The organism is Rhodothermales bacterium (genome assembly GCA_040221055.1).
Classification (GTDB): domain Bacteria; phylum Bacteroidota; class Rhodothermia; order Rhodothermales; family UBA10348; genus 1-14-0-65-60-17.
In genome coordinates, this window is sequence record JAVJVN010000012.1 from 227163 (window position 1) to 284833 (window position 57671).

Annotated in this window: 51 protein-coding genes and 1 tRNA gene (1 of these 52 only partly in view); 37 read left to right on the forward strand and 15 right to left on the reverse strand. The window is 60.2% G+C overall.

From position 1 onward, the window contains the following. Positions 1-130 precede the first annotated feature (130 nt). The 5 genes from RIE53_06695 (at position 131) to RIE53_06715 (ending at position 3698) form a co-directional block, all read left to right on the forward strand. Entirely contained in the window at positions 131-646 is a 516-nt protein-coding gene (locus RIE53_06695) for a BrxA/BrxB family bacilliredoxin (GenBank protein ID MEQ9104370.1), read from the forward strand. 60 nt (positions 647-706) lie between these two features. Next, positions 707-979 carry a hypothetical protein gene (locus RIE53_06700; protein ID MEQ9104371.1) on the forward strand — a complete coding sequence of 91 codons (273 nt, stop codon included), beginning with the start codon at positions 707-709 and terminating at the stop codon, positions 977-979. 63 nt (positions 980-1042) lie between these two features. Beyond that, complete coding sequence (locus RIE53_06705) at positions 1043-2233, forward strand: thiolase family protein (GenBank protein ID MEQ9104372.1); 1191 nt, start codon at positions 1043-1045, stop codon at positions 2231-2233. Beyond that, positions 2230-2607 (forward strand): fluoride efflux transporter CrcB, encoded by a 378-nt coding sequence (crcB, locus tag RIE53_06710; GenBank protein MEQ9104373.1) that lies wholly within the window; start codon positions 2230-2232, stop codon positions 2605-2607. The genes RIE53_06705 and crcB overlap by 4 nt, the downstream gene beginning before the upstream one ends. Continuing rightward, positions 2604-3698, forward strand: coding sequence for an acyl-CoA reductase (locus tag RIE53_06715; GenBank protein ID MEQ9104374.1), 1095 nt, complete (start codon positions 2604-2606; stop codon positions 3696-3698). Before crcB ends, RIE53_06715 begins: the two co-directional genes overlap by 4 nt. 15 nt (positions 3699-3713) lie before the next feature. On the opposite strand, the gene RIE53_06720 is transcribed toward RIE53_06715, so the two are convergent. Continuing rightward, complete coding sequence (locus RIE53_06720; GenBank protein ID MEQ9104375.1) at positions 3714-4166, reverse strand: DoxX family protein; 453 nt, start codon at positions 4164-4166, stop codon at positions 3714-3716. Between the two features lie 125 nt (positions 4167-4291). Between RIE53_06720 and RIE53_06725 the strand changes: the two genes are divergently transcribed. The 11 genes from RIE53_06725 to RIE53_06775 all read left to right on the forward strand — a co-directional run bounded on the left by RIE53_06725 (position 4292) and on the right by RIE53_06775 (position 14957). Beyond that, positions 4292-4810, forward strand: a complete 519-nt coding sequence (locus RIE53_06725) for a phage holin family protein (protein ID MEQ9104376.1) — start codon at positions 4292-4294, stop codon at positions 4808-4810. Beyond that, the gene (locus RIE53_06730; protein ID MEQ9104377.1) at positions 4797-5297 is read left to right on the forward strand and encodes a hypothetical protein; all 501 of its coding nucleotides are present in this window, start codon (positions 4797-4799) and stop codon (positions 5295-5297) included. Before RIE53_06725 ends, RIE53_06730 begins: the two co-directional genes overlap by 14 nt. 121 nt (positions 5298-5418) lie before the next feature. Next, positions 5419-6054 (forward strand): adenylate kinase, encoded by a 636-nt coding sequence (locus RIE53_06735; protein MEQ9104378.1) that lies wholly within the window; start codon positions 5419-5421, stop codon positions 6052-6054. Between the two features lies 1 nt (position 6055). Continuing rightward, a complete protein-coding gene (locus tag RIE53_06740) occupies positions 6056-7036 on the forward strand; it encodes a polyprenyl synthetase family protein (GenBank protein ID MEQ9104379.1) in 981 nt (326 codons plus the stop codon). A gap of 22 nt (positions 7037-7058) precedes the next feature. Then, on the forward strand, positions 7059-7328 hold the full coding sequence (locus tag RIE53_06745; GenBank protein MEQ9104380.1) for an HPr family phosphocarrier protein: 270 nt from the start codon (positions 7059-7061) through the stop codon (positions 7326-7328). Next, positions 7328-9088 carry a phosphoenolpyruvate--protein phosphotransferase gene (ptsP, locus tag RIE53_06750; protein MEQ9104381.1) on the forward strand — a complete coding sequence of 587 codons (1761 nt, stop codon included), beginning with the start codon at positions 7328-7330 and terminating at the stop codon, positions 9086-9088. Before RIE53_06745 ends, ptsP begins: the two co-directional genes overlap by 1 nt. A gap of 151 nt (positions 9089-9239) precedes the next feature. Continuing rightward, on the forward strand, positions 9240-12143 hold the full coding sequence (locus RIE53_06755; GenBank protein ID MEQ9104382.1) for a BamA/TamA family outer membrane protein: 2904 nt from the start codon (positions 9240-9242) through the stop codon (positions 12141-12143). Further along, positions 12143-13294 (forward strand): PQQ-binding-like beta-propeller repeat protein, encoded by a 1152-nt coding sequence (locus tag RIE53_06760; protein MEQ9104383.1) that lies wholly within the window; start codon positions 12143-12145, stop codon positions 13292-13294. The genes RIE53_06755 and RIE53_06760 overlap by 1 nt, the downstream gene beginning before the upstream one ends. Before the next feature lie 46 nt (positions 13295-13340). Next, positions 13341-13871 (forward strand): hypothetical protein, encoded by a 531-nt coding sequence (locus RIE53_06765; protein MEQ9104384.1) that lies wholly within the window; start codon positions 13341-13343, stop codon positions 13869-13871. A gap of 63 nt (positions 13872-13934) precedes the next feature. After that, positions 13935-14393 carry a GatB/YqeY domain-containing protein gene (locus RIE53_06770; GenBank protein MEQ9104385.1) on the forward strand — a complete coding sequence of 153 codons (459 nt, stop codon included), beginning with the start codon at positions 13935-13937 and terminating at the stop codon, positions 14391-14393. A gap of 21 nt (positions 14394-14414) precedes the next feature. Further along, positions 14415-14957: a CvpA family protein gene (locus RIE53_06775; GenBank protein MEQ9104386.1), complete on the forward strand. Its 543-nt coding sequence runs from the start codon at positions 14415-14417 to the stop codon at positions 14955-14957. A 37-nt stretch (positions 14958-14994) separates the two neighbouring features. Here RIE53_06775 and RIE53_06780 read toward each other — a convergent pair whose 3' ends face one another. Further along, positions 14995-15795 (reverse strand): hypothetical protein, encoded by an 801-nt coding sequence (locus RIE53_06780; protein MEQ9104387.1) that lies wholly within the window; start codon positions 15793-15795, stop codon positions 14995-14997. A 35-nt stretch (positions 15796-15830) separates the two neighbouring features. Then, a complete protein-coding gene (locus tag RIE53_06785) occupies positions 15831-16772 on the reverse strand; it encodes a DMT family transporter (GenBank protein MEQ9104388.1) in 942 nt (313 codons plus the stop codon). A gap of 106 nt (positions 16773-16878) precedes the next feature. Between RIE53_06785 and RIE53_06790 the strand changes: the two genes are divergently transcribed. Continuing rightward, a complete protein-coding gene (locus tag RIE53_06790; protein MEQ9104389.1) occupies positions 16879-17217 on the forward strand; it encodes a MerR family transcriptional regulator in 339 nt (112 codons plus the stop codon). A 39-nt stretch (positions 17218-17256) separates the two neighbouring features. Further along, positions 17257-17330: transfer RNA gene (locus RIE53_06795), tRNA-Pro, on the forward strand. A 96-nt stretch (positions 17331-17426) separates the two neighbouring features. On the opposite strand, the gene ahcY is transcribed toward RIE53_06795, so the two are convergent. The 3 genes from ahcY to RIE53_06810 all read right to left on the reverse strand — a co-directional run bounded on the left by ahcY (position 17427) and on the right by RIE53_06810 (position 21410). Continuing rightward, positions 17427-18734 carry an adenosylhomocysteinase gene (ahcY, locus tag RIE53_06800; protein MEQ9104390.1) on the reverse strand — a complete coding sequence of 436 codons (1308 nt, stop codon included), beginning with the start codon at positions 18732-18734 and terminating at the stop codon, positions 17427-17429. Positions 18735-18867: 133 nt separating this feature from the next. Then, a complete protein-coding gene (locus tag RIE53_06805; protein ID MEQ9104391.1) occupies positions 18868-20082 on the reverse strand; it encodes an amidohydrolase family protein in 1215 nt (404 codons plus the stop codon). Continuing rightward, complete coding sequence (locus RIE53_06810; GenBank protein ID MEQ9104392.1) at positions 20082-21410, reverse strand: amidohydrolase family protein; 1329 nt, start codon at positions 21408-21410, stop codon at positions 20082-20084. Before RIE53_06810 ends, RIE53_06805 begins: the two co-directional genes overlap by 1 nt. Positions 21411-21578: 168 nt before the next feature. Here RIE53_06810 and RIE53_06815 point away from each other — a divergent pair, with 168 nt between their 5' ends. The 6 genes from RIE53_06815 (at position 21579) to RIE53_06840 (ending at position 28171) form a co-directional block, all read left to right on the forward strand. Then, positions 21579-22469 carry a cobalamin-dependent protein gene (locus RIE53_06815; protein MEQ9104393.1) on the forward strand — a complete coding sequence of 297 codons (891 nt, stop codon included), beginning with the start codon at positions 21579-21581 and terminating at the stop codon, positions 22467-22469. After that, positions 22459-24318, forward strand: a complete 1860-nt coding sequence (locus RIE53_06820; GenBank protein MEQ9104394.1) for a carotenoid biosynthesis protein — start codon at positions 22459-22461, stop codon at positions 24316-24318. The genes RIE53_06815 and RIE53_06820 overlap by 11 nt, the downstream gene beginning before the upstream one ends. 62 nt (positions 24319-24380) lie before the next feature. After that, entirely contained in the window at positions 24381-24989 is a 609-nt protein-coding gene (locus tag RIE53_06825; GenBank protein MEQ9104395.1) for a 1-acyl-sn-glycerol-3-phosphate acyltransferase, read from the forward strand. Further along, on the forward strand, positions 24982-26475 hold the full coding sequence (locus tag RIE53_06830; GenBank protein ID MEQ9104396.1) for a phytoene desaturase: 1494 nt from the start codon (positions 24982-24984) through the stop codon (positions 26473-26475). The genes RIE53_06825 and RIE53_06830 overlap by 8 nt, the downstream gene beginning before the upstream one ends. Then, positions 26472-27077, forward strand: coding sequence for an isopentenyl-diphosphate Delta-isomerase (idi, locus tag RIE53_06835; protein ID MEQ9104397.1), 606 nt, complete (start codon positions 26472-26474; stop codon positions 27075-27077). The genes RIE53_06830 and idi overlap by 4 nt, the downstream gene beginning before the upstream one ends. Continuing rightward, on the forward strand, positions 27074-28171 hold the full coding sequence (locus tag RIE53_06840) for a glycosyltransferase (protein MEQ9104398.1): 1098 nt from the start codon (positions 27074-27076) through the stop codon (positions 28169-28171). Before idi ends, RIE53_06840 begins: the two co-directional genes overlap by 4 nt. Here the strand turns inward: RIE53_06840 and RIE53_06845 are convergent. Continuing rightward, positions 28159-29052 carry a PIG-L family deacetylase gene (locus RIE53_06845; protein MEQ9104399.1) on the reverse strand — a complete coding sequence of 298 codons (894 nt, stop codon included), beginning with the start codon at positions 29050-29052 and terminating at the stop codon, positions 28159-28161. The genes RIE53_06840 and RIE53_06845 overlap by 13 nt on opposite strands. A 186-nt stretch (positions 29053-29238) precedes the next feature. Between RIE53_06845 and RIE53_06850 the strand changes: the two genes are divergently transcribed. From RIE53_06850 to RIE53_06865, 4 genes are read left to right on the forward strand one after another with little or no spacing between them, the layout of a single operon-like run. Beyond that, positions 29239-30207: a hypothetical protein gene (locus tag RIE53_06850; GenBank protein ID MEQ9104400.1), complete on the forward strand. Its 969-nt coding sequence runs from the start codon at positions 29239-29241 to the stop codon at positions 30205-30207. Beyond that, a complete protein-coding gene (gene ligA, locus RIE53_06855) occupies positions 30204-32309 on the forward strand; it encodes an NAD-dependent DNA ligase LigA (protein ID MEQ9104401.1) in 2106 nt (701 codons plus the stop codon). Before RIE53_06850 ends, ligA begins: the two co-directional genes overlap by 4 nt. Position 32310: 1 nt before the next feature. Further along, positions 32311-33825 (forward strand): sodium:solute symporter, encoded by a 1515-nt coding sequence (locus tag RIE53_06860; protein ID MEQ9104402.1) that lies wholly within the window; start codon positions 32311-32313, stop codon positions 33823-33825. 6 nt (positions 33826-33831) lie between these two features. Next, positions 33832-36213, forward strand: coding sequence for an HDIG domain-containing protein (locus RIE53_06865; GenBank protein MEQ9104403.1), 2382 nt, complete (start codon positions 33832-33834; stop codon positions 36211-36213). Here the strand turns inward: RIE53_06865 and RIE53_06870 are convergent. Genes RIE53_06870 through pruA form a run of 4 tightly spaced genes read right to left on the reverse strand, consistent with a single transcriptional unit; the run spans position 36178 to position 40182 of the window. Further along, on the reverse strand, positions 36178-37095 hold the full coding sequence (locus RIE53_06870) for a GntR family transcriptional regulator (protein MEQ9104404.1): 918 nt from the start codon (positions 37093-37095) through the stop codon (positions 36178-36180). The two genes, RIE53_06865 and RIE53_06870, sit on opposite strands and share 36 nt — an antisense overlap. Continuing rightward, positions 37092-37541 carry a hypothetical protein gene (locus tag RIE53_06875; GenBank protein ID MEQ9104405.1) on the reverse strand — a complete coding sequence of 150 codons (450 nt, stop codon included), beginning with the start codon at positions 37539-37541 and terminating at the stop codon, positions 37092-37094. Before RIE53_06875 ends, RIE53_06870 begins: the two co-directional genes overlap by 4 nt. Before the next feature lie 8 nt (positions 37542-37549). Then, positions 37550-38566 (reverse strand): dihydrodipicolinate reductase, encoded by a 1017-nt coding sequence (locus RIE53_06880; GenBank protein ID MEQ9104406.1) that lies wholly within the window; start codon positions 38564-38566, stop codon positions 37550-37552. Beyond that, positions 38563-40182, reverse strand: coding sequence for an L-glutamate gamma-semialdehyde dehydrogenase (pruA, locus tag RIE53_06885; protein ID MEQ9104407.1), 1620 nt, complete (start codon positions 40180-40182; stop codon positions 38563-38565). The genes RIE53_06880 and pruA overlap by 4 nt, the downstream gene beginning before the upstream one ends. Before the next feature lie 351 nt (positions 40183-40533). On the opposite strand from pruA, the gene RIE53_06890 reads away from it, so the two are divergent. The 5 genes from RIE53_06890 (at position 40534) to RIE53_06910 (ending at position 45975) form a co-directional block, all read left to right on the forward strand. After that, entirely contained in the window at positions 40534-43410 is a 2877-nt protein-coding gene (locus tag RIE53_06890; GenBank protein ID MEQ9104408.1) for a GvpL/GvpF family gas vesicle protein, read from the forward strand. 113 nt (positions 43411-43523) lie between these two features. Next, positions 43524-44753 carry an ABC transporter permease gene (locus RIE53_06895; GenBank protein ID MEQ9104409.1) on the forward strand — a complete coding sequence of 410 codons (1230 nt, stop codon included), beginning with the start codon at positions 43524-43526 and terminating at the stop codon, positions 44751-44753. Between the two features lie 15 nt (positions 44754-44768). Beyond that, positions 44769-45230, forward strand: coding sequence for a peroxiredoxin (locus RIE53_06900; protein ID MEQ9104410.1), 462 nt, complete (start codon positions 44769-44771; stop codon positions 45228-45230). Beyond that, the gene (locus tag RIE53_06905; protein ID MEQ9104411.1) at positions 45227-45472 is read left to right on the forward strand and encodes a MoaD/ThiS family protein; all 246 of its coding nucleotides are present in this window, start codon (positions 45227-45229) and stop codon (positions 45470-45472) included. The genes RIE53_06900 and RIE53_06905 overlap by 4 nt, the downstream gene beginning before the upstream one ends. Continuing rightward, positions 45469-45975, forward strand: coding sequence for a molybdenum cofactor biosynthesis protein MoaE (locus RIE53_06910; protein MEQ9104412.1), 507 nt, complete (start codon positions 45469-45471; stop codon positions 45973-45975). The genes RIE53_06905 and RIE53_06910 overlap by 4 nt, the downstream gene beginning before the upstream one ends. Here RIE53_06910 and RIE53_06915 read toward each other — a convergent pair. Both RIE53_06915 and RIE53_06920 read right to left on the reverse strand, forming a co-directional pair. After that, complete coding sequence (locus tag RIE53_06915) at positions 45916-46881, reverse strand: phosphoribosylaminoimidazolesuccinocarboxamide synthase (GenBank protein ID MEQ9104413.1); 966 nt, start codon at positions 46879-46881, stop codon at positions 45916-45918. The two genes, RIE53_06910 and RIE53_06915, sit on opposite strands and share 60 nt — an antisense overlap. Beyond that, positions 46878-47903, reverse strand: a complete 1026-nt coding sequence (locus RIE53_06920; protein MEQ9104414.1) for a LacI family DNA-binding transcriptional regulator — start codon at positions 47901-47903, stop codon at positions 46878-46880. The genes RIE53_06915 and RIE53_06920 overlap by 4 nt, the downstream gene beginning before the upstream one ends. Positions 47904-48000: 97 nt before the next feature. On the opposite strand from RIE53_06920, the gene RIE53_06925 reads away from it, so the two are divergent. Together RIE53_06925 and RIE53_06930 are read left to right on the forward strand one after the other, a co-directional pair. After that, positions 48001-50421: a heavy metal translocating P-type ATPase gene (locus RIE53_06925; protein MEQ9104415.1), complete on the forward strand. Its 2421-nt coding sequence runs from the start codon at positions 48001-48003 to the stop codon at positions 50419-50421. Continuing rightward, on the forward strand, positions 50418-50627 hold the full coding sequence (locus tag RIE53_06930; GenBank protein MEQ9104416.1) for a heavy-metal-associated domain-containing protein: 210 nt from the start codon (positions 50418-50420) through the stop codon (positions 50625-50627). The genes RIE53_06925 and RIE53_06930 overlap by 4 nt, the downstream gene beginning before the upstream one ends. Positions 50628-50629: 2 nt before the next feature. Here the strand turns inward: RIE53_06930 and RIE53_06935 are convergent, their stop codons facing one another. Continuing rightward, positions 50630-52012 carry an FAD-dependent oxidoreductase gene (locus RIE53_06935; GenBank protein MEQ9104417.1) on the reverse strand — a complete coding sequence of 461 codons (1383 nt, stop codon included), beginning with the start codon at positions 52010-52012 and terminating at the stop codon, positions 50630-50632. A 214-nt stretch (positions 52013-52226) separates the two neighbouring features. On the opposite strand from RIE53_06935, the gene RIE53_06940 reads away from it, so the two are divergent. Next, the gene (locus RIE53_06940) at positions 52227-55640 is read left to right on the forward strand and encodes a hypothetical protein (protein MEQ9104418.1); all 3414 of its coding nucleotides are present in this window, start codon (positions 52227-52229) and stop codon (positions 55638-55640) included. Positions 55641-55649: 9 nt separating this feature from the next. Here RIE53_06940 and murA read toward each other — a convergent pair whose 3' ends face one another. Continuing rightward, positions 55650-57041 carry a UDP-N-acetylglucosamine 1-carboxyvinyltransferase gene (gene murA, locus RIE53_06945; protein MEQ9104419.1) on the reverse strand — a complete coding sequence of 464 codons (1392 nt, stop codon included), beginning with the start codon at positions 57039-57041 and terminating at the stop codon, positions 55650-55652. Between murA and RIE53_06950 the strand changes: the two genes are divergently transcribed. Beyond that, a protein-coding gene (locus RIE53_06950) for a cysteine desulfurase family protein (GenBank protein ID MEQ9104420.1) crosses the window boundary here: on the forward strand, positions 57040-57671 show its 5' portion. It continues 511 nt past the right edge of the window; the window shows 632 of its 1143 coding nt (coding positions 1-632); the start codon lies at positions 57040-57042; its stop codon lies off the right edge, out of view. The two genes, murA and RIE53_06950, sit on opposite strands and share 2 nt — an antisense overlap.

Consider the following 57671-nt stretch of genomic DNA (forward strand, 5'->3'; position numbering starts at 1 on the left):
ATGTTTTGTATCGGTCCATGGGCGAAAAGCTGAACTTTGAATAAACGGAGAGGCTGACCGGGCGGCGGATCAATCACAGAACCGTTGCCGTTGTCCGAATCTCGTCAAAAAGCACTGAACAACGTACACCATGCCTTATCCGGAACCCCTCGTCGCGCCCATGCGGGCTGAACTCTCCCGAGTTGGTGTTGTTGAACTGAAAACGCCAGAAATGGTTGACGATGCGTTCGACAAGGCGCAATCGGGTACCATGCTGCTCGTGGTCAACAGCGTTTGCGGATGCGCCGCAGCCAACGCACGGCCCGCTGTCACGCTGGCCATGCAGGCACCCGTACAGCCGGACCGGTATACCACGGTTTTTGCCGGCCAGGATCTGGAAGCCACGGCACGCGCCCGTGATTTCCTGGCAGGCATCCCGCCATCGTCCCCGTTCATCGCGCTCATCAAGAACGGCGAGCCCGCATTCGTTCTTGAGCGTCGTAATATTGAAGGACGGTCCGCATCGGCCATCGCCATGGATCTGGTGGGCGCCTTCAATACCTATTGCGGGGAAAAGAGCGCAGCCGCGCCGTCGGTTGGGACTGCAGACGCGGAGCAGCCGGAGCGCGGCGACGACCTGCCCGGGACATTCCGCTCCATCCTCTGAGGCGGATTAAAGAATGCTGACCGGTGGTCGATATTGGCAGTACGCCAAACAGAGACCATCGTGACCGCACCGGAATACAAGCCCATTGCTTCCTTCGGCATAGCCAGCCCGTACACCCAGCCGTCCCTGGACGAACTCGTCCAGCTGTGCATGGATTTCGGCTTGGTGAACGATGTACGGCATGAGTCCAACGGCCGGCTGAGCATAAAGTGCAAGGAGGAAACCTTCCGGGCCACGTTGCCCGAGGCCCAACTGCTCATTCGCGGACTGCTCATCGGGTATTTTGCCATGCATACGCGCGACGATCTGTCGCTGGCCAACTGGGAGAACTAGACCCGCGCTGCATCGTAAGGAAACCGCTTTCAACACCAAGCGTGATCACCAAGCGGAATTCCCATGCGCGAAGTCTTTGTTGTGGACGCGGTCCGCACGCCCATCGGCACCTTCGGCGGTGCCCTTTCGAGTCATACCCCGGTTGACCTTGCCGCCCATGTGATGGGTGCCTCGCTCGAACGTTCCGGGGTTGCCGGAGCCGACCTCGATCTGTACATCTTCGGCAATGTGCTGAGGGGAGGACACGGCCAACTCATTCCCCGTCAAGCCGCGTTCAAAGCCGGGATACCCGATCATGTGGACGGTTTTGCCGTCGACATGGTGTGTTCCTCCGGTATGCTCGCCCTCATGCAGGGCGCAACGATGATCAAGGCAGGAGAGGCCGATCTCGTCCTGACCGGCGGCACGGAGTCCATGTCCGGAACGGGGTTCTATCTGTCGTCCCGTGCCCGCTGGGGGTACAAATTCCTGATGGGCAACCCGGAAGGCCTCACAGATCTGTTGCTGCATGATGGCCTTACGGATCCCATGTCCGGAGAGGCCATGGGTGTGCAGACCGAGCGCCTGGCCGCCGAGAAAGGCATTACCCGGGACGAACTGGACGCCGTGGCGGAAGCATCGCATCGACGCGCGCATGAGGCCACGGAGGCTGGAGCCTTCCGTTCCGAAATGGCACCCATCGCGTACCGCGTCAAGCGCGACATGGTCACCCTCGACCGGGACGAAGGTATCCGTCCGGCGACGACCCTCGAATCCCTGGCGGCACTCCGCACGGCATTCCAGAAGGATGGCGTACTGACAGCCGGCAACGCGAGCCAGATTTCGGATGGCGCCAGCGCCATCATGCTGGCCAGCGGGGAGGCGGTCAAGAAGTACGGGCTCAAACCATTGGCCCGGTACATGGCGTCCGGCATTTCCGCCGGCCCCGCATGGCGATTCCCCGAAGCGCCCATCCCGGCCGTAAAGAAAGCATTGGACAAGGCGGGTCTTGGCATCGGCGATTTCGACCTGCACGAAAACAACGAAGCGTTCGCCATCAACAACGTACTGTACAGCCGGATGCTGGACGTGGACATGGACCGGTTGAACGTGCATGGCGGCGCCGTGGCCCTCGGGCACCCCATCGGATGCAGCGGGTCGCGCATTGTGACCACGCTCATCCATGCCCTTCACCGCCATGACAAGGCGCGGGGGATGGCGGCCATCTGTCATGGCACGGGCGGTGGCACGGCCGTGGCCATCGAGCGCGTGTGACCCAGCTGCTCTACATAGCCCTCGGGGGAGCCCTGGGTGCCTTGGGGCGATTCGGGGTTTCCCTGGCCGTCCTCCGGTATGCGGGGGGAGGCTTTCCCTGGGGCACGTTGGCGGTGAATGTCATCGGGTCGTTCCTGGCTGGCGTATTCTGGGCCATCCTGGGTCAGACACACGGACCACAGCGCATGCATGCGCTGTTCATGATCGGCATGCTCGGAGCGTTCACGACGTTTTCCGCCTTCAGTGTCGAGAGTCTGCGCCTGTATGAGGATGGCCAGTCCCTGATGGCCCTGGTCAACGTGTTTGCGAACAATCTGGGCGCATTGGCGGCGGTCGTGGCCGGCGTCTGGGTGGGACGGTCACTTTCGGCATGAGTACGCTGGTCGATGTGCTGGCAACGGCGGCGTTGCGGTGGTCCGATCCGGATCATCCGGCGCGGGTCCGAGCCGTCAAGGCCACCCTGGAGATGGACAACCGGTTCACCGAGGAGGCCATCATCTTCGCCGTGAATCAGCAGATGTCCCTGCTGACACCCGAAGCCCTGGAACGATGGCAGAAAAAGCTCGCCGGGGTGGCGACCGGCGCCGAACACCATTCGGCACAGCGGGTCGTCGGGGTCTTGAACCCCGGCAACATCCCGATGGTCGAATTACAGGACCTGGTGGCCGTGTTGCTTGCGGGTTTTGCCTGGAGAGGCACCGTGTCCTCCCGTTCATCTGCGCTTTTGCCGGCATTCCTGGATGAACTCCGGACCGTTGCCGACGGCCGCGTTCCGGTGGATGCGCAGGTGACCACCCTTCAGGAGGTCCTTGACGAGGCGTGGGGCCTCATGGCCTCGGGTTCGGACGATACGTTGGCCGAGGTGACGTCCCTGGCATTGGAGGCGGGAATCCCGGCCTCGCGCCAGTGGATGCGTGGCCACCGGTTTTCGATCGCCATCCTGGATGGCGGGGAGGATGAAGAGGAACGTCTGGATCTGGCAGAGGATGCGCTCCTGCATGAAGGCCAGGGATGCCGCAGCGCAGCGCTGATCTTCGCAACGGCCACGCAGGGACCGGACGAAATCCTGGATGCGTTTGCGACGTTCCGCGGTACGTTCCCGGCGCATCCGGCAACCAGCGGATCCCTGAAAATGCAGCAGGCGTTCCTGGAAGCACTGGACGCTCCACACGCCTGGGCAGACGGAATGGCGTTCCTGATTTCCAGAGGCGAAGCCGAGTTGCAGCAGCCCGGTCACATCCGTTGGGTTCCCTACGAATCGCCGGACATCGTTACGGCATGGGTGGGCGAGCACCGGAATGCATTGCAGGCCGTCTATACCCGTCGCGAGCGAGCGGGCGTATGGAGCGAGCGTCTGAGCGTGGTGGTCGAGCCGTTGGGAACCGCCCAACGACCGGAATTGGACTGGAATCCAGACGGACGGTCCCACGCCGACTTCTTCAACAACCTTCTGGGGCGTGTTTAAATGTAACCTGGCAGGTTACGAATTCATTTCGCCTACAACGGCGTTTGCCTGGTCGGAGCGGGTCATGCGGTCGCGTAGCCAGGCGTCCACGGAGTACCTCCCGGGGCCCGACAGCGCGATTCCGATCAGAACAACCATGTTCTTGAAGGCATGTCCGGGCGTTCCCTGTCCCGATGCAATGTGTCCCGTCCACGCAACGAACATGCCGATGGCGAGGATCCAGGACATGGGTGCCGTCAGGAATCCGACGGCAATCAGGAGCGCGCCAACGGACTCGGCAAAACTGATCATGAATCCCCAGAAGGGTGCGCCGAAGTCAATCCCGAAGCGCTGCATGGATTCGCCGAGTCCGGTCCAGCGTTCCACACCGCCCATGAGCTTGCCCCATCCGTGGTAGTACAGGAATCCCAGGCCCATGCCGAGCCGGATGACGAGCAGGCCAAGATCGAAATTTCGGGAAGACAACATGGTGGATTCTCGTCTGGACAGTGGTCAGTGTGTGTAAGAAAAGCGGTACCTGTGTGGGATAACGGACATGAGGCCCCTCAAGGTTCCGCTGGAATGCTCCAACTCCCCGCAGCGCAAACACTTCCGTGTTTACGGCGTACGCAGTAGAGATGGAAGATCTGCACACAAATACCGACAGAAAGGCCGAAGACAGGAACGGCACCGGTGGAGACGGCCCGTTGACCCGTCTCGCCCATGAAATCCGGTCGCTGGTCGACGATGTCAAGGAGTGGATTGAACTCCGCCTTGAATTGTTCCAGCTGGATGTGGAGGACCGCATCCAGGCGGTGGCCAACGATATCCTGCTCATCGTACTCGTCCTGGTCCTCTTTGCCGTCGCATTCCTGTTCCTTTCGCTGGCTGCGGCGTTTGCCCTCGGGCAGTGGCTGGGATCCAATGCGCTCGGCTTCCTGATTGTCGCCGTCGTATTCGTTTTGCTTGGCGCATCCATCCGGCGGTCCCGCGTGGATCTCGCATCCAAGGTAGGCCGCACCTTGACGCGCCCCGGATCCGGAGTCACCGCCGAGCCCTCCACGAATTCCCCTGCCAAACCCACGGTACCGGCCCTGTCCGAAAAAAGCGAGGATCGCCATGGCGCAGCATAGTCCGGTCAAATCAGGTGAGGATCGACGCAAGCAGGTGGAGGCCCGGCTTGCCGAGAAATCGCGCCGAATCTCGGATCGATTCGACGTTTTCGAAACGGGTGTCGGTCGGAGCCCGGTGGCCGTGGCCACTCGGTTGTTGTCGCGGAAGTCGGTTCGGATAGGCGTAGCCGTTGGTACGGGAGCGCTTGTGGGGTTGTGGTTCATGACCCGTTCCAGGAAGGCCACGTCTCCGTGGGACGACGGTGTGGACGAGTTGGCCGAACGCCTGTCGAAGTCGGTGTCCAAGCGGATGGACAAGGGGGATGATCTGAAGGATGCGGTTCGGAAGGCCGTCCATCAGAACCCGCCGGTACTGCATCTGGAAGAAAAACATGGCATTATTAAGGAGGCCGTCTCCCAGTTGTCGAGAGTCGTGTCCACGGCGCTCATCAAGGAAGTCACACGTCAGGTCTCGGCGTACCTGGACCGTCGTAAGGATCCAGACTGACGGAGTCCGGGATTGCCCGGCTACTGATTTCACCGATTCTGGATTTCTGTCGGAATCATTTGGCCCGCTTCAGGGTCGAATGCCCTCTTTTGCAAAATTGATGCTGACCACCCCCTGATCTATGCGCACCGTATTGTTCGGCCCACCCGGAGTAGGTAAAGGAAGCCAAGCATCCATGCTGGCTGAGCGCGAGGGTGTCACGCATATTTCCACCGGGATTCTTCTTCGCCGTGCCATTCGGGAGGAAACGCGGTTGGGCACGGAGGCCCGCCAGTATGTGGAGTCCGGGAAACTCGTGCCCGGTGCCTTGGTCCGCAGTCTCGCCGAGGAAGCCTTGCAAGCCTGTGGATATGATGGTTTCGTCCTGGACGGCTATCCCCGCACCATCCAGCAGGCCGAATGGCTGATGTACGACCTGAACCAGAAGGAAAAACCCCTCACGGCCGTTATCAGTCTGGTCGTCCGGGACGAGGTCATCGTGGATCGTCTCTCAAAGCGTCGCGTCAACCGGGTAACAGGGGAGAACTACCACCTGGATTTCAAACCCGTGCCGGCCGATGTCAATCCGGATCATATCATTCAGCGCAAGGATGATCGCGCCGACGCCATCCTGAAACGCCTGGAAATCTACCGGGAGGAGACCCATCCGGTTGAGGATTGGTTCCGCGGACGCGGCCTTCTGGTGGAGGTCAGTGGCGAGGGGTCCTTCGAGGAGGTTTACGCGCGCATTGTCCAGGCGGTCCAGACGGCAATCTGACGTGTCCGACACCGCCAAGGCATATATCAGCGAGGCCCGGGCGCGCATAGATGCAGCACTTTCAACGATTGTCCGGCATTCCGACCCGGAACGGCTGTATGGCCCGGTGCGCCATGTGTTGGATGCGCCCGGCAAACGATTCCGTCCGCTCCTGGCCATGGCAGCAGGCGACGTGTTCAAGGCCCGACCTGAGGCGTCCCTCGCAGCCGGCCTTTCCGTGGAAATCTTCCACACCTTCACGCTCGTACACGATGACATCATGGATCGTTCGCCGGAGCGCCGTGGACGCACTACCGTGCACGAAAAATGGGATGAAGCGACGGCCATCCTGTGCGGAGACTACCTCGTAGGGTTGTCGCTGGAACAGCTGATGGGGTTGCCCGCCGAACGTCTGCCTGATGTCATGCGGACGTTTACAGGGACCATCCGCATACTGTGTGAGGGCCAGATCCGGGACATGGCGTTCGAGGAACGGCACGATGTCGCGCTGGAGGAGTATCTGCGGATGATTGACCAGAAGACCGGTGCCCTGCTCCAGACATCGCTGGTTCTGGGCGGCCTTGCCGGAGAGGCATCCGCTTCGGATTTCGACACGTTGCGGGATGTGGGATTCCAACTGGGAAGGGCATTCCAGATACAGGATGACTTGCTGGATTTGATTGCAGATGCCGAAGCCTGGGGGAAACCGGTGGGCGGTGATCTCGTGCACGGGAAGAAGACGTTCCTTCTGCTCACGGCGGTGGCCAATGCCGGCGGAAACGATCGGGCCTGGTTCGACGAAATCCTGCGTTCAGGGCTGTCGGAAGATCGGATACCTGAAGCCCGTCAACGAATGGAAGCAGCGGGCGTGCTGGATGCGGCGCGGGAAGCCGTTATATTCCACTCCGGTAATGCCCGTACCCGGATAGCACAACTTCCTTCCGGTACGGGTCGCGACGTGTTGTTGCATCTCGCAGATCGGATGCAGGAACGCGTACATTGAAGTTTACACCCTTGATTGAAACATGATTGAACGGGAAGTCACCGTAACCAACCGGGCAGGCCTTCACACGCGGCCGGCCTCCATGATTGTCCGGACGGCGGCCGGCTTCAAATCTGATTTCTTCATTCACAAGGATGGGTACGAAATCAATGGCAAGAGCATCATCGGCGTAATGACGTTGGCGGCCGAGCAGGGAGCTACGTTGACGCTTCATCTGGATGGACCGGATGAAGAGGACGCCTTTGCCGCACTTGCCCAGTTGTTTGAGGATGGATTCGGTGAGGTGAAATAGTGCGAACGCTGAAAGGTATCGGCGTGGCACCGGGCATTGCCACGGGCCCCGTAGTCGTCTATGCACGCGTATCCTTTGACGTGGAGAAGCGGGTGCTGGCCGCGGAAGAACTTTCAGCAGAACTGAGCCGGTTTGAGCAGGCGGTCCAGCGGGCGGAGCGCGATCTCAAAAAAATCATTGCGCTCACCCGGGAGAAACTCGGGGAGGACAGTGCGTCCATTTTCGAGGCCCAGCAACTCATTCTCCGGGACGATGCCCTCTACAACGCCGTAGTAGAGTCCATCCGGCGCCACAATGTGAACGCCGAGTACGCCGTCAAGTCCGTGATGTCGAAGCACCGGCAGTCCATGGAGTCCAGCGACAGCGAGTACCTGCGTGAGCGGGCAAATGACTTGCTGGACATCCAGGATCGCATTATCCGGCACCTGAGAAGGGGGGTCATCCTGTCGGACATTCCGGCCGAATCGATCGTCGTGGCCGAGAATCTGACGGCTGCCGACATCATCCTGTTCTCACGGAAAGGCATCCTGGGCTGCGCCACCGACTTTGGCGGTCCGACATCCCATGTATCCATCATGGCGCGCGCCCTGGGCGTTCCGGCCATCGTGGGTATGCATGATGTGACCACACAGGTGACCGACGGTCAACTCGTGGTTGTGGATGGGCTGAAGGGGGAACTGACTGTTGAGCCCGACGAGGCGGCGGTGGAGTTCTACCGCCGCAAACAGGAACGCTACGCACGCCTGGTCCAGGAGGACATGGCCCTTGTACCGCTTCCGTCCGAAACGTTGGATGGTCATCACATCAACCTGGAAGCAAACCTGGAGCTGCGCGACGAACTGCCACTCCTGAACGAGTACGGCGCAGAAGGAATCGGATTGTTCCGGACGGAAATCATCCTGTTGATGGAGAATCGGCTCATCGTGTCCGAGGCGGAGCAATTCGAGTTGTACAGGGATGTAGTCAAGGGGGCCTCTCCCGGACATACCACGTTCCGTATGCTTGACCTGGGTGGTGACAAGTTGCTTCCAATGGGACACCGGGAGCAGAACCCGTTCCTGGGATGGCGTGGAATCCGGATCCTGCTCCAGAAGCCGGACTTGTTGGTGCCCCAGTTGCGTGCCATCCTCCGTGCCAGTGCGTTCGGGCCGGTCCGCATCCTCCTTCCCATGATCACGACGATCGACGAAATTCGGTCGTTCCGCAGACACTATCAGGGGGTTCAGGCGGCGCTGGAGGGAGAGGGAGTCGCTTTCGATCCCCATGTGCCGGTGGGGATCATGATTGAAGTCCCTGCGGCGGCCTTGTCTGCGCGGGACCTGGCACAGGAAGTGGATTTCTTTTCCATCGGTACGAATGACCTGACGCAGTATGTCATGGCTGTGGATCGGGGCAATGACCTGGTATCGGAGTTGTATGACGAATTGCATCCGGCCGTGCTGCGGCTCATCCACGAGACCACACAGGCGGCTCATGAAGCCGGTATCCCGGTCAGCCTCTGCGGTGAACTGGCGGCCAACCTGCGTGCGGTTCCGGTACTCATCGGACTGGGGATAACCGCACTGTCCGCATCGCCCGTCTACCTGCCCGGTATCAAACGGGTGGTGCGGGCCATGCGCAAGAGTGAAGGTGTGGCTCTGGCCGAACGGGCCATGGCATCGTCCGATGCCGCCGAAACCCGGGCGTTCCTGGATCAGTGGCTTGAGGAGCACGCCTGTGGACTGAGTTTCTTCCTGGACGGTGCCCGGGCAACCGGCTGACCGGGAACGGTCCTCCGGCGCCGTTCGCAGGTGCTGACCGTTCACGGGGGATGGGGCTCCGTACGCCTGATTTATGGTACAAGTGGAGGAGACCGGCCGGTAACGGTTCCATCCGGAAAGTATGTTGTGATGTCACAACGTCGTGCACGGCATGTCCCTTCTTCGAACGGTCATTTTGGTTGTCCTCCTGGGGTGGATCCCGGCTGCCCCCAGCCTGGCCCAGTACAACTACCATTTCGGGCGCAATAAAATCCAGTATGATGACTTCGACTGGAAGGTCATGCGGACCGAGCATTTCGACGTGTATTACTACCCGGAAATGCTGGAGCTGGCCGAGCACGGCGCGTATTTCGCGGAGGAAGCCTATGAGGAAATGAGGCACCGGTTCAATTTTTCGTTGAACACGCGGGTGCCCATCATTTTCTATTCGTCCAACCTGCATTTCAAGCAGACGAACATCACACCCGGGTTCATTCCGGACGGTGTCGGTGGCTTCTTCGAGTTCCTCAAGGGGCGGGTGGTCATCCCTGCGAACGGCAACCTGCAGCGTTTCAGGCGGGTGGTCCGACACGAGATGGTACACGTATTCACGTACAACAAACTCGTCCGGGTCATGCGGGACCATCGCAGACCCATGACCACGTTCCTTCCGCTGTGGTTCACGGAAGGGTTGGCGGAATACTGGTCGGGACCACCGGACCAGCAGCATGAGATGGTCATCCGGGATGCGGTATTCACGAACTACCTGGTACCCCTGGAGTCCATGTTCCGGATTCGGGGGTCCTACGTGATGTACAAGCAGGGAGAGGCCATCATGCGGTTCATCTCCGAGGAATACGGCGAAGAAAAAATCCTGGGGCTCATAGAGGGATTCTGGAAGGACCGGAAGTTTGATGTGGTCCTCGAAGTCACGCTGCAGGAGCCGTTCGAGGACATCGCTGCCCGATGGCTTGCCTGGGTAAAGCGACAGTATTATCCGGAGATGTCCGACGTGGACGTTCCGTCGCTGATTGCATCCGGTCTGTCGACCGAAGGGTTCAATGCCAAGCCGTCCTTCCACCGGTTTCCGGATGGACGGCGGTTCGTCTATTTCGTGGGCAATCGTGGGGGATACAGCAACGTATTCTCGGTTCAGGTGGATGCGGAGTACGAACCGTTGGACGACCCTGAAATCCTGATTGAAGGTGAACGGAGCGATGAATTCGAGGCGTTCCACCTGTTCGAATCGCGCATTGCGGTGTCGTCCGGTGGGAAATTGGCGTTCGTCACCAAGAGTGGAAACCGGGACGTCATCCATGTCTGGGACCTGTATGCGAACCGGCTGGAAGACACCTATCGTTTTGAACGGATCATCGCCGCCTATTCCCCGACATGGTCGCCCGATGGAACGGCGTTGGCGTTCACATCCATCGGGGAGAACGGGTTCTCCGACATTCACATCCTGGATCGTACCTCGGGTCGTCTCCACCCGCTGACGGACGATGCATGGGATGATCGCGACCCCTCGTGGAGCCCCGATGGTCACCAGGTAGCGTTCTCATCGGACCGGACCGGGGTGGGTCCCATCAGCGCCTACAACATTTTCACGTACGACCTGGAACGCGAACAGATTGACTACGTGACGTATGGGCATCGGGTGGATCTCTCGCCAACCTGGAGTCCGGACGGCCGGCACGTGGCTTTCATCAGTTCACAACCCGATTCAACGGGTCGGTTCAGCGGGCAGGACATCTGGGTGGCGGATATGACGGCTCAACCCGCGGGGCCGGACCTGGAACGTCCCCTGGTGCGGTTGACGCGGCTGGCATCTGCCGCGATGGACCCCGTCTGGACGGCCGATGACCATCTCGTATTCACGTCGTTCGAGGGCCTGGAATTCTCCATCCGCCACTTGGCCGACGTGGATTCCTTGTTGGCCGACCCCAAGCGGATCCAACGGATTGGCTTCACAGATGTGGGCGAACCCTGGACATTCGACCGGATTGAAATCGGAGAGGATGCGACGGCAGGATCGTACAAGACCCGCTATCAGCTGGACATCGCGCAGGCCAGCGTCGGACAGAGCTCGGTGCTGGGTACGACCGGTGGAGCCCTGGTGGCGTTCTCGGACATGCTCGGGAACGATTACCTGAATTTCACGCTGTTCAACACGGGCACGTCCCAACGGTCCTTCCTGGAAGATCTGTCCTTCCAGGTCGCCAAATACGACTTCGGAAAGCGGGCCAACACGGGCTTCGGGGCATACCGGTTCTCGGGACTGCGCTACGATGTCACCGATCCGGATGCACCGACCACCTTTCCCCGGTTCCACGAAACCATCTACGGCGGCTTCGGTGCGGTCAGTTATCCGATCTCCAAATTCCGGCGGCTCGAACTCGGGACGTCCCTGAACTGGAGTCGGAAGGAGATCGGTATCCGGAATATCGATCGGGATGCATGGTTGTTGTCAAACAGTCTGTCCATCACCCACGATGAGACCCTCTACTGGCTGAACGGTCCGGTAAGTGGTTGGCGGGGAAGGGCAACGCTCGCCTATACCACCGACGTGGTGTACTCCAACGTGAGTTACTTCACGCTTTCAGCGGATGTCCGCACGTACATCCGCCTGCATGACCAGGTCACGTTCGCATCCTGGTTCATGGGACGCATGAACGAAGGCCGCGAGGCCCGCCTGTTCGTGATGGGGGGCTCCTGGGATCTACGCGGATTCCGGTTCTTTGAGGTTCGGGGTCAGAAAATCTGGTTCACGTCACAGGAACTCCGTTTCCCGCTGGTGAACGCACCCTCTGTTTTCCTGCCGTTCCTGGCCCCGTTCGGTGTTGCCAGTCTGCGGGGCGCCCTGTTCTTCGATGCGGCCCATGCGTGGAATGACGGGTACCGGGACGTTCGTCCGGAAATCAACGCCGGGGAAACCATCGGAGCAGCCGGTCTGGGTTTCCGAATGAACCTGTTCGGCGCTTTCGTCCTCAGGTATGACATCGGCCGTCGCTATCGGGATGGTTTCCGCGTGCAGGACAAGGTGTTCCGGCAATTCATGTTCGGGTGGGATTTCTGATGATGCGACTGCTCCCCATATTCATCCTGGTGTTGTCGGGTTGTCAGACCATCCAGTTGGAGCGTCCATACGATGTACCGGACGATGCGTGGATCACCGACGGGGGATCCACGCTCAGGCAGCGTGCGGGGTCGGAACGGATCCCGCCACCGCTGGTGGTCGCCTGGCAGTACAATGCGGCGGCCGGATTCGGCCCGGGCTCGCCGCTGCTTGTCCGTGACCGTCTGTTCGTGGGTACACGTAAAGGGGAAATGCATGCGGTGGATCTGGCGTCCGGCAGGCGGACCGGATACCGGGAATTCAACGAGGCCATCGAGGGCACACCCGCGATTTCGGATGGTATCCTGTATGTGACGTCTCCCTGGGGAAATCGGGCCTTGATAGCCTACGACCTGGAGCGGGCTTCGGTGAAATGGCGCGTGTCGGGCGTACCGGTGGAAGTGGCGCCGGTGGTCGCGGGCAACGTCGTCGTCATTGTGGACGTGGAGGCCACCGTCCGGGCCTACCGAACCGGAAACGGGGAGGAAGTCTGGCGGCACCACCTCGAAGAACGGACCTCCGTCCATTCCACGCCGCTTCTGCTGGCTGACGGACGCTTGTTCGTGGCCACCGATCGCGGGGGCTTGGTCATGATGGATGCGTCGAATGGAGACGTACTGTGGCAGACCTCCATCGACCTGCCGGTCCGTGCCGGAGCCGCGTCTGACGGCGAACGCATATACATTCCCACTACGCGCGGCGTTCTTGTGGCGGTGGATGTCCAGAGCGGGAAGGTGCTTTGGGAGCATCGGAATCCCAACCGACTGGTGCGCATGGCTCCGCCCGCCGTAAAGGGAGGGCGGCTGATCTTCGGCGCATCGGACGGGACCGTCCGACGCCTGGACGCCATCAGTGGCGTCCAGGAATGGACCGTCAACGTGGGAGCGGTCGTGGACGCTCCGCCACAATGGACACACAGCGCCGTCTACGTCGGGACGATGGGTCGGGAATTGCTTGCACTGGACGCGGAATCCGGGGCGATCTCCTGGCGACACCAACTCGAGGGTCGGATAAAATCGGCCATGGCGGCCGCGGACGGAGCCTTGTACGTCCTGTCGGAGCCACGTTATGTCGTGAAATTCATTCCCGCAACGGAGGGTGAAGATGAGTAAACGAGGGGTTTTGTGGTTCGTGCTGATGAGTGCACTCCTGCCGTCCATGGTAATCGCCCAGAGCCGGACGGTCCACGTGGAATCGGAATATCCACAGGCCATTGTCGTCGCGGACGGGAAATACATCGGACGCATTTCGGAATCACCGTTCAGGGTGGATGCTTCCGTCCGTCAGATTCTCCTGCGCTCCCCGCGGGTTACCGCATGGAATGCCCAATCCATTCTCCTGGACCTTCCGGAGGGCGACGACGTCCGGTTGCGGGCGGATTTTTCGACCCTGCGCCCGGCTTTTGACGCACCCATTGCCCAACCTCAGCCGGAGGTCCCGGTTGCATACGCTCAGCCCGATGTACGGAAGCGCCGTTGGATTGACGTCGTCTCGCTCTCCGGTGCGGTCGTGGCCGGAGCGCTGGCCGTCCATTACCGTACGAAGGCCGACAATCGCTTCGAAGATTGGGAAGCAGACAAGCGGCCGCAGCTGAAGCGGGACATCCAACGTCTTGATGTCCTGTCGGGCGTTTCCACGGGGGTCATGCAGGTGGGCATAGGCGTCTTCGCCTTCCGGCTCGTGTTCTGATCCGACGTGGGAGGGAGCGTCGAGTATACGGGATCGGGAGAGCGCCTCCGGAGTACGAGCAGCATGATCAAAGAACAACTCGATATCGACCTGAAAGAGGCCATGAAGGCCAAGGATGCCGTTCGGCTGGCAACCATCCGTTCCCTGCGAGCGGCCATCATGGAGAAGGAAATCGCCATGCGGCAAGGGGGCGTGGCCCACCTGTCGGAAGAGGATGTACTCACCGTGGTTGGCAAACAGGCCAAGCAGCGCCGTGATTCCATTGAGCAATTCACGGCGGCCGGTCGGGAAGACCTGGCAGCCCGGGAAGAAGCCGAACTCGAAATCCTGTCTACCTACTTGCCGGAGCAACTTGATGCGGATGCCATCCGTAGGGAGGTGCAAACCATCGTAGAACAGACCGGTGCAACGGGCATGAAGGACATGGGCCGCGTGATGGGAGCGGCAATGACGGCCCTGAGCGGACGCGCCGATGGGAAGGACGTCCAACAGATCGCCCGCGAGGTTCTTTCAGCAATTTGATTTCCTGCCGATAAATCCCGTATGGCAACTCTGGACATCATCATTCTCGCCATCATCGCTTTCGGATTGATCCGTGGAATGCGGACGGGCTTCATCCGGCAGGTGACGACGCTGGCCGGTATTGTTGTGGCATTCGTGGCTGCAGCGACCTTCATGGACGATGCAGGCAACCTCTTCGAGCAGTACACAGGGATGGTACCTGAACTTGCTCCACTCGCTGGATTCGTGGCCATTTTCCTGCTTTGTCGCCTGTTCATCCGGCTGTTCGGCTTCGCGTTGGACGATGTTGCTGAAAAGGCCAAATTGGGTGGACTGAACCGATTGGCCGGTGGAGCAACCGGTGCGCTCAAGGCCGTCATTGTGATGAGTCTGGCCTTCCTGTTCGTGGGCTTCCTGGAATTGCCCTCGGCCCCCGCACGGGCCTCATCCGAATTCTACAAGCCCGTGTCGGAGTTTGTACCGGAAGCGTGGCAGTACCTGTCGCGTCAGTCCCCGGCTTTCGAGGACATGCGAAAGGAACTGGAACGTCGCCTTCGCGAGGGATCCGGAGCGCTTCCGGTCTGAGCCAGATCCTGACACCCTGACACGCCGTGGCGTGTGCTCAGAATCGCACGGCTTGCGGCGTGTAACGGAACCGTACGCCTCCGGCTACATCCGTGACGGTTGCATCGTTGCCCGTTGCGCGTACCCATTGCACGGAAATGTCCAGGCGGAGCGTCGGATGCGCGTACCAGGTCAGGGTCGGCGTCACTTCGGACCAGCGCAGGTCGCCCTTGAAGGAATGGACGGCATGCCAGGCTACTACCGCGACGTCCAGTCCGGGTGTGACCGTGATGGATGTGACTCCAAGCGCCCGGGCTTCGATTCCGTTGTGCGTCATCCCGTGCCCCGGAATGTCGGAGAACTGGACGGAGCCCCATTTGCTGGATACCAGACCCGTTTCAATGCGGGTTTTCAGGGTAAACTGCCGTCGCCAACTTGTTCGGGAGAGTGCCGGACCGTATCCCAGTCTGGCCCATGTAATGTGGGAATCCCTGAGTCCGGATCGGTCCACATCCAACAGCGTGACGGAAGCCGATTGTGGCGTACGCTGGATGTCCATGTCCAGCGCGACACCCCGGTACCGGAAATCCGCGTCCGTGTCTGAAAACCGTACTCCCAGTCCGACATCCAGGAGGCGAATGTGACTGTCCACTGTGGTCTGGGGAAGGATGGTAAACACCGGTACGGCCCTTCCCACTCCCGCAATCACCGTGGTTGTGGCAGCGTCCCGTGCGTGACCGCCAGCCAAATGCCACTCCAGCGGAGCGAATTCGGTCAGGCGTTGTCCACGTGCATCAGGTGCCAGGATGCACGTGGCCACGAGGATGAAGGACAAGGACCGGAAAAAGGGCAAAAGCATGGATTTGAAGTCGGTCAAGAAATGACGTATGGGCATCAATGCACGCGCGGCGGAACGGTTCTGGGCACGGCCCGCGCCTTTCGCATGAGCACCAATCCTCCGACAATGAGACCCCCCCCGAGTATTTGTCCGGGGGATGCGGGATCACCCAGGATCAACCAACTCGAGAACAGGGCCACGAACGGGACCAGATTGTTGAATGCGGCCGTGTGGGAGGGGCCAATGGTTCGCACGCCCCGATTCCAGAGCACGATGGCGATTCCCGTCGAGAGCGAACCCGACGTGAACACCAGGAGCCAGTGCCACCAGCGCACGGCATTCCAGTCCACGTCTCCCAGAACGGGTAGAGCGAAAAGGAGCAGTATCGGAAATGCCAGCGCGAGGGCCAGGACGGTCAGGGCCGTGGGGGACATGTGTTGGACCAACGGTCGCGTCAGTGCGGTGTAGCTTCCCCATAGCATGGCCGCCACAAGGATGATGAGGTTGCCCGTCATTGCATTGGATGCCATTTCAACCGTGGTCGAGCCATAGAGGACGACCCAGACCGTGCCGGCAATGCTGATGATCAGACCGGTCCAGGCCAACATGGTCAGGCGTTCCACGCGCGTGGAAAGTGCGACCATGGCGGTCCACAAGGGTGCGGACGCCATGATGAGGGCGGCATTCCCGGCCGACGTCATGTCCAGGCCGAGGATGAAGGTCAACTGGTAGCAGACCCATCCGACAAACCCCAATCGGGCAATGGCCCAGCCGTGACTGCACATGGGTTGCCACATGACCTGGACCGATCGACCGGATCGGACCCAGTAGATGTATCCGAGCACGACACCGGCCGAAAGTATCCGGAGGACGTTCAGGACGTACGGATGAAGTACCACCAGAACGATCTTCATGATCGGGAAATTCAGTCCCCACATGAGGACGACCGTCATGAGTTCGAGCTCACCCCTCCACTTGGTCAGGAAGCTGTTGGACATTCAGCAGGGAAGGGTATGGTCTGGGTACAGGCGGGATCCTGCCATACAAGGCGGAACCTCGGGCGCGAGGCGGTGGCAAAGTAACGGAAAGGCCGTACATTGTGGCATGCTCGAAGGCGGAATCACAAAACTTTACTATACCATCAGTGAGGTCTCAGCCCTGGTAGGGGAAGAGGCCCACGTGCTGCGTTATTGGGAGTCGGAGTTTCCTGTCCTGAAGCCGCGGAAGAATCGAGCCGGAAAGCGCGTCTATACGCGCGATGATATTGACGTGGTGTATCGCATCCGTCATTTGCTGAGGGATGAGAAGTTCACGATTGACGGAGCCCGGCAGGCGCTCGAGAAGAAGGACGATGGGCTCGAGGAATCCTCGCCCACGGTCCGTGAGCTGAAAGAGGTCAGGGGATTCCTGGAGCGACTCTTGAACCGCATTTCTTCGGACTGACGGGAACCGTACACGGCTCCATGGTTTTCACCCTTCCCTCGGGACGTGGCGCAGCCCGGTAGCGCACTTGCATGGGGTGCAAGGGGTCGCAGGTTCAAATCCTGTCGTCCCGACGAGAAGACGCAAAAAGGCAGACCTTTCGGTCTGCCTTTTTGTGTTTCAGCGCATTCCATGGACAAAAAGCCCCGCTCAGGGCCTGTTGACAGGCCCTAATACCGGTAGTACTCCGGCTTGTACGGGCCTTCCTGCGTGACACCGATGTAGTCAGCCTGTTGGGGCGTCAGTTCTTCCAGCTCCACGCCGATCTTGGCAAGGTGCAGCCGTGCAACACGCTCGTCGAGGTGCTTGGGCAGGGTGTAGACCTCGTTGTCGTACTTGTCCGCGTTGTGCCACAGCTCCAGCTGCGCGAGCACCTGGTTCGTGAACGAATTCGACATCACGAACGATGGATGCCCCGTTGCGCATCCCAGGTTCACAAGGCGACCTTCTGCGAGCACGATGACTTCCTTGCCATCGATCGAGAACAGGTCCACCTGGGGCTTGATCGTGTCGCGGGTGTGACCGTAGTTCTTCTTCAGCCAGGCCATGTCGATCTCATTGTCGAAGTGACCGATGTTGCAGACGATGGCCTTGTCCTTCATCGAACGGAAATGCCGCTCCGTAATGACGTTGAAGTTGCCCGTGGCCGTCACGACAATATCCGCCTGCTTCACGGCATCGTCCATTTTCTTGACCGCAAATCCGTCCATGGCGGCTTGCAGGGCACAGATCGGATCGATTTCAGTGACAATGACGCGTGCTCCAGCTCCACGGAGGGAAGCCGCAGAGCCCTTGCCGACGTCTCCATAACCGGCAACCACGGCGACCTTGCCGGCCATCATGATATCGGTAGCGCGCCGAATGGCATCCACCAGGGATTCCTTGCAGCCGTACTTGTTGTCGAATTTCGACTTGGTGACGGAGTCGTTCACGTTGATGGCGGGCATCGGAAGCGTGCCTTTCTTCTGGCGCTCGTACAGGCGATGGACGCCCGTCGTGGTCTCTTCGGAGAGACCTTTGATGCCGGGCACCAGTTCAGGGTACCGATCCAGGACCATGTTCGTGAGGTCACCGCCATCATCCAGGATCATATTGAGTGGCTGGCGATCATCCCCGAAGAACAGGGTCTGCTCAATGCACCAGTCGAACTCTTCTTCCGTCATACCCTTCCAGGCATAAACCTGGATGCCTGCTGCTGCGATGGCCGCGGCAGCCTGGTCCTGTGTGGAGAAGATATTGCACGAGGACCACGTTACTTCCGCACCCAGTTCCGCAAGGGTCTCAATGAGAACCGCGGTCTGGATGGTCATGTGGAGGCAGCCGGCAATGCGGGCTCCCTTCAACGGCTCCTTGCCACGGTACTCTTCGCGGAGCGCCATGAGTCCCGGCATCTCGGCTTCCGCCAGGCGGATTTCCTTGCGTCCCCATTCTGCGAGGGAGATGTCTTTGACTTTGTATTTCAAGGTTTCAATTTCCATGGACTCGGATTCGGATAGCTGGATGAATGGAAAGGTCTTTTGAACCGCATGAACGCATCTTGTTTCCAGTACTTGATGAAGCAGCGGTTAGAACGGATGGGCACATGCTCAGGACGTCTTGCCCAGTTCCTGCTCAGCGGATCTCTTCGGAAACCACCACGCCGTCAATAATGACGCCCGTGCAGTGCGTGGTGTACTCGAACGGATCGCCATCGAACAGGGCCAGGTCGGCATCCTTGCCGACTTCAATGGAGCCGACACGCTCCTGGATACCCAGAATCCGGGCCGCATCCATCGTGACGGACGCAAGGGCCTCGTCGAACGAGAGACCGTGGGCAGCCGCCACACCGGCCTCGAACAGGACGACCCGAGTCTTCGGCACGTACGCTTCATATCCGCTCTGCAACGCGAACGGAATTCCGGCACCCCGAAGCCGTGCGGGTTGTTCGAAGGTGGCGTTTTCGCGTTCACCGGAGTGTCGGGCCATCGTGGCGTGCGAAATGACCGGGAATCCGGATTCCTTGATCTCATCCAGGACCAGATGGGCCTCGGCGGCGGAATCCAGGACGAGTCGGATGCCGAACTCCTGGGCCAGGCGGATGGTCGTCAGGATGTCATGAGCGCGCTCGACCGTGACCAGCAGGGGCATTTCGCCGTCCAGGACGGCCGCCAGGGTCTCCATGCGCAAATCCCGGGTGAAGGTACCATCGTCCTGGTGTTCCGCACGCTTGTCCGCGTAGGCCCGGGCCTTGATGAGTTCGGCGCGCAACATGGCAACCATCTTGCTCCGGGTCCCGGGTGCCTTGCCGCCACTCGCGCGCGCTCCATTGCCCAACGTTGCCGCCACCATGGCAGCAGGTACCATGACGGCGTCATCCACGGTCTCACCGGACGTCTTGGCTATAAGCGTCTGGCCCGAGATTACTGCGCCGGGTCCGTGGCCCGTATGGATGGTCGTAATGCCGAATCCACGGACCCATTCCACGAGGGCCTCACGTGGATTGTAGGCATCGATGGCCCGCAATTCGGGTTGGATGGGTGCAGACGTTTCCAGTTGGTCCTGGTCATGGGGTTGATTCAAATAACCGGACAAACCGACGACCGAGTGCGCATCGATCAAGCCGGGAGTGACCACCGTCGCTTCCAGCACCCGGTAATTATCGGGTATGCGGATGTCGGACGCTGGTCCGACCTGGTGGATCTTTCCATCCTGGATGAGGATGACCCCTTGCTCAATGACGGGTCCGGCAGCGGTATGGATTCGTTCGGCACGGACCGCGATCTGCGCGGACACATCCAGCGCCGCGAACAGGAAAAGGCAGCAGAGACTTGCACGAATGAAACGCATCAGTAGTCCACCTCGCGGGAGAGGATGTGTTCGTGGGAAGCCTGGTCGTGGCTGGCACCGTATCCGCCGACGGCAATCAATTGATCATCCGGATTGGAACGATCGAATACCCGGACGCCATCCACCCATGTGGACAGGACCTGTGTGTACACGCTCAGCGGATCGCCGGACAACACGACGAAGTCCGCATCCTTGCCCGCCGTCAGGGAACCGATCCGGTCAGCAAGGTCCAACATCTGTGCACCGGCCAGCGTCATGCCCTCAAGTGCACCCTCACGGGACATACCCGCACGCACCGCCAGGGCGGCCTGGCGGAGGAAAAAGCGTGAATCGGTTATGCCGTCATCGGTATGGAATCCGACGAGGGCACCGGCAGCCTCAAGGGCCGCACCGGATTTCATGTGCACGTCGACGGCTTCCATCTTGCCGCCCGGACTGTCGATCACGATCAGCGACACGGGGGCATTCGCCGCTGCAATCTCGTCGGCAACCTTCCAGGCATCGCTGACATGGTGCAGAACCACGCGGAAACCGAACTCATCCGCAAGCCGGAGGACCGTGAGGATGTCATCGTGGCGGTGGGTGTGGTGATGGATGACCGTCTTGCCCTCGAGGACACCCACGAGCGCCTCGAGTCCGAGATCGCGGGGGGGCAGCTTGGATGCATCGTCCCCGGCAGCAACCAGTTTTTCCCGATATTCCCGCGCTTTTATAAACTCCGCACGGACCAGTGCGGCCGCCTTCGCGCGCGTACCCGGAAACGGAGCGGCGCGTCGGGGATTGGTGCCATTGGCCATCTTGATGCCTCCGAGTGGTGCTCCGGAGTCGTCACGCAGCATGATGTCATCCAGCGTCCGCCCATCGCGCAGCTTTACGTACTGGGTCTGGCCGGAGAGAAGGTGCCCGGAGCCCGACATGATATTGGCGGTGGTGATCCCACCAGCCTGGGCCTTCTGGATGCCGGCATCCCGCGCGTTGATGGAGTCCAGTACGCGGATATCCGGCTGGATGGGAGCAGACGCATCGGCGCCTTCTACCTCTCCGATATGGCTGTGGGTATCCACGAGGCCCGGCATGATGACGAGACCATCCAGGTCGTGCCGCACGGCACCGTCCGGAATACGGACCGAAGCGGCGTCACCCACTTGGAGTATAGTGCCATCCCGCACGATCAGGACGCCGTTCGGGATTTCAGGACCGTCAATGGGGATGATTCGGGCGCCCGTGAATGCCTGGGTCTGCGAAAAGGCAGGCATTGCAGCCGTTGCAGCCAAAGAAAACCACAGAAGGAGACGCATGCACGACGCACGCAGGCCGGCTGGTTTCATGGTGGGGGATATTGATGGACAGGAACTGGACAGAATGATACCCCACGCTGCGACGTCATCCCAACCTGGAAAACAAAACCGATCAAATATTAAAAAAAGACGGAAACAAAAGGGGGTGATGCGCGAATACCGCGTACTGTAAACGATCATATAAACGAAATAGACGATATGGAACTGGTCTCATCACGACAGGCCGCCAGCCTTCTGGGTGTTCACGAGTCGTCCGTGAAGCGATGGTGCAACTCCGAGGAGTTGGCCTGTTCGTACACGGCGGGTGGTCACCGCAGGATCGACCTGGAAGACGTGCTGGACTTCGCGAGACAGGGTGGCATGGAATGCTCCTTGCTGAAATTCGGGAAGGACGCGGGTCTGGTCTGGAACGGGGCCAATGAATTGCGTCACGGGCGCAGTGCCGACATCCTGGTCCTGAAAATGCGGGAATGGTTGCTTCATGCCGAGGCCAACAAGTTGACCGCGTTGCTGCACCTCTGCAATTCGATGAGCATTCCGTACGCCCGGTTGTTTGACCAACTCATCGGTCGCGTCATGCAGGAAATCGGCGACTCTTGGGCACGGGGGGCCTTTGAGATCGGAGATGAGCACCGTATTTCAGAAAGCCTCCTCGACGTCCTTTACGGGCTTTTGGCTGAAATCGGTCGGGAGCAGTCCGATACGCCAACCGGTGTTGCCATTGTCGGTTGTGGACCCAATGAATCGCATGGGACGGGTGCCATGATGGTCCGTGTACTCCTGTCCGCACGGGGCTGGAAAGTCATCTACCTTGGTCAGAATGTACCGGTGGAAGACCTGCTCTTGTATCAGCGCCGCCACCAGGCTACACTGGTGGCCGTGTCGATGTCGAGTCATCGCGAACCTGCGGAAATCCGGCAATTCGTTCGGGACGTGACATCCCTGGAACGTGAGGACGTCCCCTTCGACCTGGCCATCGGCGGTTCCGGTGCGCAATTCGCACGGCAGGCGTTCGGCCTGGAACGTGCGTGGGTATTCAACAATGCAGAAGACTTTGACGACTGGCTGGAGGTCCGCCATGGAAAGTAGGATGTTGTTCACGGATGGCGGCAGAATGGACCGGACATCGGTCGTGCTGTTGTCTGTCCTGGGTGTGTTCTCCCTGGTGGCCATTCTGGGGTATTGGTTCTTTGCCCTGAACCCACAGAACTTGGCCCGTTTTCCTGAATCGGCATCGTTTTACGCCGTCAGCTACCGGTTTTTCGCCCAGGGTCAAGTTTGGCTTTCCGGAATCGTGCTGGCCATCCATCTCGTAAGACGGGCCGGTTTCCGGTGGGTGCTTCCGCTCGTCGCTGTATATATCCTCAGTCTGACGAGCGAACTCCTCGGCACGACCACCGGATTTCCGTTCGGCGACTATGCCTATACCAGTTTCCTTGGGGTGAAGTGGTTCGATCACGTTCCCGTTCTCATTCCGTTGAGTTGGTTCACCATGGCCTTGCCGTCCTGGATCATGACCGGACACCTGATTGGATGGGAGTCGAACAAGCTGGTGCGGTGGTTGCTGACCGGTTTTCTCCTTATGGTGTGGGATCTCGCCCTCGATCCGGCCATGAGCTTTCTGGTCCCGTATTGGGAGTGGGGGGTTGAGGGGGCCTATTACGGCATGCCGTTCATCAACCTCGTGGGATGGTTCGTTACCGGCGTGGTTCTGGCAGCTGCCCTGGACGCGACCGGCGTACACCGCTGGCGCAGTCTGCTGAGTGTCCGATGGCTTTCCTTGTATTATGTCCTGCTGTTCATGCTGCCGGTCGGCATGCTGGCGGTGGCCGGAGAATGGCTGGGTGTCGTGGTTTCCGTGGTCGTTTTCGTAGCCACTGTAGAACTGTATGCCCGTATGGGGCGGAAATCGTCCGGATCCGGCGATACGCCCCCCGGTCATGTCCCCGTCCTGGAATTCTCGTCGGGGAAGCCCGAACCTGAAGAAATGGATCGGGCCCTGGCAACGGTTGCCGATCGCATGTGGACCTTCTTCCGGCAACACTCCCGCTCGTTCTCGTTCGCGTCGAATCTGTTTCCCCGAGCGGACAAGCGGAGGGTTGCCCGGTTGTACGCGTTCTGTCGTGTGACGGACGACCTGGCAGATCGACAGGACCTCGAATCGTCCGTGCGACGTGAATTGCTGGATCGCTGGCGCGAAACCGTAATCCATAGTTTCAACGGCACGGCTTCAGGGATCGCATGGCTCGATGAGCTCATGGGTCAATTGCGGGAGTCCGGCTTGTCGGAGACCGTGCTGTCGGAGTTGATGGACGGCGTGGAGTCGGACCTTGGCCGCGTTCGCGTGGAAACGATGGATGATCTCCGATCCTATACGTATCGCGTTGCATCGACCGTAGGGATAATGATGTGTCATTTGTTCAACGAAGCCTCGCCCTGGAAACTGTCCAGGGCCATCGCTCTCGGTCGCGCCATGCAAATGACCAACATTGCGCGGGACGTCGGTGAGGATTTACGGATGGACCGGATTTACATCCCGAACGATATGCTGGTGCGTCACGGACTCGGAGAGCAGGCGTTGCGGGACATGGTGCGGACCGGTGTGATCCTGCCGGCATGGACGGATCTCATGAAGGAGCTCAGGGATGTTGCAGACGCCGAATATGACCACGCTTGGTCCGCCATTCCGTCCCTTTCTCCACCGTTCGGTCGCGCCGTTGCCGTGGCGGCCATGGTCTACCGCGGAATCCACACGGAGGTCGAGAAATCAGGGTGGAACAGCCTGCAGCAGCGCGTGTGGACCGGACCCGCTCGCAAGATGTGGTTGGCGTGTCGCGGCCTGATGCGGTACATGCTCTTGCGCCGCCGACTTCACCATTCCGATGAAACGGTTCCGACATCGTCCACGGTGCCATCCACACCCGGGACACGAACGTGAACCCCGAACCCGATCCTGAAACGGTTTGGCGGCCAGGAAAAGTCCGGCTCATGCACATGACCGTGCGCCATTCCCTACAACGGCAATTGTCCGGCGTGTTCGCGTCCGGTTGCCCCGTTCTGGATCCGGCTGCCGTGACGGCGTTCGTATGCAATCACTCCGGACGATGGGATGGCTTCGCCGTCTGGGCGGAACGTTTCAAGGTTCGCAAGCCGGGAAAACACCTGAGTATTGTCCTGGAAGAAAGCCACGAACGGTACTGGATTTTCCGGGGTGCCGGGGCGGTACCGATTTCTCCCGGGTCGATTTCGAGTGTGCGGAACGTGACACGGGTGCTCCGGGATGCACTCCGCCCGGGAGATACGCTGGCCCTGTTTCCACAGGGCCGAATCTTTCCCGGGGACAAACTTCCGCTCGGGTTCAAGAGCCTGACCCGCGTCCTGTCCCATATCGCAGGCCCGGTCATGGTCATTCCGACCGCGCTCGCAACGGAAATGCTGCATCTGAAGAAACCGGCGGTGTTCATGTCGTTCGGGTCGCCGGTACCCTTTGCCTCCCTGGGGCATCACGTCCATGACGTGGAGGCCCTGGTAACCGGACAAGTCGTGTCCCTTCGTTCGCGACTGAATGCACTGGGTGAAAATGCCCCCATTCAATTTGAAAATGAGTAAGAAAACCGTTTCCATCATCGGATCAGGCTTTGGCGGCCTGGCCCTGGCCGTCCGGCTGCAAGCAGCCGGATACGAAGTCACCATCCACGAAAAACGCCCGCGCATTGGTGGGCGGGCCTACCGGATGGAAGAGAAGGGCTACGTGTTCGACATGGGCCCAAGCCTCGTGACCGCCCCGTCCATCATCCGTTCCATATTCCAGTCAGCGGATCGCCGATTGGAAGACTATGTGGATTTGGTGCCGCTCGATCCCTTCTATCGGATTTTCTTCCATGACGGGACCAGCGTCGATTATTCGGGGGACGCCGACCGGATGAAGGCTCAGATGGCACGCTTCAACCCGCGGGATGCAGAGAATTACGACCGGTACATGGAAGCGACGCGCCCCATCCACCAGGCCGTCATCACGGATGGCCTCGGGAAGGTTCCGTTCGATACCCTGGGCCGCATGGCTGCATTCGTACCCCGTGCCATGCGTTTGGGTGCGTTGATGCCCGTTGCCATGTTTGCCCGTCGGTTCTTCAAGGACTTCCGGCACCGGTTCATGTTCAGCTTCCATCCGCTGTTCATAGGGGGGCACCCTTTCCGGGCGCCGGCCATCTATGCCATGATTCCGTATCTGGAGAAGGAAGAAGGGGTCTGGTTTGCAAAAGGGGGGATGTACGCGATCGTGGAGGCGTTGGGACGGGTTTTCGAGGAACTGGGCGGTCAGATCCGGACCGATCAGGAAGTCCGGCGGATCCCCGTGGAGGGAGGCCGGGCAACGGGTGTGGAGACGCGCGATGGGTACTACCCGGCCGACCTCGTGGTATCGAATGGGGATGTGGCATGGACGTACAAGCACCTCATCGACCCACAACACCGCCGTCGATGGACCGACAAGAAGATCGATTCTGCTTCGTACACCATGAGTTGTTTCCTGCTGTATCTGGGAGTGAGAAAGACGTATCCGGCCCTCGCCCATCATACGTTGATCCTTGCGGAACGGTACAAAGGGCTCATCGATGACATCTTCCGTCATGAAACCCTTCCGGATGATTTCTCGATGTATCTCCATGTACCGACATCCACGGACCCGTCCATGGCACCGGAAGGGTGTGAGAGCATGTACGTGCTGGTCCCGGTTCCGAACCTGCGGGCGTCCACCGACTGGAAGACGGAGGCGGAGCCCTATGCCGATAAAATCATCAGCTTCCTTGAGGCGTGGGGGATGGACGGACTGAAGGAGCATCTCGAAGTGTGCCGCATTTTCACTCCTGAGGATTTCAAGTCTGAGCTGAATGCGTTCGAAGGGAACGCATTTTCGGTGGAACCAAAAATCCTGCAAACGGCCTGGTTCCGTCCACACAACCGCTCGGAGGATGTGGACGATCTGTACATCGTCGGTGCAGGAACGCATCCCGGTGCCGGCGTACCGGGTGTCATGCTGTCCGCCGAGGCGACCTTCTCATCCATTATCGCCGATCATCCGACGGGCCGATCGTGAACAAGGACCGAGTCATATTGGTGGATGAAAACGATCGTGAACGGGGCACAGGCGACAAGGAGCTTGTGCACGTGACGGGTGAGCTCCATCGGGCTTTTTCGGTATTCCTGATCGACGCACAGGGACGCCATGTCATCCAGAGGAGAGCGTTGGATAAATATCATACGGCCGGTCTGTATTCGAATGCCTGCTGCTCGCATCCGGCTCCCGGAGAAACCACGTCAGAGGCCGTGCGTCGGCGTCTCATGGAAGAGTTGGGTATGCAATGTGACGTGCGTCCGGTGCTGCACATGCGATACCGATGCGAATTGGAAAATGGACTCATCGAGCATGAATACGATCATGTCTTCGTGGGTACGTGCTCTCGGACCTGGACGCCCAACCCCGATGAAGTGGCCGAGGTGGCCGTACTGGAAGAACCCGAGCTGCTGACGTGGATGGCTGACGACCCGACCGCCTTCACGCCCTGGTTCCGGTTGGCTCTTCCTGAGGTCATCCAGCTGTTGGGAAATCCAGGGACGATCCGATCGCCCAGACTGGATATCCAGGCCGACGGTACGGTGGCAGCATTCCTGCCGGTAGCCCGCAGGTCAGACCCATGATGGCCCCCGATTCGACTCTGGACTGGATGGCCCTCGTGGCGGTTGTCGTATTCCTGGTCGTGCTTTTCAACACGCTTGCCAACGTAGTATATCTGCGTCGCCAACGTCGTTTAACGGCGAGTGGACCCTTGCCGAGCGTGGCCGTCCTCGTGCCGGCCCGCAATGAAGAACGGAACGTGGGTCGCTTGGTGGAGTCGGTCCTGGCCCAGGATTATCCCTCCCTGTCGTTGCACGTGTACGATGATCAGTCCGAGGACCGAACATCACAGATTCTTGCGGCATATGACGATGTCCGTCTGCGCGTCATGCACGGGGATGGTCCGCCCCCCGGATGGATGGGGAAAGTCCACGCGCTGTATCGGCTGACCCGGGGTGTACGGGAGGACGTATTTCTCTTCCTGGACGCAGACACGGAACTGACGGATCCGAAGGCGTTGAGGCGAATGGTGGCCCGGTTCCAGGGTATGGACCTTGAGGTAGGCACCGGCGTGACCGGCCTGAAAGGAGGGGGGACGTTGTTGGTGAGCCTCATTGGAAGCATCATCCTGTCTGCCATGCCCTGGTGGGTCGGGAAGCGGATTCCGGCGTCATCCATGGCCGGCGTCAATGGACAATGCTGGATGGTCCGTGCATCGGTGTACAGGACGTTCGAGCCGCATGACCATGTCCGTGGTCAAGTATTGGAAGACATCCACATCGGCCGGTACCTCCATCGTCAGGGCGTCCGACCCGTCTTGATGGATGTACAGCACGACGTGCTTGTGCACATGTACGCCAACCTTGAGGAAGCCTGGTCGGGTTTCCGGAAGAACGCGTACGACATCGCGGGTGGCTCTCCCGTGCGACTGGTGGTCGGATTGGCCGTCTACGTCACCGGTCTTCTTGTCCTGCCCATCATGTATCCGGTGTTGTTGCTTCCCCTTTTCGGCATAAAATGGGTGACCGACCGGTTTCTGGGTGTTCCACTCCGGATTACTTTGGCCGCGCCTGTTTCATGGGTCCTGGGAGCCGCCGTGCTCATACATTCGGCGTGGGCCAATTGGACCGGAACGAACGAGTGGAAAGGGCGGATCCTGACGCGTCAGTCCGGGTGAGGAGCCGCAAGAATCCGGTCGAACAGGTCCTGCACGAGCTCTGCCGCCCCGGCTGCGTTCAGGCTGTATGACCAAAAGCGTTCGATTGCGGGTTCACTCTGCATGAACAACTGCATGGTACCCTGCGACTTGTGCTCGGCGATCAACCAGTTGGCGACGATGCCATAGTGGAGCCGTCCGTCCGTTCCGAACGGCGTAGCCCGGTCGAACGTCCAGGGGCCCCGGGTTCGATCAATGCGGGTAACGGGATAGCCGTCCAGGACCTCGAAAGCGGCTACGACATCGTCCATGCCTCCGGTCGGAAAGCTGCCCAGGATGACGGGACGCTCGGCCGGCGCCATCCTGGAAATGGCTTCCAGTGCAAGGATGGTGGCGGCTTTGTGGTGGGCGTGGAATGGCTGGATGGGAAGATGCGTAAAGACAAAGTCATAGTCGCCATCTGCCAATATGCGATCCAGCCGGGCCGAAACCGCTGGCACATCCCATACGAATTGAAGAATGGAGTCGGCCCGCTCCGTTTTACCTTCATCCGGTTCGTCCAGGAAGAAGTAATCAGCAATGCCAATGATCTGTCCTCCGGCCATCAGTTCCTGCTTGCGGATGGCTGGCAAATGACGTCGGGCGATCTCCGGATCGGTCAGATCCAGATTGTAGATCCGGTTGGCAAGTGTCGAGAAGCGATATCCGCCCGCTCCATTGGTCACGAGCGCAAGATCCACGGTACCATCCAGTGCGTGCGCAATACGATAGACCGTTGCCGCGAACATGGCTTCATCGTCCGGGTGCGCCGTCACAATGAGCACTCGGGGGCCGTCGGTGGCCGACGCACCGATTGGACAGAAGGTCAACAGGGTAATCAGGGCTAGCAGTCGGAGGATCATACCGGTTGGTAGGGAATGGATGGGGGTGTAAAGGGCGTCCATGCGCCCCAGTATACCGCAAGTGGATCATTCCGTTCGTGCGGCGTAGTTTGGGACCACTTTCCCCGAAGCCAGCGAATGTCCCAACACGGATCCGGTCCTGATCGAGTTGCTGCAGGTCGGCGTTTTGCCGCCGACCTGAAGGCCTTGCGTGCCGAACGAGGTTTCGGCAAGCGGGAGTTGATAGAGTCCCTCCGTCTGGCAGAAGACGTGGTCGATGAGTTGGAAGAAACCGGGCTCATTCACAATCCCACGTTCAATCGCGTCTATCTCCGGTCTCTCTATTCGAGTTATGCCGCAGTCCTGGGTGTGGATGCCCGGGTCTTGCTTGAGGGTATTGAAGCGGCCATGGCGGGGACCTACAACGGGGGATTGCGCGTCCTGATGAATGCGCCTTCGGACGCATCCGATGATGGGGTTGCGCCTGGGTCGGCCACCGGTGAGGAGCCGGAAGCGTCTCCGTTAGTGGATGCTCCTGAGGAACGACCGGTTTCCGATGACGATCCCCCGGCCGAGCATCGGACGCCACATGAAGCCTCGCCAGAGGCATCTCTCAATGCCTCACCGGAGTCGGCGACCATCTTCACGACGGCCGCACCGGACACCAGTCTGGGGCAGAAACGATTCCTGTTGCCGAATACGCGAGGGTTGGCGACGGCCGTGCTGTCGGCCCTGGTCCTCATGGCCCTTATCTGGTTTGCCGTGGCCCGGTTGCTTTCTGCGCCGGAAAACTCCCCTGATGGGGCCGTCGGAGAGGACTCGGTGTCTATTGCGCTTTCGTTGCCAGCCGTGCAGGAGCCCGACCCGGTCATCCTGCCCGATACGCTGACCCTGTTCATAACGGCGCGTTCCGAAATCCTGGACCCGGTCCGGGTTGCCGTGGACGAAGACATTCGACGGCCGTACTGGGTGGAACTGGATTCGACCGTGTCTTTCCGTTTCGTGAACCGGATCCAGATTGACAGGGAGGCAGAACATGCCGCGTATTCCCTCGACGGCTGGTCCGTGCCCGATGCATGGTTGACGGACGGTGTCTTCACGGTTGAGCGGACGGTTGCCCAGGCTTGGTTCGATTCGCTGACCGCTGCAGGGGTCACCCCTGAACGCAATCGATGACGTTGCTGGAACGTACACGCTCCCTGCAAGAGGCCACGGAGGGATTGGATGTAAAACGTCTTTCGGAGCGAGACGCACGGGAATGGGTATCCCGCCTGACAACGGTCCTGTCCGAACACGCGGACCGCTATTATGCCTTGGATGATCCACTGATTTCGGATGCCGAATACGATGCACTGATCGACATTCTGAAGCAATTCGAGAAGACGTTCCCGTCATTGCGGAAGGAGGACTCGCCGACACGCCGGGTGGGCGCGCCTCCGCTGGATGCGTTCCGCAAGGTGGCCCATCCGGAACCGATGCTGTCTCTGGGAAATGCGTTCTCGACAGGGGATCTGACGGCTTGGTACGAGCGGTGTCGACGCCGTCTGGAGGTGGGTGATGACGACCTGGAAATGGTGGCTGAGCCCAAAATTGACGGACTGGCCGTTGCCCTGACCTATGAAGATGGCATCCTGGTCCGGGGAGCTACACGAGGGGATGGGAGAACCGGAGAGGATATCACCGCGAACGTGCGGACCATCAAATCCGTGCCGTTGGAACTGTCCGGTGAGCAGGTACCGCAACGCGTGGAGGTGCGCGGTGAGGTCTATTTTTCGCGAGCCGCGTTTGACTGGCTCAACGAGCGACTGCGAAAGGAGGGGGGCAAGCCGTTCGCCAACCCACGGAATGCCGCAGCGGGATCATTGCGCCTGCTGGATTCAAGGATCACGGCCGGCAGACCGTTGTCATTCTTCGCCTACGCCATGGGACCGTCGAGCCGGGTCCCGGCCACGACCCATTCCGGACTGCTGGAATCACTTCGATCATGGGGGTTTGAAGTCAACGATCATGTGGCATTGTTTCCTTCCATGGATGCCGTCCCGTCCTATTGCGAGGGGTTGTCCGACCGCCGTGATGAACTGGACTACGAAATTGATGGCGTAGTGCTGAAGGTGAACCGACTTGACCTTCAGGCTGAGCTCGGGAACGTCTCGAATGCCCCGCGGTGGGCCATTGCCTACAAGTTCGCCGCTCGGGAGACCACCACGTTGCTGGAGGATATTATAGTCAATGTGGGCAGGACCGGTCAGATGACTCCGGAAGCGGTCCTGAAACCGGTAGCCATTGGCGGCGTCACCGTTTCCCAGGCCACGCTCCACAATTTTGACTACATCCGTGAACGGGACATCCGACCCGGGGACACGGTCACCGTCCGACGGGCCGGGGATGTCATCCCGCAGGTCATGGGTCCAGTCGTTGCTGCGCGAACGGGAAAGGAAGACCCATGGACGCCCCCCACGACGTGTCCGGAGTGCGGCACGCCCCTGGAACGCCTGGATGGCGAAGTGGACTGGTACTGTGTTTCGGCGGACTGTCCGCAGCAGTTCGTCCGGCTGCTTGAGCATTTTGCTTCGCGGAGTGCATTGGATATCGAGGGACTCGGGGCCAAACTGGCCGTCCAATTGGCCGAAGCCGGTTTGGTCAGGCATCTGGATGATGTGTTCCGCCTGGCGGCCGAAGACCTGCTCGGGCTGGACGGATTCGCAGAGCGGAAGGCAGAGAAGTTGATTCAAGCCATACAGGCTGCCCGCGAATGCTCCCTGTCCAGACTCCTGTTCGGTCTGGGTATCCGGCATGTCGGAAAGACGACGGCGGAAGTGCTTGTTTCCTCATTCGATTCGATGGATGCACTTGGCCAGGCGACGACAGCTGATCTGGAGCAGGTCGACGGCGTTGGCCATGTGATTGCCCAGAGCGTACATGATTGGTTCCAACGCGAGGACAACCAGCGATTGCTGCGTGCCCTGAAGGATGTCGGTGTCAATATGCGCCGGCTCGAGGGAGAGCAGCCGGTCTTGGTCGCGGACGCCGGGTCGAACGACGCTCTTCACGGAAGGACTGTTGTCGTTACAGGCACACTTCCCACCTTGAGTCGGCAGGAGGCCGAATCCCTGGTGAAGCGGTTCGGGGGGCGGACGGCGTCTTCGGTATCCCGAAAGACCAGTTTTGTCGTGGTCGGCGAGAACGCGGGATCGAAGGCCTCGAAAGCCGCCGAATTGGGGATCCCCATGATTTCAGAGCAGGACCTCCTTGACATGATCACAAACCGGGCCGAATAACATGCTGACCTTCCTCGATGCCGCCGTCCTGGTGGTCTATCTGGCTGCGGTGGTCATTTTCGGGATACGCATTGCCGGGAAACAGACCAGCACCAAGGACTATTTCATGGGCGGCAGGCAGATGCCGTGGTGGGCCATCTGTTTTTCAATCGTCGCCACGGAAACGAGCACGCTGACCATCATCGGCATTCCGGCCGTGGCCTATGCCGGTACGCTGACCTTCTTCCAGATCACGTTTGGTTACCTGCTGGGTCGCGTCTTGGTATCGCTCTACCTGTTGCCGAGGTACTATTCGGGAGAAGTCGGCACGGCATACGCGTTCCTGGGCACACGTTTCGGACCGCGTCTCCAGGGCGTGGCATCGGTGACCTTCCTGGTGACCCGGCTGCTGGCAGACGGGGTACGATTGTTCGCGACCGCCATTCCGATCAAGGTCATCGCAGCATCGGCGGGCATGGATTTAGGATATCCGATCATCATTCTGGGTATTGGTATCCTGACGGCCGCCTACACGTACGTCGGTGGACTCAAGGCCGTTGTCTGGATGGATGTGGTCCAGATGTCGGTGTACCTTCTGGGTGCGATCCTGACGCTCGTATTGGTCGGCGGCGCAGTCGATGTGCCTGTATGGGAAACCCTGAAGGCAGCGGGAAAAACCGATTTGTTCTTCCACAGTTTGGATCCTTTCGTCCTGCTCTCGCAGCCATACGTCACCATCACGGCGGTAATTGGAGGTGCTATTTTCTCCATGGCCTCCCATGGCACGGATCAACTGATCGTTCAACGTCTCCTGGCATGCCGGAGTCTTGCTGACGCGAGGAAAGCACTGATCGGAAGTGCGTTATTCGTAATGGTGCAGTTTGCGGCGTTTCTGGCGGTTGGTGCCATGCTGTGGCTGTATTATGATGGCGCGTCCATCGGCGATCTGGGGCTGACGCGAGCGGACGAGGTCTTTCCGAAATTCATCGTGGAGGGTCTGCCGACCGGGCTCGCCGGATTGGTACTCGCCGGCATCATCGCGGCGGCCATGAGTACCCTCTCGTCCAGCCTGAATGCTTTGGCGTCGTCGTCCGTACTGGATCTGTTCACGGAACGATTCGCGCGCTTGACCGAGGACCGGAAGCTGCGTGTATCACGGCTGTTGACGCTGGTTTGGGCACTCGTCTTTGTCTTCTTTGCCACGTTGTTCGAGAATCAACAGAACCCCGTGGTCGAACTGGGACTGTCCATTGCCAGCTTCACGTATGGAGCCCTGTTGGGTGGATTCCTGCTGGGCCTGTGGACGAGCCGGCCCAATGAGGGGGATGCCATTGCCGCATTCCTGGTGTCCGTCGGGGCCATGGTGGTCATTATTTTCGGCGTGTGGATGACTCCGGATGGATCCTTCGTGTTTTCCTTGTTTCCCGATGCGACAGAAAAGGCGGGATTGGTGGCCGTTGCATGGCCGTGGTATACGGCCATAGGAGCCGGCATCGCCCTGCTCACCGGATCAACCCTCTCATTGCGGCATAGGTAGACCACCGTGGCTGATTTCCCATTCATATCCTTCCTTAAGCCCCGTTCGAAGCCCGTCGGCTCCAATCTGGAACGAGGCGACCAGGACGGACGCAAGCGCGTTCGTCGGCACTGGATGGTCAAAGGGGGGCTCATGGTCATGGTGGTCGTCGCCGCAATGATTGTTTTCCCGAGGGCACAGGTGTACGAATACACCGCCCAGGTCGACGACATCTGGCGTCAGGACAATCTGCATGCACCGTTCCGATTTCCGATCCTGAAAACGGAACGGACCATGGCCTCGGAACGAGCCCGGATCCGGACGGAAATACCGCCGATTTTCCGGGACAACCCCGACGCCGGGCAGGAGACGCGGGCGAGAGTTGCCGATCTGGAGCGGATGTTCGAGGATCTTTTCACGGCATATGCCGCCTTCCAGTCCAACAGACTCCGTGGTAGGGATTCTCTCGCGACCCAGGATTCCGTGACGTTCCGGGCTGTCCAGTCGAACATGGATATTTCGCTCCGGCCCGCTGAATGGCAGCGGCTCCTTGACTCCTATGTTGCGACCGTCCCGGGTCTCGTCACGCGAACCCGAACCACCGAGGTAGAGCGCGTGGACAGGCGTCTTCTGAGGGATGTCCTGCGACTGACCACCGAGCTGCAGGGAACCGGCATCCTGGATGTCGTGAAGGATTCGGTTTCATCAGAAGCAATTACGGTACGCAGTGATCTGACCCGGCGGCAGTCCGAAGTACCCAAGCGCAATGTGTGGGGACGGAACGAAGCACTTCGGGAGATCCAGACACGGCTTCAGAGCCTGTACGTGGCGGATTCGGAACTGCAATCCATGGGTCTTTCCGTCTTCAACCAGATTGTCCAGCCGAACCTGATCTATGACGAACGGGCTACGTTGGAGCGATGGAGCGAGCAGGAGAACCTCATCATCCCGAATCAGGATATCGTTCGACAGAACGAGGTGATTGTCCGACGCGGGGACATCATTACGGAGGATGTGCAGCGTAAACTGCTTTCGCTTGAGGCGGAATTGCGTGAGCGTTCAGGCGCCCAATTGCAGTGGCGACGGTTGCTGGGCCAATTCATCATGACGCTGGGCACGTTCCTGATCTTTTTCCTCTACCTGTACTTCCTTCGCAGGCCGATTTTCGATGACAACCGATTGATCCTGCTCATCACGCTGCTGATGACGGGCATCATTGGCCTGTTTGGTGTTGCGCTTCGGTTGGCACTCGTCGATATGTACATCGTACCCGTAGCGGTCGTGTCCATCCTGCTCACGGTGATGTTCGACTCCCGGGTTGCGCTCTTTGGTACGATTACCCTCGGTTTGTTGGGTGGGCACCTGCTGAACTCCGATTTTTCCTACGCATTCGCAACGATTTTCGCGGGTACCCTCGGTATTTTCAGCGTTCGGGACATCCGGAACAGGAGTCAGTTCTTCCTGAGCGCAGGCCTGGTCTTCCTGGGTTACCTGGCCGTGCTGTCTGCAGGGTTGCTGCTCGTGAGCAAGCCACTGGACCGGTTCACGGATGAGTTGTTCTTTGTGACCATCAATGCCATACTTCTGTTGCTTGCCTACCCGCTGTTGTGGGTCTTCGAGCGTGCGTTCGATGTCACGACCGATCTCACGCTGCTTGAACTCTCGGACACGAACAGACCGTTGCTCAAGGAACTCAGCCTTCGTGCACCGGGCACGTTCAACCATGTCTTGCAGGTAGCCAACATGGCAGAGGCGGCGTCCATGGCCATAGATGCGAATGCCTTGTTGACGCGTGTAGGAGCACTCTATCATGATATCGGGAAAATGCTCAAGCCCGAGTATTTCGTTGAAAACCAACGGTCCGGGGTAAATCCGCACGATGCATTGAAGCCACGAATGAGTGCGCTGATCATTGCTTCGCATGTCAAGGAGGGGATTGAGTTGGGCAAGCAGTACAAGCTGCCCCAGGCCGTGCTCGACTTCATCCCCATGCATCACGGGACCACGCGGATGGAGTATTTCTACCGTCGGGCACTTGATCGGCAGAAAGCCGGTGAATCGGAAGTCTCGGAAGCAGAATTCAGGTATCCTGGCCCCAAGCCCAATTCCAAGGAAACCAGCATTCTCATGTTGGCCGATTCTGTGGAGGCAGCCAGCCGAACGCTGGAAAATCCGACGCACAAGCGCCTGGAGAATCTGATTGAGGCCATCGTGGAAGCCCGACGCGAGGATGGGCAGTTGGACGACACGGAATTGACGTTCGCCGATCTGCGCGTCATCAAACAGTCATTCCTGTCCGTGCTGCTCGGAACGTACCACGTCCGTGTGCGCTATCCCGGTGACGAATCGGAAGACGGCGCCGCTCCAGGCCGTTTACCGGACCAGATTACGGATGCGCTCAACGGTTGACGTCGACAACCGGATGTCCAGCATCCGGTGGGATCGGGCCCGGTCCAGGAAGGGTCGGATTCGGCGATGCGCCCCAGCCGTGTAAATGAGCAATTCGCAGGATTTGACGAGGGGACCGAGATTGGTTTCGCCTTCCTCCACGGACATGGCCATGACCTGTCCACTGAACCGGGTCAAGGCCCTCAGTTCCGAGGTGAGCGGCCCAATGGCGTCCACATGACGCGTGACCAGTCCCAGGGTCTCATTTTCCAGCAGTCGCGAGATGGCGGAGAGGGCGTGGTCATCCATTTCGTATTGAATGCCGATCACGTCGGCCCCTGTCAGCCGGGACATGGCCGAGCGCATATTCCTGAACGGGACCAGGAGGAAGTCGGCATCGGCGTGGGCATCCAATTCGGAAAGCAGGACCCCGTCACAGGTACGCTGCAGGAGGACGGATGCCGATTCAGCACAGGCCAAGGCAAGTTCCCGGTACGACGCGGCCACAACCACGCGCACCTGTTCCTCATCCGTTTCGAGGAGTGCCTTCTGCTCTTCCATCAGATAATCGATTTCCGACTCATCCAGTCCGAGACCAACCAGCAGTTGCAAGGCGTCGTTAAGGATGCGTGCACCTCGCTCCATACGATCCGACTTGCCCAAAGGCGACGGATCCAATACCGTGAAGCCGCTGCCGGCCCGGGATTCGACCATACCGTCGGCGGCCAGATCCTGATAAGCCCGTCTGACGGTGTGGAAGGATATTCCGAGTTGACCCGCCAGGGTCCGTGTAGCGGGAAGTCGCTCCCCTTGACGGATGTCACCATTGGCAATGAGGTAGCGGATCCGGGTGGCCAACTGGACATGGACCGGAACGTCCGAACGGGAATCTATCCGGATCATGGCGACGTGGGCAAGGACGTGAACAAATCATCCGCGTGCGCCCAGTCCGACCGGAACAGGCGGAACTCTTCGTGTCCAAGGGTCACGATGAGTTTGGTTCCTCCCTCCATACGGGCATCCAGCAGCCGACGCCACGACAACGGGGCCTGGGGCTCGGCAGCGTCCATCAAGGACCGCACGGCCACGGCATCGTCTGTCAAATGGATTTCCACGATCACGTCCCGGACGCGGATCCACGTCCATGCACCGGCGACGGCTAACGCCACGGGAAACCAGACATACAAGGCCGAAAGGACAGGATTGCCCTGAAGCATGGCGGCCAACGTAATGAGCATGACGGGCATCATGCAGACGCCGAGAGGACGTACAAGCGCCGCCGTGAACACCATCGGTCTGGAGCGTCCGTCGGGATGGCGCCTTGACCGGATGGTGCGTACGGGATTCATGTCAGGCCCTATTTCGGTGTGGTAGCAAAGGCCCTCAGAAGGGGGACATCCTTGACGGTCTTGAGTCCAGGGCCCGCATCCGCAACCAGCGGGATGCCATTGACCAGGGCGGCGACGGTCGCCGTATCCCCGAATATACCGCCTTTGACTTCCAGTTCAATCGGAGGGTTTCCTGTCACACTGACAGCATCCCGTGGATTTTCGGCTCCGACAAACATGCGCAGATCCAGGGTCAGGACCTCCTGTCCGTTCACGAAGCCATGTGCGTGGTGGTGGATGCCGGCGACCTGGCCCGGTTCTACGGTGAGGAACGGCGTCACCACCTGTCTTCCCGAAACGACGGGCTCCAGTTCTTCCGTCATCTCGTCGATTTCCCAGCCGAGGCCAGCCGCGACCATGTACAGGGACTCAACGAGTCCGATGTGGCCGAACTGTCCCGTGGCTTTCTTGGCTTCGAATTCAGCGGTGGTGATGCCGGCGCCTACCTTTCGTTGAAGCGGCAGACGTCGTTTTCCGGCATCGACTTCGCGATGGACGGCTACCCGGTGTACGTCGGAGCAAACGCCTGTGGCCATGAGAGCGAGGGCATCCATGGCATACCCGGGATTGACGCCCGTGCCAAGCAGCGTCACGCCATTCTCCCGGGCGACGGTGTCCAATTCGGCAGAAATGGCGGGGTGGCGACGGTAAGGGTACGCCAACTCCTCCGTGGACGATACGACGTGGGCGCCTGCACGGGCACACAAGAGCAGTTGGTCGTACATGGAGGCGAGGAACGACGACGTCGTATGGACGACGACATCCGGTTTCGTTTCCGCCAGGCACGCTGCGGCGTCGGCTTGCACAATCACACCAGTCGGCTCGGAGAGCCCCAGTAAATCGGCTACATCTTTTCCGGCCTTCGCCGGATCGATGTCGATGGCACCGACCAGTTCAATTCCGTTGCTCTTGGCAAGCAGGGTCCGGACGCATTCCAGTCCGATGGGGCCGAGTCCGAACTGGACTACGCGATAAGTCGTTTTCATGTGATGGGAGAGTCACCGGCATCCGCTCCATGGAACGGATAGGCAAAATGGGTGGGTGGATTGAAGTTTTCCTTGATGGACCGGGCCGATACCCAGCGCACGAGATTCAGATAGGAACCTGCTTTATCGTTCGTGCCCGAGGCACGGGCACCACCGAATGGCTGTTGCCCGACTACGGCTCCCGTCGGCTTGTCATTGATGTAGAAATTGCCGGCGTTGTCTCCCAGTGCCTCCGTGGCACGGGCGATGACGGCACGATCGCGGGCGAAGATAGCACCGGTCAGCGCGTAGGGGCTCGACGTATCGATCAATGTCATGGTTTCTTCGAACTTCGCGTCGTCATACACGAAAACCGTGACGACGGGCCCGAAGATTTCCTCACACATGGTCCGATAGCGCGGATCCGTCGTGAGCAGCACGGTAGGCTCGATGAAATAGCCTTCCTTGTCCGAATAAGAACCCCCGGCCACGATTTCCACGTCGGGTGATTGCTTGGCGTGATCAATGTATCCCGTAATGCTGTCGAAGGCTTTTCGGTCGATGACGGCATTCACGAAGTTCGTGAAGTCCTCGACCGGTCCCATCTTGACTTCCGCCAACTGGGCCGTCATGCTTTCCCGGACTGCGCCCCAGCGGGACTTGGGGATGAAGACACGGGATGCGGCCGAACACTTCTGTCCCTGATACTCGAATCCGCCGCGAACGATGGCGGTCGCGACCTCCTCAGCGCCCGCGCTGGGGTGCATGAGGATGAAGTCCTTGCCACCGGTCTCACCGACAATCCGGGGGTACGAACGGTAGCCGGCAATATTGGTACCGATCGTTTTCCACATGAACTGGAACGTACCGGTCGATCCGGTGAAGTGGAGTCCAGCAAGGTGTTCGCTGGCGAACACGTGTTGCCCCACCGTCGGACCAGGACCCGGAATCATGTTGATGACCCCAGGCGGCAAACCGGCGGCTTCAAGGAGTTTGTAGATGTACCACGAGCTCAGGATGGATGTGCTGGCCGGTTTCCAAAGCACCGTGTTGCCCATGAGGGCCGGTGCCGCGGCAAGATTGCCGGAGATCGACGTGAAGTTGAACGGCGCCACGGCAAAGACGAAACCCTCGAGGGCGCGATACTGGGACCGATTCCAGATACCGGCGTCGGAAATGGGCTGATCCTGGTAGATCTGCTCCATGAAATGAACATTGAACCGGAAAAAATCGATGAGTTCGCATGCCGCATCGATTTCCGCCTGCATAGTGTTCTTGCTCTGGCCGAGCATGGTGGCGGCATTGATGGTGTCGCGCCACGGCCCCGCAAGCAACTCGGCGGCACGCAGGAAGACGGCCGCTCGATCCGTCCAGTGCATCCCGGCCCAGTCGGCACGGGCCGACATGGACGACGCGATGGCCGACTGGATTTCGGGGCCATCGACCTCATGGGCCACACCCAATTTCAAGGCGAGGTCATGCGGTGCCACGACGTCATGGGTCTTTCCCGTATGGATTTCCTTGCCCCCGATGACGGCTGGAATATCAAAGGTTTCCTTCCGCATGGAAGCCAACCGGGCACGCAAGGCGACACGATCCGGCGAACCGGGCTCGTAGGTGCGGACCGGCTCGTTCACGGGATATGGAGGGGTGGCAATCTGGTTGTTCATCGGTACTCGGGTCAGGTAAAGATCAAACCTCAATGTACTCACTCAAACGGGCCGTTTGAACCCTTTCATTCAAACTTCCAAAGGCATGGAATACCCTTGGATACGGCAATTCTTTCCGTCGAAGTGCACAAGTTTCCGGCGTACGTGCCCATGCAGGTCCGCTCCGGAAGAACGCCCTATGTCATGCGTTCAGTAGGGAAAAACGCCTCATTCACGCATTCAGGGCCATCCTTTCGGACGAATCCTGTCTGAATCGTCCACGCGCCGGAATCAGGCACAGCATTCGCATGCACCGAGGATGAACAAACCCGAACGACCGTGAATCAATCTACCCAAATGGACGAGGCCCGCAAGGCGGTCAAGAAGCAGTTGCTTCAGACGCTCATGCAACAGGCCGTTGAAGATCTGGCCTCGGAAAGCGACGACGCCATCAAGGAACAGATACAGTCTGTTTCCATCGATCTCGAACCCCTTCGACTGCGGATAGAGCAGGTCGCACAGGAGCAGGTCCAGCGCGCAACGCGCATTGACGACGCCGTCCTGACCAATATGGTGCACGGCTGCATCGAGAACGTGGATCTGGAGGTCTATCGGAAGGCGGTGGATCACACGGTTGGATCCGTCCTGCATTCCCACATAGAGGACATTGCCCGCTCGGTCGCTGAGGAGCAGTCGGAACGCTTGGTAGCGGCATCTGATGTGGAGTCCCTGGCGACGGCCGCCATGCGTTCGCGGGTGACAACCATCATGAGTGGTCTGGACGTGGATATCCATGCGTTGATGGACGCTGAGGCCGAACGCCGGGTGGATACACAATCAGCGCTGGTCGCCCAGGCAACGGAGGTCGTCCGTGATCTGCTCGTAACCAAGGCCGTCGATGCAGCCATGACCCACCTGGACGAAGATGCCATTCATCAACAGATCCAGGCCGAAGCCAGCCGACGGACCGACCATGCGTCGCCGTTGGTGGAACAGGTGTCAAGCCAACTGCGGGACGCTCTGGTACAAAAGGCCGCCGACGTCGCCATTGCCCGTCTGGATGATGTGGATCAGGTGGCGCGCGAGGCGCGCGAACTGGTGTCATTCGACAATGATGCCATCGTGGCGGCATCCACGCAGCTGCGTGGTCGCATACTTCAGGACATTGCTCGGCGCACGACCAAATCATTCGGGGATGCGGATGATGTGGCCAGCGATGCTGCGGATTGGATTGACGTTGACCAGCCGGAACTGGTGGCCGCGGCCGAACGCGTCCGGGTCATGGCGCTTGGCATGGTCCGTACCAATGTTGAAGAAATGATTGCCCGGACCGACGAAATGGCCGAGGATGCCGGATTGCCGTTCACGGACCAGCACGAATCGGTCCAGGCCGCGGTCCAACTGACCCACGACAGGATTGTTCAGTCCGTGTCCCGCATTGTCAAGGAACGTCTCGCCGACACCAAACAGATTGCAGCGGCAGCAGCCGACACCATCCCGGCCGAATCCGATGCCATCCAGCGCATTGTCAAGGCCACCCTGTCCCTGATTGTCGGCGACGTCATCCAGATTACACAGGACCGTCTGAGCCAGGTGGAGAAGCTCTCTTCCGACGCCAGGACTCGCATGCCGGAGCGGCTTTCGGAGGTTCAATCCGCGGCGTCCATCCTCGAGAACATGCTGCTCCAGGAGGTCTCCGAAGAGGCTGTTTCCTATCTGCATGATATTGAACGTACGTGCAATGCGGCCCGTGGGAAAGTGACCGACGAGTCACCCATCATGGTCGCTGCTGCCGCGATGGTGGACAGGCTCCAGCAGGAAGTTGCCGCCGTGGCCGTGAAAGACCTGGCGTCCATCGATGCCCACGCAGACGCTGCGATCTCGTTGGTGCCGTCCGACCATCCGAATTTGAACGCCATTCACCAGGAGGTACAGACCAGGTTGGTGGCACGTGTTACGGAATCAGCGCTCGATGCGATCATGGAAACGGATGTCCAGGAATGGGTCCGCTCCGACGATGCACGGCTCGAGTCCGTAAGGAACGTTCTTCGCGAACGGATCATCGGCCGGATCCTGGCCGATACACTGGGAGGCCTCGGGCAACAGGCCAACCAGTCGTCGGATCTCGAAGAACGTGCACTTTTCCAGGAGGCCATGCATGCCGTGGCCAAGCAACAGACCGGGTGGAAGCCCCTGTCGGACATCTCCGACCATGTCGCAGCACCGGTCGCCGAGCCCGAGCCGGTAGCCACGCCGGTGCCTGAACCCGAGCCCGAGGCTGTAGCCACGCCTGAGCCTGAGCCGACACCGGTCGCCAAGTCATGGGAGGTTTCCGAGATCTTTGCCCGTGCAGGTGACGGCCACGATGTGGTCCTGGATGTACCGGCCTATGAGGACCACATTTATGTCTATGGCATTGTGGATGTGGACGAGCTGCACGATCAGGACCTGGACGGGCTGGAAGGCATTGAGACCGGATCGGATGTATACATCTGTTCCAATGGTGACCTGAGTGCCATCGTTTCTTCCGTGCCGGCGGCCATATACGGCAAGAAACAGCTCGATCAAGGCATGAACGACGCGGCCTGGGTCAAGGAACAGGTACGGCGCCATGCGGCGGTCCTTTCCGCCATAGGCGCTCCACGATCCATCGTGCCCCTCAAGTTCGGCGTGGTCCGTGCTTCGATGGAAGACGTCAAACACTATCTGGACAGTCACAGCACGGTATTCCATGAAACGTTGGGACGGTTGTCCAACAAACAGGAGTTCAGCGTACGGATCCGGGTGGATCTGCACCGCCTGGGTGAACATGTGCTCGAATCCGATGCGCGGATTGATGCCTCCTTGAACGACATGTCCAGCGGTGTGGCCGGTTTCATCCGGGACGAATTGAAGCTCAGGAATCAGGATCCTGACGAGCAGGAAATGGCGACCATCATCCAGAACGTCGTTGGCCAGGCTCATGCACGCTTGCAGGATCTGTCCTCCGAGAGTGTGTTCATGAACGCGCCGCCGGCCGGTCCCAAGGATGTCCAGCGGGTGGTCCTGAATGCCACCTACCTGGTTTCGACGGCCCGGGATGCCGCTTTCGATGCCGAGGTCAATGACATGGCCAACCAGTTCCGCCATTTGGGTTTCGAAATCCAGGTCAGCGGTCCGTGGGCGCCCTATCACTTTGTTCATCTCAACGATGAATCCCAGGAAATCCCTGCCTGAGCATTGCTCGGGGCGGGTTTGTTCAGCACGGGGCGGCGGACGGAAGTCCGCCGCCCCGTGTGTTTGTGTAAGGTATGGATCCATTGTCCGGGGAAATCGTCAACACGCCCACCATGGCCTCATTCCGCACATATATGGCATTGCGCTACCTCCGGGGGGCGGAGGGACAGGCCGAGGGCCGGAAATTCCTTCGCCTGGTCATCCGGATCGCAATCGGAGGAGTGGCCGTCGGCGTGACGACCCTGATTCTGGCACTGGCCGTGGTCCGGGGTTTCAGCGACGAGATCACACGCAAGATCGTGGGATTCGGTGCGCATATCCAGGTGGAAAGCCTGAGGGATGCCCCTCTGGAAGGCGTTGCGGACTTGATGGCGACGGTTTCGGCGCATCCGCAAGTAGCCACCGTGCAGCCGGTCATCCAGGAGTTCGTATTGGTTAGATCGTCCAAGACCCACATTGACGGCGTATCCATCTGGGGCACCACACAGGTTCCGGATTACCTGGATGCCTCCATCATTGAAGGTTCGGCCCGATTGTCCCCGAATGCATCGGGGATTCCCGTGGTCGTTATCGGCGCTCCACTGGCCAGGACGCTCAACGTTCGAACGGGTGATGTCCTTACGGCTTTTTCCGTTCCCTCAACCGGGGAGTCCCGCCCTCCCCGGGTAGCCCAGTTCACGGTGGGGGGGATCTATGAGACCTCGCTGGCGGACTTCGATGCGCTCTACGTATTTGCAGATGCGGAGCGGGTGCGCAATCTGGTCAGCTACGGGTCGGACCAGGTCACGCGCCTTGATGTGCGGGTCCGGGAGGGGGCGGATTTCGAACACGTGGCCAATGATCTCGATACCACGTTGGCATTCCCGGCCATGGCACGTCCCATTTCCGAGATCTACCGGAGTCTGTTTGCATGGGTCGCACTCCAGCAAAGCATCATCCCGCTTGTATTGTCCATCATCGTGTTCGTGGCAGCCGTCAACATCATCGGAACATTGCTCATGCTTATCCTCGAAAAGACGGTTGAAATCGGGGTTCTGGGCAGTATGGGCGCACGCGGCAAGGACCTGACGGGCATCTTCATGCGCGTCGGTCTCGGGATCGGGGCCACGGGTGCCGTAATCGGTTCGCTTCTGGCAATCGTGCTGGCGGTCCTGCAAATCAAGTATGGCATCATTCCGCTTCCGGCCGATGCCTATTACATGAGCAAAGCGCCGATGGCACTTCGTGTGGAAGACTTCGTCGTCGTATCTTTCGTTACCATTGTCCTGTGTACGGCAGCCGCATGGATTCCCGCACGGTATGCTTCGCGGATCCTGCCCATAAACGCCATTCGTTCCAGATAACCGCCTCATTACGTCATGATCAAGCCCGGAGATACGGCTCCAGATTTCACCCTTTACAGCCACGAAAAAGAGCCTTTCCAGTTGTCCGCGCAACGCGGAGTGGTTGTCCTGCTGTTCTTTCCTGGTGCCTTTTCGAGTGTATGCACCACAGAATTGAATGACGTGAACAACGACCTGGCGGGTTTCGGCGATGCAACGGTGGTCGGGATTTCCACGGATTCACCGTTTACATTGAATGCGTTCGCGGAACAGAACGGATTCTCGTTCAGACTCCTGAGTGATCACGATGCCGAGGTGTGTGCCGCGTATGACGTGAAGTACGATCGGGACTTCACGCCCATGCAGCTGGACCGGATTGCCAAACGGGCAGCCTTCGTGGTTGACAGGGACGGCGTTGTGCAACACGTCCAGATCATGGAACATGCGGGTAAGATGCCCGATCTGGATGCCATAAAGCAGAGTATTGCATCCCTGTGAAGGTCCGTGTATTGTACTTCGCACGCGTAAGGGAAGAAGCGGGATTGGATTCCGAGGAGGTTGAAATGGCGGACGGAGCCACGGTGCAGGACCTGTTGGATGCCTTGGCCGTCCGGCATCGGATTGTCCGGATCATGCTGCCGTCGCTTCGAACCGGTGTGAATGATCGCTACGCCGGACGGGGAACCACCCTCCACGATGGCGATGAGATTGCACTGCTGTCACCGGTGAGTGGAGGATGAGTACGCCTGCAGACCTCACGGACATGGATATCCGGGTGGGAGAGACCATCCCCGGAGCGTCGGATGCGGTCGCGTTGTTGGCAGCGCTCGAAGGAGGCGGCATTGCCCTGTTTGCCGGTACGACCCGCCGGTTCACGCGCGGACGGGAGACCGTCCGGCTTTCCTATGAAGCCCACGTGCCGATGGCGATTGCCGAGTGCCGTCGGCTGGGTGCAGAAGCTGCGGAGCGATGGCCTGTACTGAAAGTGGTCCTGTGGCACCGCATTGGTGAGGTACCGGTCGGGGAGACCAGCGTCCTGATCGGGGTTGCAACGGCCCACCGTGCCGAGGCCTTCGAGGCGTGCCGATTCCTGATCGATGCGCTGAAGGAACGCGTGCCGATCTGGAAGAAGGAGCACTTTGCGGATGGCGGAACGGAGTGGGTCGAGACCGGATGGACGGACTCAGCCGGAAGCAAGGGCGGCGTCGATGTTCCGCTCAATCCGGGAGATGGGATCGACTGAGGTATCGGGTTCGAAGACGTTTCCGGTAATGATCTCATACAGCTCGATGTACCGGAGGGCGACTTGCACCCGGAAGTCATCGTCCAGATCCGGCAACTGTTGTCCCGGGAGGCCCTGGAAGTCGTGATCCATCAGCCATTCCCGGACGAACTCCTTCGAAAGCTGTCGTTGCGGTGCATTGCGTTCCAGTAGTGACGCGTACGTATCGGCATGGAAATACCGGGACGAGTCCGGGGTATGGATTTCGTCTATGGCAACAAAGGCACCATCGGGGCGGCGGCCGAATTCGTATTTCGTATCGACCAGGATCAGACCGCGCTCCGCGGCACGTTCCGTCCCGCGGCGGAACAGGGCCATGGCCATATCCTCGAGGGCATCGAACTCCTGCGCCGTGAGGATGCCTGAAGCCAGGATCAGTTCACGGGTCGTGTCCTCATCGTGTCCCTCCACGGCTTTGGTGGCCGGGGTGAGGATGGGGGACGGGAGCGGGCTGTTCTGGACCAGTCCCTCGGGAAGTGGTTTTCCGCACAGCACCCGGTGACCGTCACGGTAGGTCCGCCAGGCATGCCCGGCAAGGTAGCCCCGAACGACGAATTCGACAGGAACGGGTTCGCATCGTACAGCCAGGGATACGTTGGGGTCCGGTATCGAAAGCAGGTGGTTCGGTACGATGTCCGAGGTTTGCTCGAAGAACCAGGCGGCCAGTCGATTCAAGACTTGGCCCTTGAAGGGTATGGTCTGGCGCAGGATGTGATCGAATGCACTGATCCGATCGCTCGTGACCAGGATGAGATGATCTCCAAGGGCGTACGTGTCCCTCACTTTGCCCGCGTAATGGGCTCCGAACCGGGTGAACGAGGTGCCCGGGACGGTATGGTCCAACTGGGCACGGACAAGATCCCTCATGCTGATTTCCTGGATGTTCTTCGGATGTTCAGGGTCGGAGAAACCACGATGGTCCGGGCAGGGCCGGGCTCCAGCCCGGAAATCCGGGCCAACAGGCGTTCTGTAGCAGAAAAGCCGATTCTTTGCATGGATTGATCCACGGACGAGAGCCCAATGTACCTGCTGGTCTTGATGTCATCGTATCCCACCAGAGCCACGTCATCGGGCGCGGAAAGGCCCCGGTCGTTCAATGCGGCCAGGGCTCCGATGGCTTGGACATCCGAACTGGCAAAAACCGCCGTGACGTCCGGCCGCTCGGTCAAGAGCCGCTCCATGGCGTCGTATCCATCCTCTTCGGAAAAACCACCGTGCTTTCCGACATGTCCCATGACGATGAGCGATTCATCCACCGAGCGCCCCTGTTCGCTGAGTGCGGCACGATACCCTGAAATCCGTTGCCGCTGTAATTCACCATCTCCACTCGCACGGATCATGGCTACGTGCTCGTGCCCTTCCTGCAGCAGATGTTGAACGGCCTGACGGGCACCTGCGGCATCGTCCCATCGGAACCCGTCGAACGCGTCGTGGCCATGTCCGATCAATACGGTCGGGGAGTGCATGGTCATCAGCTCCCTGCGTACGGATTCCGTTATCGGGACACCGCACAAAAGCAGTCCGCGGACCGCGCCACGCTGGAGGAAGTCCACCAGGGCACGTTCGGGATGACTGGATCCGAGATCGCAGATCAACAGGTCCAGTGCATGCTCACGCAGAACCGTACGGATACCCTTCAGCAATTCGTTCTGGAAGGGCGCCGTGAACGAGGGAAGGGCCACGGCCAACGAGTTGTATTCCTGCTGGGCCAATGATCGTGCGGTGCGATCGGGACGGTACTGGAGCTCCTCGATGGCCTGCTCGACCCGTGCCCGTGTGGGCTCGGCCACCTCCGGAGACTGGTTCAGCACACGGGATACCGTGGAAATGGCCACTCCGGCACGTTCCGCTACATCGTAAATCGTGATTCTGGTCTTTTCTCTGCTCATGGATGGGAAGATACCTCAAGCGGGCAACATGCGACGCTGGAGAGTTCGAAGAAATGACGATCAGCGAACCTGTGGCCCCATGCGACGTGCCATGTCCATGGCACACACAGAAATGTCGGTTCCGGTTGACGGTATGACGTGTACCGCGTGCGCGTTGCGCATAGAGCGCAAGTTGGGCAAGGCGGATGGCGTGGACCGGGCCGTGGTGAATTACGCCACGGAAGAGGCCGTGGTGCGGGGAAGTGACCTCAATCTGCGTGACGTGGTGGACGTCATCGAGCGCACCGGATATGCCGTTCGGACATCTCTTGCCGAGGCGGTTTTTGATCAGGAGGACGTAGCGTCCAAGGCAAGGGAACACTTGCTGTCGACGAACGGAGTCGTCAAGGTCCAAGCAACGACCGTGGGCGATGCAGCCGGTCTGGTCATCCACTACATTCCGGGTATGCTCCCCGGACGGGACCTGCAAGAGATCCTGGACGGGTACGACAGTTCCTCGTCCGTTCCGGCCGGCGCGTCGGAGGAAGGGCGGAAGAGTGCCCGTCAAGGAAAATTACGCAGCCGGTTGATCGTGGCCGCGGTATTGTCCGTGCCTCTTGCGGTTCTTGCCATGAGTCACGGCGCCTGGCACATCCCCGGAGATGCCTGGATCCAGTTCCTGCTGGCCACTCCGGTCGTTTTCTGGGCGGGTTTGCCCTTCTTCAGAGGGGCGTGGACGGCATTGCGGCACGGCGCAACCGACATGAACTCGCTCGTGGCGCTCGGTGTCGGTGCGGCGTGGTTGTACTCCACAGCCGCCCTGCTGGTACCGGGGTTTTTCCCTGAAACCGCCCATCCTGACGTGTATTTCGAGGCGGCGGCAGTCATCGTGACCCTCATCCTGCTGGGACGATGGTTGGAGGAACGGGCCAAAGGAAAGACAGGAGCGGCCGTCCGTCACCTCATGGAGTTGCAGCCGGATCGCGTCCGGCGAGTGGATGCCGCAGGCGATGTATGGGTGGATGGAGCCGACATCGTCCTGGCCGATCGCGTGCGGGTCCTGCCCGGAGAGCGGATACCGGTGGATGCACGGATCATTGAAGGGTCATCCCATGTCGATGAGAGCATGCTGACCGGGGAGGCCCATCCTGTGACCCGGAGCGTCGGAGATCGCGTAACGGCAGGTACGCTGAATGGAAACGGCCCATTGTTGCTGGAAGTCATCCGGACGGGATCCAACACCCTGTTGGGACAAATCGTGGACCGCGTTCAGAAAGCCCAGGCCTCCAAGGCGCCCATCCAACACCTGGCCGACCGGATTGCTGCGATATTCGTTCCGGTGGTCATGGTCATCTCGGCCATCACGGCCGTGGTATGGTACGTCGCCGGTCCCGAGCCGGCCTTCAACCATGCCCTTCTGCGAGCAGTGACCGTATTGATTATTGCCTGTCCATGTGCGCTGGGACTGGCCACACCGACAGCCATCGTGGTGGCGACCGGACGATCGGCCGCACGCGGTATCCTCATCCGGGATGCAGCCGCCCTGCAACGCGCCGAAAGCGTATCCGTGGTCGCCATGGACAAGACGGGCACCATTACCGAAGGCCGTCCGCGTGTGACCGGTATAACCGGAGTGGAAGACGGCACTGCCGTGGAGGAGGCACAGGCACGGACGATGACCCTGGCCGCTGCGCTCGAGGCCCACTCCGAGCATCCCCTGGCGTCAGCCGTCAATGCCGAGGCCAAGCGAACGGGACTGCATGTCCCAATGGCGTCGGAGGTGGCGTCCGTGACCGGCCGAGGCATGATTGGAACGGTTAACGGCCAGCAGGTACGCGTCGGAAGCAGATCCTTCCTGAACGAGGCCGGAATTGCTGTACCGGAAGTCAATCCGGAGCACGCTGCATCGGCCGAAATCCATGTGTCCCGGGACCGTGAATGGGTCGGAGCCATTCATGTCAGTGATCGCATCCGTGATGATGCCGCAGCCACCATCCGTGCACTCCGGCAGCGTGGCATCCGGGTGGTCATGCTGACGGGCGATCATGAAGCAAGCGCACAAGCGACTGCGGTGATCGCCGGGGTGGATGACGTTGAATCCGGGTTGTTGCCGGGTGGCAAAGCCGATGCCATACAACGCCTCCAGGCCGAAGGATACGTGGTCGCCATGGTGGGAGATGGAATCAACGATGCTCCCGCATTGGCTCAGGCCGATATCGGGATTTCCGTGCGGAGTGGCACGGACATTGCCATGGAGGCCAGCGACATCACGCTCATGAGCAATGATCTTGATCGCATTGCCCAGGCGCTGGATCTCTCCCGCCGCACCATGCGCACCATCCGTCAGAACCTGTTCTTTGCGTTCATCTACAATGTCATATTCATTCCTGTGGCCGCCGGGGTACTGTACCCGGGACCAGGATGGTTGCTGAGTCCGATCATGGCATCGGCAGCCATGGCGCTATCCAGCGTATCCGTTGTATCAAACAGTCTCCGCCTGGGACGCTCGTTCCGGTCGGAGGGAACCCCTGAATCATGAAAAAAACCATTGAAATATCCGGAATGAGCTGCGGGCACTGCGTGCACGCCGTCCGGGACGCCTTGTCCGGGCTGGCCTCTGTGCAAGTGGAAGACGTTGCCATCGGGAAAGCGGTCGTTCTCGCCGAACCCTCGGCTACCGACGACGAAATCCGTGCAGCCATCGCGGAGGAGGGCTTTACGGTCACGTCCGTTCACACCGAATAGTCTCAGGTTCGTCCGAGAACGGCCAGCATCTCGGCCGTACGTGTGAACTTGAGGCGCGGACGTCCCTGGGATAGACCGCGTTCACGCTCCATTTCGTCCAGACGAAGCCAATCGGCATAACTGATCCACGGGACCCTGCGTTCGTCCAGCAATGACCGGATGTCGCCGGCAGCGGGATGGAAATGGATGCCGGACCGCCAGTCTTCCAACATGCATTCGGCGGTCTCCACGGCATCGGGCTTGTTGGTCCCGATGACGCCACTGGGGCCTCTCTTTATCCAACCTGCCGCATAGACGCCGTCTACGCGCGCGCCATCGGGCAACACCACGCGTCCCTTGTCGTTGTGGATGACCCCCCAATCGTCCCGGAAAGGAACATCCGGGAGGGCGACCCCCATGTAACCCACAGACCGGAACACCAAGCCGGCCGGCCAGCTTTGGAACTCGTCGGTCGGCACGGCCGAGATTCGACCGCCTCGGCCGGGCTCCAGCCGATTCCGGACGAGTTTGATGGACGATACTCCGCCGTCGTCTCCCGGAATCAGTTCGACCGGTGACAGCAGGAATCGGATTTGGCACTCCCGCTCCGCTCCGGGTCGGGAGCCCCCCACGTAGGATTGGAGCACATCCAGGATGGATGTCGTGGCCCGATCAGGATTGGCTTCGAGCGCAGCCGCTGAATGCGGGTCCAAGGTGACTTCTTCGGCCAGGGTCCGGGCCGATGCCGTCTCCAACTCGCCCATTTCCTTGATCTCTGGCAAGGTGAAGGCCGCTTGCGCCGGACCTCGCCGACCCACCATCATGACTTCGCGGACCCGGCTCTCCGCCAGCGCGTCCAGAGCGTAATCGGCAATGTCGGTCCGGCGGAGCTCATCCACGGTGCGGCACAGGATGCGCGCGACATCCACGGCCACGTTTCCGACGCCGATGACGGCCACCCGCTCCTGCGAAAGATCGAACGTCAGATCCCTGAAGTCCGGATGACCGTTGTACCACGCGACGAACTCCGTAGCAGAGTGGCTGCGCGGGAGATCCTCGCCCGGGATGCCCAGGGAGCGGTCTACCTGGGCTCCGGTACAGAAACACACGAAGTGATAGTGCCGGGCCAGATCGGCGAGTGCGAGATCGCGACCGAATTCCACATTCCCGAAGAACCGGAAACCGTCCCTGGCCGCGGTCTTGTCGAAAACGCGTGTCACGTTCTTGATTTTTTCGTGATCGGGCGCGACGCCAGCCCGCACCAACCCGTGGGGTGTGGGCAACCGATCGAAAAGGTCCACCTCCACGGTAATATCGGATTGTTTGAGCAGGTGCTCGGCGGCATAGAAACCGGCGGGGCCGGCACCTACAATGGCAACGCGGACAGTGGAATCCGTCTGACCCATGACTTTTCGAAGGAATAGTGAACGTGGCAGACCAATGTACTTTCTGTCGTCAGGTCAGGCAAGCAGGAATCCACCATGTGGTCGTAGGGAAACTGCCCACATCACCGTGGGTACGCCATTCGTGAACCATCCTGAACGCATGCATTTCCGTTCGACCTTCCACTGTATGATCCGTATCGGTCCGATGGGATGGATGTGTGGTAGGGTGTTCACCATGGCTTGGGTCCTGGTCCTTCTCGCCGCGCCACCCGGGGCGGCAGCGCAGGACGCGGAACCGTCGTGGACGGTCGGTCACGATACGTTGAAGGTCTCAGGTGTCGGCCCCTTCCTGTTGAAGCCGTGGCTCATAAAGGGCACGTTGCAGTTGCGGGATGCCGGCAGGGACGAGCCCATCCAGGCATCTGGCGTGGACTGGGAGCGCGGCCTGGTTTCGTTCCAGGGACTTGTTGCCGACACGGCTTCGTGGGTGCTGGTCGCCCGGTACCAGTACATCCCGCTGTCTGTGGGCACCGTTCGATCGGCTTGGTCGTCCCAGGCGGGAAGTCCTCCGGACGCCGGGGAACGCGGGAACGTTCATGTGCAGGCATCTGCATCCAGACTGGTTCAGTCCGGGTCCATCACGCGTGGTGTGGTCGCAGGATCCGGACGCGACGCAAGTGTCGAGTCGGCGCTCAAGTTCGAATTGGAAGGGGAGATAGCGCCAGGAGTGCAGGTCACGGCATCCCTTACCGATGAGGATACGCCCATCCTGCCCCAAGGCACGACACGCCGGCTGGACCAATTGGACCGGGTCTTCATCCGGATCGCCTCCCGTCAGGGCATGGTGGACATGGGGGACATCGAGGTACGCTCGGACGCTGGTCAATTCGGCCGTGTCCGCCGCAATTTACAGGGCGTAAAATTCCAGACCGGAAGTCCACGCTCGTTGGCACAGTTCGGGGCGGTCGGAGCGGTCTCCAAGGGGCGTTTCCGGTTCCAGCAACTGGATACCGCGGATGGTGTGCAGGGGCCGTACCGGTTGCGGGGGGATCAAGGGGAGCCGTTCATCCTGGTCGTACCCGGATCGGAACGGGTCTATCTGGATGGCACCCTTCTCGAACGGGGTGAGCTGGCGGATTATACCATGGATTACCACACGGCCGAGATCATGTTCACGGCACGGCATCTCATTGGCAGGGAGACCCGTATCCGGGTTGAGTTCGAGTATTCAGTGAACCAGTTCACCCGTACATTCCTTCTGTCCGATGCCACCGTTCGACTCGGATCCGAAGGCAGGTTGGGGACGGCCGGCGTGACCTGGATCCGGGAAGCGGATGGATCGGCCTTCACCCAGGAACTCGCGTTCACGGCAGCGGACTCATTGGCCGTCATGGAGGCAGGGGATGAACGGGCGGTTCGGTCGGGGGCTCGCGTGGTGGCGTACAATCCGGAAGCCCCGTACACCCAGTACGTTAAGGAAACGGCAGCCGATGGCACGGAGCAATTCCGCGTACTCACGTCAACGCCGGACCCTGGAACGGACGTGTATCGCGTGATCTTCTCCCGGGTGGGTCCCGGAAATGGGAACTATGAGCGGACCGGATTGGCCGTGAACGGTGTCGTATATACGTATGCGGGTCCCGGACAGGGCGAATATGATCCTGTTGTACCCTTGTCCGCGCCGACGGCACAGGACCTCCTGGTCCTGAGGACTACGCTGGATGGCATTCCTGGCGTGCGGGTGTCGGGTGAAGTGGCAACCTCCCGTCGTGACCTGAATACGCTTTCGTCCCTCGACCATGAAGATGATAACGGGCTGGCATGGCGGGTGGACGTGCACTCCCGACGCATGCACATGCGCTCATTCTGGTCCTCCTTCCGCCTGGAATCCTCCCGGCGGAGCGCCCATTTTGCCTCCTTTGCGCGCACCCGGGACGTGGATTTTGCCTACATGTGGAACCTGGACCCGTCCGACCTGCTTGGGAATGCCCTGGTTGGCGTCCCTGAGCACCTTTCGAGTGCTGAGGTGATGGTCGGCCGGGGGGACAGTACGCGACTCGCCGTCGGGTTCGACCGGTTGGATCTGGGTGCCGTCTTCAACGGGAGCTCGGTTTTCGCTGAACTGGGTTCCGTGGAGTCCAATCGACCCGAAATGGCCTTCCGCGCCGAACAGACGGAAACGCATCGCGTGGATCAGGATCTGGAGGGCAGGTGGAGACGGTATTCGACACGTCTGGGGGCACCTGCCGAGTGGCGCATACGGCCGTTCGTCACGTGGAAATCCGAACACCTGGACACGGAAAATGCCCGGCCCATGCTGTCCGCCGCGCCGGATTTCCTTCAATACACGGGTGGACTCACGGCCCGGTCCGGTTCCTGGTCGGGCCAGGTAACCACTACCATCCGCGACGAAACCCGCTGGATACAGGGCCCGTCCGGCGCAGCGGTGTCCTCGGGTTCGGATGCCCGGATCTGGATGGTCCAGACGGGTACGGCGTACCAGGGAAGTCGGGGTCAGTGGACCATGGATGTCGGCAGCCGGAGAACGACGGTGGCGGGCGCCGAAGCAGACCACGCCCTGTTGCTTGGGCTGTCCACGAACACGCGGCTCAACGACCGTATCCGACTGCTTGCGACCTACAATGCCCGGTCGGAGCGGTCGGCCGTGCTGCAGGAGATATTCGTCCGGACCGGCGCAGAGCGCGGCGAATACGTATGGGATGATTTCAATGGGGATGGCATCATCCAGGTGGATGAATTCCTTCCTGAAACCAACCCGTCGGAAGGCGAATATGTCCGGGCATTGTTGCCGGCCGATTCGTTGGAAGCCGTCACCTCTGTACAGGCCCGGGTTCGTCTGGATCGTGAAGTCGGAGGAGGAAGCCTGTTGCGCCGCATGGGACTGTCAAGTACGATAGAGGTCATGGAGAACAGCCGCTCCGCGGACAGGCGAGCCATTTATACTCTGCAGCCGTCGGCCCTGCGGATTCCGGGCGAAACCATCCAGGGGCGGTTGAGGCTGGTCCAACGGGTATCCTTCTTTCCGGCTGCACACATTCTTGGACTGGATCTTCTGGCTCAGGTGGTCCGCTCCCTGAATGGTTTGTCTACCGGCTCCGAATCCCGTACGGCATCGATCGTGCAGGCGTCATTCCGCTATCGGCCCGTCACACACTTGGAATGGGGACTTAGACTGGCGCGTGAGGTGGAGGCGTCTGAAAGCAGTGCCTTTGTCACACGCTCCTATGATATCCTGGGGCGTGAGGTTGAGCCGTCGCTCCGATATCGTTGGCCCGAGGGCTGGACGGTCAAGGCGGCACCTTTGTTGGCGTGGAAACGGGAAAAACGATTCAAGAGTACCGCCCGGGTCCTTCAAATCCCGCTGGAAGTGGTCCGGGAATGGGGGCCGAAGGCCCGTTCCACCGTCCGAATCGAACATGCCAGGAACAACCTGGACGCCGCCCGTGCCGGACTGGTTGCCTGGGAATTGACGGACGGCCGGGGAAGCGGGAGCTCCTGGTTGTGGCGACTGGGTATCCAGGCCGAACTGAACGAATCCCTTACGGCCCGACTGGGATACGACGGCCGAAAACCATCCCGGGGATCGACCATCCATACCGGGAGATTCCAGTTGACCGCGTTTTTCTGAGCCTGTCCATCATGCGCCCGGGTCGGCCCACTCGTCGTACGTTTCGCGTCGGATATCAATGCCCGCGTTGGCCAGCTTGACTTCCAGCCGCTCATATCCACGGTCAAGATGGTACACGCGCTGGACGTGCGTTTCCCCATCCGCGATCATGCCGGCCAAAACGAGACTCACGCTGGCGCGCAGGTCGGTACTCATGACGGACGTGCCCTGGATGTGGTGGCCTCCTTCAATGACCACCTCGTTTCCGACGACAATCGCATTCACGCCCATCCGACGGAGTTCCGGAATGTGTTTGAAACGGTCCGGATAGATGGTCTCCAGCACCTTGGCATTCCCGTTGCTGCGTGCAAGGAGAACGGTCCACTGCGCCTGCAGATCGGTGGGAAAGCCCGGATACACATCGGTGGCCACACTGACGGGCGTCAGCTCGTCCGGAGCCGTGACCGTCATGATGCCGTTGGCGGTTTCGAATGCTGCACCGGTCTGGCCGAAGGCCTGGATGAACGCGCGGCCCAGCTGGTCGGCATTGGCATTGGTCAGGGTAACCGGCTCACCGGGAACGCCGCACATGGCCGCGGCAATCATGAACGTACCCAGTTCAATGCGATCCGGACAATTCGCAAATGACACGCCGCTGAGGGAATTGACCCCCTCGATTTCCAGGGTGCGGGTCCCGACACCCGACATCCTCGCACCCATGCGGGTCAGCATGTCGCAGAAGACCACCACGTCCGGCTCCGTGGCCGCATTCTTGAGCACGGACGACCCGCTCGCGGTCACCGCTCCGAGGATGAAGTTGATGGTGGCACCGACGGAGGATGGATGCAACGTGTAGGATCCGCCGGGAAGGCGACCGCCGGGTGCGGTTGCCACCACATATCCGGCATCCAGGTCGATAGATGCCCCGAGTGCCCGCATCCCCTCAATGTGCAAGTCGACCGGACGCGGTCCCCAGGCGCATCCGCCGGGCAGGGATACCTTGGCTTTCCCCATCCTGCCCAACAACGCGCCGAGCATGTAGAACGACGCCCGCATCCGTTTGACCAGCTCATACGGAGCTTCGGCACGGTTCATGCCTTCAGGGTGGATGGACAGACGATTCTCCGCCGGGGACCAGTCAATGCGGGCACCGGTCACACCCATGACCCGGCTGAACGTCTGGATGTCCTTCAAGTCCGGAATGTGTGCCAATTCCACCGGACCATCGGCCAGCAGCGCTGCGGCCATGAGCGGCAGGGCCGTGTTCTTGGATCCGCTGACGGGAATGGTGCCACGCAGCGGATTGCCGCCTCTGATGACCAATTTTTCCATGATGGGGATGCCGGAGGGTGTTAGGGGATGCAGGATGTCGAGGGTTCGGGTACAGGATCTGTCCTGCTCCGCACGCGTTCGCGTGAGCATGGATGCCATTTACCTGGACCACGCCGCTACGACACCGCTCCGGGACGAGGTGTTCCGCGCCATGCTCCCGTTTCTTCGGGACCATTGGGGGAATGCATCGTCGGTGCATGCGCGGGGTCGCGCTGCCCGTCATGCGGTTGAAACGTCGCGGGAACGGATAGCCGCGATGCTCGGCGTAGAGCCCTCGGAGGTGGTATTCACCAGCGGGGGAACGGAGTCGAACAATACGGTCATCCGGACAGGAGCTGCAGGGATGGTCACGTCCCGGACGGAACACGATGCCGTGTTGGCGCCGGTGGAGCGCCTTTCCCGTTCCGGTACGCACGTCCGCTTTGCCGACCCGGGTGCGGGCGCCCGACTGGATCTGACGGCCCTCGCGGCCCTGGCTCGCCCCGGAGATCTCCTTTCGCTCATGCATGTCAACAATGAAACGGGCGCCCGCAACAGTCTCGACGCGTCCCCGGCGGGGCTTCCAGCAGGGTGCATGGTCCATTCGGATATGGTTCAGAGTGCGGCATGGTACCCGCTGAAGCCACTCGTGGCAGAATGCGATTTTGTCACGCTTTCAGCACACAAACTGGGTGGACCGAAAGGCGCAGGCGTGCTTGTGGCCCGGCGGAACGGCTGGTT

Excerpts from the sequence above, each read along its gene's own strand:
- RIE53_06695 (MEQ9104370.1), top strand. The coding sequence starts at position 131 with ATGCCTTATCCGGAACCCCTCGTCGCGCCCATGCGGGCTGAACTCTCC.
- RIE53_06705 (MEQ9104372.1), top strand. The coding sequence starts at position 1,043 with ATGCGCGAAGTCTTTGTTGTGGACGCGGTCCGCACGCCCATCGGCACC.
- RIE53_06715 (MEQ9104374.1), top strand. The coding sequence starts at position 2,604 with ATGAGTACGCTGGTCGATGTGCTGGCAACGGCGGCGTTGCGGTGGTCC.
- RIE53_06720 (MEQ9104375.1), bottom strand. The coding sequence starts at position 4,166 with ATGTTGTCTTCCCGAAATTTCGATCTTGGCCTGCTCGTCATCCGGCTC.
- RIE53_06730 (MEQ9104377.1), top strand. The coding sequence starts at position 4,797 with ATGGCGCAGCATAGTCCGGTCAAATCAGGTGAGGATCGACGCAAGCAG.
- RIE53_06735 (MEQ9104378.1), top strand. The coding sequence starts at position 5,419 with ATGCGCACCGTATTGTTCGGCCCACCCGGAGTAGGTAAAGGAAGCCAA.
- RIE53_06745 (MEQ9104380.1), top strand. The coding sequence starts at position 7,059 with ATGATTGAACGGGAAGTCACCGTAACCAACCGGGCAGGCCTTCACACG.
- RIE53_06755 (MEQ9104382.1), top strand. The coding sequence starts at position 9,240 with ATGTCCCTTCTTCGAACGGTCATTTTGGTTGTCCTCCTGGGGTGGATC.
- RIE53_06760 (MEQ9104383.1), top strand. The coding sequence starts at position 12,143 with ATGATGCGACTGCTCCCCATATTCATCCTGGTGTTGTCGGGTTGTCAG.
- RIE53_06765 (MEQ9104384.1), top strand. The coding sequence starts at position 13,341 with ATGGTAATCGCCCAGAGCCGGACGGTCCACGTGGAATCGGAATATCCA.
- RIE53_06770 (MEQ9104385.1), top strand. The coding sequence starts at position 13,935 with ATGATCAAAGAACAACTCGATATCGACCTGAAAGAGGCCATGAAGGCC.
- RIE53_06775 (MEQ9104386.1), top strand. The coding sequence starts at position 14,415 with ATGGCAACTCTGGACATCATCATTCTCGCCATCATCGCTTTCGGATTG.
- RIE53_06780 (MEQ9104387.1), bottom strand. The coding sequence starts at position 15,795 with ATGCTTTTGCCCTTTTTCCGGTCCTTGTCCTTCATCCTCGTGGCCACG.
- RIE53_06785 (MEQ9104388.1), bottom strand. The coding sequence starts at position 16,772 with ATGTCCAACAGCTTCCTGACCAAGTGGAGGGGTGAGCTCGAACTCATG.
- RIE53_06790 (MEQ9104389.1), top strand. The coding sequence starts at position 16,879 with ATGCTCGAAGGCGGAATCACAAAACTTTACTATACCATCAGTGAGGTC.
- ahcY (MEQ9104390.1), bottom strand. The coding sequence starts at position 18,734 with ATGGAAATTGAAACCTTGAAATACAAAGTCAAAGACATCTCCCTCGCA.
- RIE53_06805 (MEQ9104391.1), bottom strand. The coding sequence starts at position 20,082 with ATGCGTTTCATTCGTGCAAGTCTCTGCTGCCTTTTCCTGTTCGCGGCG.
- RIE53_06810 (MEQ9104392.1), bottom strand. The coding sequence starts at position 21,410 with ATGAAACCAGCCGGCCTGCGTGCGTCGTGCATGCGTCTCCTTCTGTGG.
- RIE53_06815 (MEQ9104393.1), top strand. The coding sequence starts at position 21,579 with ATGGAACTGGTCTCATCACGACAGGCCGCCAGCCTTCTGGGTGTTCAC.
- RIE53_06820 (MEQ9104394.1), top strand. The coding sequence starts at position 22,459 with ATGGAAAGTAGGATGTTGTTCACGGATGGCGGCAGAATGGACCGGACA.
- RIE53_06830 (MEQ9104396.1), top strand. The coding sequence starts at position 24,982 with ATGAGTAAGAAAACCGTTTCCATCATCGGATCAGGCTTTGGCGGCCTG.
- RIE53_06840 (MEQ9104398.1), top strand. The coding sequence starts at position 27,074 with ATGATGGCCCCCGATTCGACTCTGGACTGGATGGCCCTCGTGGCGGTT.
- RIE53_06845 (MEQ9104399.1), bottom strand. The coding sequence starts at position 29,052 with ATGATCCTCCGACTGCTAGCCCTGATTACCCTGTTGACCTTCTGTCCA.
- ligA (MEQ9104401.1), top strand. The coding sequence starts at position 30,204 with ATGACGTTGCTGGAACGTACACGCTCCCTGCAAGAGGCCACGGAGGGA.
- RIE53_06860 (MEQ9104402.1), top strand. The coding sequence starts at position 32,311 with ATGCTGACCTTCCTCGATGCCGCCGTCCTGGTGGTCTATCTGGCTGCG.
- RIE53_06870 (MEQ9104404.1), bottom strand. The coding sequence starts at position 37,095 with ATGATCCGGATAGATTCCCGTTCGGACGTTCCGGTCCATGTCCAGTTG.
- RIE53_06875 (MEQ9104405.1), bottom strand. The coding sequence starts at position 37,541 with ATGAATCCCGTACGCACCATCCGGTCAAGGCGCCATCCCGACGGACGC.
- RIE53_06880 (MEQ9104406.1), bottom strand. The coding sequence starts at position 38,566 with ATGAAAACGACTTATCGCGTAGTCCAGTTCGGACTCGGCCCCATCGGA.
- RIE53_06895 (MEQ9104409.1), top strand. The coding sequence starts at position 43,524 with ATGGCCTCATTCCGCACATATATGGCATTGCGCTACCTCCGGGGGGCG.
- RIE53_06900 (MEQ9104410.1), top strand. The coding sequence starts at position 44,769 with ATGATCAAGCCCGGAGATACGGCTCCAGATTTCACCCTTTACAGCCAC.
- RIE53_06910 (MEQ9104412.1), top strand. The coding sequence starts at position 45,469 with ATGAGTACGCCTGCAGACCTCACGGACATGGATATCCGGGTGGGAGAG.
- RIE53_06915 (MEQ9104413.1), bottom strand. The coding sequence starts at position 46,881 with ATGAGGGATCTTGTCCGTGCCCAGTTGGACCATACCGTCCCGGGCACC.
- RIE53_06920 (MEQ9104414.1), bottom strand. The coding sequence starts at position 47,903 with ATGAGCAGAGAAAAGACCAGAATCACGATTTACGATGTAGCGGAACGT.
- RIE53_06925 (MEQ9104415.1), top strand. The coding sequence starts at position 48,001 with ATGGCACACACAGAAATGTCGGTTCCGGTTGACGGTATGACGTGTACC.
- RIE53_06930 (MEQ9104416.1), top strand. The coding sequence starts at position 50,418 with ATGAAAAAAACCATTGAAATATCCGGAATGAGCTGCGGGCACTGCGTG.
- RIE53_06935 (MEQ9104417.1), bottom strand. The coding sequence starts at position 52,012 with ATGGGTCAGACGGATTCCACTGTCCGCGTTGCCATTGTAGGTGCCGGC.
- RIE53_06940 (MEQ9104418.1), top strand. The coding sequence starts at position 52,227 with ATGGCTTGGGTCCTGGTCCTTCTCGCCGCGCCACCCGGGGCGGCAGCG.
- murA (MEQ9104419.1), bottom strand. The coding sequence starts at position 57,041 with ATGCTCACGCGAACGCGTGCGGAGCAGGACAGATCCTGTACCCGAACC.